The 57,671-nt window shown below is 45.0% G+C and carries 45 protein-coding genes (1 of these 45 running past the window's edge); 15 read left to right on the top strand and 30 right to left on the bottom strand.

Going from position 1 to position 57,671, the window contains the following annotated elements:
* Positions 1-991, top strand: the 3' portion of a protein-coding gene (locus tag JGK16_RS01100; RefSeq protein WP_293174268.1) for an alanine--glyoxylate aminotransferase family protein. It extends 167 nt beyond the left edge of the window; the window shows 991 of its 1,158 coding nt (coding positions 168-1,158); its start codon lies beyond the left edge, outside the window; its stop codon occupies positions 989-991.
* A 55-nt stretch (positions 992-1,046) separates the two neighbouring features.
* On the opposite strand, the gene JGK16_RS01095 is transcribed toward JGK16_RS01100, so the two are convergent.
* From JGK16_RS01095 to JGK16_RS01080, 4 genes are all read right to left on the bottom strand, one after another.
* The gene (locus tag JGK16_RS01095; RefSeq protein WP_293144219.1) at positions 1,047-1,262 is read right to left on the bottom strand and encodes a DUF2949 domain-containing protein; all 216 of its coding nucleotides are present in this window, start codon (positions 1,260-1,262) and stop codon (positions 1,047-1,049) included.
* Between the two features lie 904 nt (positions 1,263-2,166).
* Positions 2,167-2,682, bottom strand: a complete 516-nt coding sequence (locus JGK16_RS01090; protein WP_293174386.1) for a DUF192 domain-containing protein — start codon at positions 2,680-2,682, stop codon at positions 2,167-2,169.
* A 215-nt stretch (positions 2,683-2,897) separates the two neighbouring features.
* Positions 2,898-3,593: a response regulator transcription factor NblR gene (nblR, locus tag JGK16_RS01085; protein WP_293174270.1), complete on the bottom strand. Its 696-nt coding sequence runs from the start codon at positions 3,591-3,593 to the stop codon at positions 2,898-2,900.
* Positions 3,594-3,699: 106 nt separating this feature from the next.
* The gene (locus JGK16_RS01080) at positions 3,700-3,840 is read right to left on the bottom strand and encodes a hypothetical protein (RefSeq protein WP_293189310.1); all 141 of its coding nucleotides are present in this window, start codon (positions 3,838-3,840) and stop codon (positions 3,700-3,702) included.
* Positions 3,841-3,926: 86 nt separating this feature from the next.
* On the opposite strand from JGK16_RS01080, the gene rbsK reads away from it, so the two are divergent.
* A complete protein-coding gene (rbsK, locus tag JGK16_RS01075) occupies positions 3,927-4,862 on the top strand; it encodes a ribokinase (protein ID WP_293189308.1) in 936 nt (311 codons plus the stop codon).
* A gap of 171 nt (positions 4,863-5,033) precedes the next feature.
* Here the strand turns inward: rbsK and JGK16_RS01070 are convergent, their stop codons facing one another.
* Positions 5,034-6,308 carry a ribulose bisphosphate carboxylase small subunit gene (locus tag JGK16_RS01070; RefSeq protein ID WP_293189306.1) on the bottom strand — a complete coding sequence of 425 codons (1,275 nt, stop codon included), beginning with the start codon at positions 6,306-6,308 and terminating at the stop codon, positions 5,034-5,036.
* A 128-nt stretch (positions 6,309-6,436) separates the two neighbouring features.
* Between JGK16_RS01070 and JGK16_RS01065 the strand changes: the two genes are divergently transcribed.
* A complete protein-coding gene (locus JGK16_RS01065; protein ID WP_293174276.1) occupies positions 6,437-7,708 on the top strand; it encodes an aspartate aminotransferase family protein in 1,272 nt (423 codons plus the stop codon).
* 280 nt (positions 7,709-7,988) lie between these two features.
* On the opposite strand, the gene JGK16_RS01060 is transcribed toward JGK16_RS01065, so the two are convergent.
* Positions 7,989-8,231: a hypothetical protein gene (locus JGK16_RS01060; RefSeq protein WP_293174278.1), complete on the bottom strand. Its 243-nt coding sequence runs from the start codon at positions 8,229-8,231 to the stop codon at positions 7,989-7,991.
* A 243-nt stretch (positions 8,232-8,474) separates the two neighbouring features.
* On the opposite strand from JGK16_RS01060, the gene JGK16_RS01055 reads away from it, so the two are divergent.
* Positions 8,475-12,104 carry a CHAT domain-containing protein gene (locus tag JGK16_RS01055; protein ID WP_293189304.1) on the top strand — a complete coding sequence of 1,210 codons (3,630 nt, stop codon included), beginning with the start codon at positions 8,475-8,477 and terminating at the stop codon, positions 12,102-12,104.
* Positions 12,105-13,389: 1,285 nt separating this feature from the next.
* Here the strand turns inward: JGK16_RS01055 and petH are convergent.
* Positions 13,390-14,598: a ferredoxin--NADP reductase gene (gene petH, locus JGK16_RS01050; protein ID WP_293174283.1), complete on the bottom strand. Its 1,209-nt coding sequence runs from the start codon at positions 14,596-14,598 to the stop codon at positions 13,390-13,392.
* A gap of 634 nt (positions 14,599-15,232) precedes the next feature.
* On the opposite strand from petH, the gene JGK16_RS01045 reads away from it, so the two are divergent.
* Positions 15,233-16,237: a phosphoribulokinase gene (locus JGK16_RS01045; protein WP_293174286.1), complete on the top strand. Its 1,005-nt coding sequence runs from the start codon at positions 15,233-15,235 to the stop codon at positions 16,235-16,237.
* Between the two features lie 54 nt (positions 16,238-16,291).
* Here the strand turns inward: JGK16_RS01045 and JGK16_RS01040 are convergent, their stop codons facing one another.
* The 7 genes from JGK16_RS01040 to JGK16_RS01010 form a co-directional block, all read right to left on the bottom strand.
* The gene (locus tag JGK16_RS01040) at positions 16,292-17,461 is read right to left on the bottom strand and encodes an RNA-guided endonuclease TnpB family protein (protein ID WP_293174389.1); all 1,170 of its coding nucleotides are present in this window, start codon (positions 17,459-17,461) and stop codon (positions 16,292-16,294) included.
* Between the two features lie 432 nt (positions 17,462-17,893).
* A complete protein-coding gene (locus JGK16_RS01035) occupies positions 17,894-20,665 on the bottom strand; it encodes an amino acid adenylation domain-containing protein (protein ID WP_293189302.1) in 2,772 nt (923 codons plus the stop codon).
* Positions 20,666-21,094: 429 nt separating this feature from the next.
* Positions 21,095-22,297 (bottom strand): restriction endonuclease, encoded by a 1,203-nt coding sequence (locus tag JGK16_RS01030; protein ID WP_293189300.1) that lies wholly within the window; start codon positions 22,295-22,297, stop codon positions 21,095-21,097.
* Between the two features lie 177 nt (positions 22,298-22,474).
* Complete coding sequence (locus JGK16_RS01025; protein ID WP_293189298.1) at positions 22,475-24,088, bottom strand: AAA family ATPase; 1,614 nt, start codon at positions 24,086-24,088, stop codon at positions 22,475-22,477.
* Positions 24,089-24,133: 45 nt separating this feature from the next.
* Positions 24,134-24,571 (bottom strand): ASCH domain-containing protein, encoded by a 438-nt coding sequence (locus JGK16_RS01020; protein ID WP_293189296.1) that lies wholly within the window; start codon positions 24,569-24,571, stop codon positions 24,134-24,136.
* Between the two features lie 17 nt (positions 24,572-24,588).
* On the bottom strand, positions 24,589-26,694 hold the full coding sequence (locus JGK16_RS01015; RefSeq protein ID WP_293189294.1) for a GNAT family N-acetyltransferase: 2,106 nt from the start codon (positions 26,692-26,694) through the stop codon (positions 24,589-24,591).
* A gap of 90 nt (positions 26,695-26,784) precedes the next feature.
* A complete protein-coding gene (locus JGK16_RS01010; RefSeq protein WP_293202694.1) occupies positions 26,785-26,925 on the bottom strand; it encodes a hypothetical protein in 141 nt (46 codons plus the stop codon).
* Positions 26,926-26,983: 58 nt separating this feature from the next.
* Between JGK16_RS01010 and JGK16_RS01005 the strand changes: the two genes are divergently transcribed.
* On the top strand, positions 26,984-28,636 hold the full coding sequence (locus JGK16_RS01005) for an FAD-dependent oxidoreductase (protein ID WP_293174301.1): 1,653 nt from the start codon (positions 26,984-26,986) through the stop codon (positions 28,634-28,636).
* A 123-nt stretch (positions 28,637-28,759) separates the two neighbouring features.
* Here the strand turns inward: JGK16_RS01005 and JGK16_RS01000 are convergent, their stop codons facing one another.
* The 8 genes from JGK16_RS01000 to JGK16_RS00965 form a co-directional block, all read right to left on the bottom strand.
* The gene (locus JGK16_RS01000; RefSeq protein WP_293174304.1) at positions 28,760-28,936 is read right to left on the bottom strand and encodes a hypothetical protein; all 177 of its coding nucleotides are present in this window, start codon (positions 28,934-28,936) and stop codon (positions 28,760-28,762) included.
* Between the two features lie 100 nt (positions 28,937-29,036).
* The gene (locus tag JGK16_RS00995) at positions 29,037-29,411 is read right to left on the bottom strand and encodes a type II toxin-antitoxin system RelE/ParE family toxin (protein ID WP_293174306.1); all 375 of its coding nucleotides are present in this window, start codon (positions 29,409-29,411) and stop codon (positions 29,037-29,039) included.
* The gene (locus JGK16_RS00990) at positions 29,404-29,739 is read right to left on the bottom strand and encodes a hypothetical protein (RefSeq protein WP_293174309.1); all 336 of its coding nucleotides are present in this window, start codon (positions 29,737-29,739) and stop codon (positions 29,404-29,406) included. Before JGK16_RS00990 ends, JGK16_RS00995 begins: the two co-directional genes overlap by 8 nt.
* A 256-nt stretch (positions 29,740-29,995) precedes the next feature.
* A complete protein-coding gene (locus JGK16_RS00985) occupies positions 29,996-30,733 on the bottom strand; it encodes an alanyl-tRNA editing protein (RefSeq protein WP_293174312.1) in 738 nt (245 codons plus the stop codon).
* Between the two features lie 72 nt (positions 30,734-30,805).
* Positions 30,806-31,747, bottom strand: coding sequence for a PLP-dependent cysteine synthase family protein (locus JGK16_RS00980; RefSeq protein ID WP_293174315.1), 942 nt, complete (start codon positions 31,745-31,747; stop codon positions 30,806-30,808).
* A 48-nt stretch (positions 31,748-31,795) separates the two neighbouring features.
* Positions 31,796-32,284, bottom strand: coding sequence for a Mov34/MPN/PAD-1 family protein (locus JGK16_RS00975; protein ID WP_293174318.1), 489 nt, complete (start codon positions 32,282-32,284; stop codon positions 31,796-31,798).
* Position 32,285: 1 nt separating this feature from the next.
* The gene (locus JGK16_RS00970) at positions 32,286-32,960 is read right to left on the bottom strand and encodes a serine O-acetyltransferase (protein ID WP_293174321.1); all 675 of its coding nucleotides are present in this window, start codon (positions 32,958-32,960) and stop codon (positions 32,286-32,288) included.
* 56 nt (positions 32,961-33,016) lie between these two features.
* Positions 33,017-33,280 carry a hypothetical protein gene (locus JGK16_RS00965; RefSeq protein WP_293174323.1) on the bottom strand — a complete coding sequence of 88 codons (264 nt, stop codon included), beginning with the start codon at positions 33,278-33,280 and terminating at the stop codon, positions 33,017-33,019.
* Positions 33,281-34,073: 793 nt separating this feature from the next.
* On the opposite strand from JGK16_RS00965, the gene JGK16_RS00960 reads away from it, so the two are divergent.
* Genes JGK16_RS00960 through JGK16_RS00940 form a run of 5 tightly spaced genes read left to right on the top strand, consistent with a single transcriptional unit; the run spans position 34,074 to position 38,107 of the window.
* Positions 34,074-35,114 (top strand): transporter substrate-binding domain-containing protein, encoded by a 1,041-nt coding sequence (locus JGK16_RS00960; protein ID WP_293174326.1) that lies wholly within the window; start codon positions 34,074-34,076, stop codon positions 35,112-35,114.
* A 28-nt stretch (positions 35,115-35,142) separates the two neighbouring features.
* A complete protein-coding gene (locus JGK16_RS00955; protein WP_293174329.1) occupies positions 35,143-35,832 on the top strand; it encodes an iron-containing redox enzyme family protein in 690 nt (229 codons plus the stop codon).
* A gap of 27 nt (positions 35,833-35,859) precedes the next feature.
* Positions 35,860-36,735 (top strand): transporter substrate-binding domain-containing protein, encoded by an 876-nt coding sequence (locus JGK16_RS00950; RefSeq protein ID WP_293174332.1) that lies wholly within the window; start codon positions 35,860-35,862, stop codon positions 36,733-36,735.
* Between the two features lie 7 nt (positions 36,736-36,742).
* Positions 36,743-37,417: an amino acid ABC transporter permease gene (locus JGK16_RS00945; RefSeq protein WP_293174335.1), complete on the top strand. Its 675-nt coding sequence runs from the start codon at positions 36,743-36,745 to the stop codon at positions 37,415-37,417.
* Positions 37,418-37,432: 15 nt separating this feature from the next.
* Positions 37,433-38,107: an ATP-binding cassette domain-containing protein gene (locus JGK16_RS00940; protein WP_293189290.1), complete on the top strand. Its 675-nt coding sequence runs from the start codon at positions 37,433-37,435 to the stop codon at positions 38,105-38,107.
* An 83-nt stretch (positions 38,108-38,190) separates the two neighbouring features.
* Here the strand turns inward: JGK16_RS00940 and JGK16_RS00935 are convergent, their stop codons facing one another.
* On the bottom strand, positions 38,191-38,421 hold the full coding sequence (locus JGK16_RS00935; protein WP_293174342.1) for a hypothetical protein: 231 nt from the start codon (positions 38,419-38,421) through the stop codon (positions 38,191-38,193).
* The gene (locus JGK16_RS00930; RefSeq protein ID WP_293189288.1) at positions 38,414-38,749 is read right to left on the bottom strand and encodes a hypothetical protein; all 336 of its coding nucleotides are present in this window, start codon (positions 38,747-38,749) and stop codon (positions 38,414-38,416) included. The genes JGK16_RS00935 and JGK16_RS00930 overlap by 8 nt, the downstream gene beginning before the upstream one ends.
* 161 nt (positions 38,750-38,910) lie before the next feature.
* On the opposite strand from JGK16_RS00930, the gene JGK16_RS00925 reads away from it, so the two are divergent.
* Positions 38,911-41,664 carry a valine--tRNA ligase gene (locus JGK16_RS00925; protein WP_293189286.1) on the top strand — a complete coding sequence of 918 codons (2,754 nt, stop codon included), beginning with the start codon at positions 38,911-38,913 and terminating at the stop codon, positions 41,662-41,664.
* 273 nt (positions 41,665-41,937) lie between these two features.
* Here JGK16_RS00925 and JGK16_RS00920 read toward each other — a convergent pair whose 3' ends face one another.
* The 4 genes from JGK16_RS00920 to JGK16_RS00905 all read right to left on the bottom strand — a co-directional run bounded on the left by JGK16_RS00920 (position 41,938) and on the right by JGK16_RS00905 (position 49,058).
* Positions 41,938-42,507, bottom strand: coding sequence for a HEAT repeat domain-containing protein (locus JGK16_RS00920; RefSeq protein WP_293189284.1), 570 nt, complete (start codon positions 42,505-42,507; stop codon positions 41,938-41,940).
* A gap of 189 nt (positions 42,508-42,696) precedes the next feature.
* Positions 42,697-46,050 carry a HEAT repeat domain-containing protein gene (locus tag JGK16_RS00915; RefSeq protein WP_293189282.1) on the bottom strand — a complete coding sequence of 1,118 codons (3,354 nt, stop codon included), beginning with the start codon at positions 46,048-46,050 and terminating at the stop codon, positions 42,697-42,699.
* A 187-nt stretch (positions 46,051-46,237) separates the two neighbouring features.
* Positions 46,238-47,233, bottom strand: a complete 996-nt coding sequence (locus JGK16_RS00910; protein ID WP_293174353.1) for a pentapeptide repeat-containing protein — start codon at positions 47,231-47,233, stop codon at positions 46,238-46,240.
* 115 nt (positions 47,234-47,348) lie between these two features.
* Positions 47,349-49,058, bottom strand: coding sequence for a hypothetical protein (locus JGK16_RS00905; RefSeq protein ID WP_293174356.1), 1,710 nt, complete (start codon positions 49,056-49,058; stop codon positions 47,349-47,351).
* 211 nt (positions 49,059-49,269) lie between these two features.
* Here JGK16_RS00905 and JGK16_RS00900 point away from each other — a divergent pair, with 211 nt between their 5' ends.
* Positions 49,270-50,769: an NAD(P)/FAD-dependent oxidoreductase gene (locus tag JGK16_RS00900; protein WP_293189280.1), complete on the top strand. Its 1,500-nt coding sequence runs from the start codon at positions 49,270-49,272 to the stop codon at positions 50,767-50,769.
* A gap of 245 nt (positions 50,770-51,014) precedes the next feature.
* Here the strand turns inward: JGK16_RS00900 and JGK16_RS00895 are convergent, their stop codons facing one another.
* On the bottom strand, positions 51,015-52,028 hold the full coding sequence (locus tag JGK16_RS00895) for a leucine-rich repeat domain-containing protein (protein ID WP_293174363.1): 1,014 nt from the start codon (positions 52,026-52,028) through the stop codon (positions 51,015-51,017).
* Positions 52,029-52,278: 250 nt separating this feature from the next.
* Here JGK16_RS00895 and JGK16_RS00890 point away from each other — a divergent pair, with 250 nt between their 5' ends.
* Positions 52,279-52,737 (top strand): ABA4-like family protein, encoded by a 459-nt coding sequence (locus JGK16_RS00890; RefSeq protein WP_293174365.1) that lies wholly within the window; start codon positions 52,279-52,281, stop codon positions 52,735-52,737.
* A 136-nt stretch (positions 52,738-52,873) separates the two neighbouring features.
* On the opposite strand, the gene JGK16_RS00885 is transcribed toward JGK16_RS00890, so the two are convergent.
* Entirely contained in the window at positions 52,874-55,792 is a 2,919-nt protein-coding gene (locus JGK16_RS00885) for a GAF domain-containing protein (protein ID WP_293189278.1), read from the bottom strand.
* Between the two features lie 360 nt (positions 55,793-56,152).
* Between JGK16_RS00885 and JGK16_RS00880 the strand changes: the two genes are divergently transcribed.
* Positions 56,153-57,316: a quinone-dependent dihydroorotate dehydrogenase gene (locus JGK16_RS00880; RefSeq protein WP_293174371.1), complete on the top strand. Its 1,164-nt coding sequence runs from the start codon at positions 56,153-56,155 to the stop codon at positions 57,314-57,316.
* The last annotated feature ends 355 nt before the right edge of the window (positions 57,317-57,671 follow it).

The following is a 57,671-nucleotide window of genomic DNA, read 5'->3' as shown; positions in this document are numbered from 1 at the left end:
ACTGAGTTTGACGGTTTCCGGTACCGGCGCGATGGAAGCTGGGATAATTAATTTCTTGAGTGCGGGCGATCGAGTTTTAGTCGGATGCAATGGTAAATTTGGCGAACGCTGGGCTGAAGTCGCACAAGCTTACGGTTTAAATGCCGAAATCGTCAAAGCTGAGTGGGGTCAACCTTTGAACCCCGAAGACTTCCGCGAAAAACTCGAAGCAGATACTGAGAAGCAAATCAAAGCTGTCATCGTCACTCACTCAGAAACCTCTACCGGTGTCCTGAATGACCTCGAAACCATCAACCGCCACGTCAAAGCCCACGGCGAAGCTTTAATTATGGTTGATGCTGTCACCAGTTTAGGTGCTGTCAGCGTGCCAATGGAAGCTTGGGGGCTAGATGTGATTGCTTCTGGTTCTCAGAAAGCTTACATGATTCCCCCGGGTTTGGGTTTTGTAGCCGTTAGTCCTAAGGCTTGGAAAGCTTACAAAACTGCCACACTGCCCCGCTATTATTTAGATTTGGGTAAATATAGCAAAGACGCTGCCAAAAATACGACTCCTTTTACTCCGCCAGTCAATATGTTTTTTGCGCTGCAAGCATCGCTGCAAATAATGAAAGGCGAAGGATTGGAAAACGTTTTCGCCAGACACAAGCGCTTGATGACAACTACTCGCGCCGCTGTAAAAGCTTTGGGTTTGCCATTATTTGCTGCTGATGATGCCGCCAGTCCTGCCATTACCGCAGTTATGCCGCCTGCGTCTGTAGATGCTCAAAAAGTGCGAACTTTGATGAGAAAGAAGTTTGATATTGCTCTCGCCGACGGACAAGACCATTTGAAAGGTAAAATCTTCCGCATCGGTCATTTGGGCTTTGTGTGCGATCGCGATATTCTAGCAGCAATTTCCGCTTTGGAAGTCGTGTTGCAAGAATTGGGTCATGAAGGCTGCCTTCCTGGTGCCGGTATCGCCGCTGCTGCGAAAGAGTTAGCTGGATCTTAATCTTAGTTATTAAAGGATTTTGGATTTTGGGTTTTATCTCAAATCTAAAATCCTTTTAATAGGCTTGGGATAACCAATCAAAGATTTTATCCAATTGTTCCAGAGTGACTAAACCGTACTGCCACAGAACCATCGGCAAGGAATTAGGGTCTCGATCTCGCTGCCGTTTTTCGTCACCGCCAACACGTTCGGCGACAGCGATGGACGCGGGAGAGATTGCCAAATCTTCTTGTAAAAATCGAATTAATCTAGTGTATGTAGCGGGTGCCATGTGATTTTGTCTCCATGTATAGGACACCATTTTCTGATGCGAACCTGATGTTTTTGATTAGTAATAAGCCAGTTTTAAATCTGTCTCTTGGCCGTCGATAGCTGTTAAAACAGTATTAGCGGTTGTGGAAAATCCCAAATTTACTGCTGAGTGTGACTCTAAAGCCAACCTTTCCCCAGAAGTGAAAGGTTTTGCACTTTTGCTGCTGTCTGCCCGATCGCCTGTTGAGCGCGATCGAACTTAAACTGAATACCTCGGTATTGTGCAACGCGAATCTGAAGAAATTCTGCTACCTAAACTAATTGCACTGTTGTTCAGAGTTTAACTTCATCTGCGAAAGTGCAGAATCCGCAAATCTACTTCGGCAATATTTGTCAGATATGTCGATCGCAGCCGACCTTGCTACCTTAAGTTAACTTTGCCACTTAATTTGGCTTGTAGCATCTTACTTCCGACAGGTTTAGTAGATTCAGGTTTGGCGCCAGAAGTTCCAGAGAATTTCTTTTCGTGCCAGGAGCCCGATCGGCTGAGCATCGTCTCTCAGGATTGGTAACGAGTCGCTGACTCCTCTCATACCTGGAACTAACAATCTACAGCTTCTGCAAACAAGCTCAAGCCCAGACGAACTCAGATTGACATCGTAGCAAATCTTTTGGTCTTTGTGCTGTATCTTACATTAATACTTTAACAGATATTATCAAGTTTTGTAAAGTTTATTAATTTTTTGAGGTTTTCTGGAAGCCGAACTCAGCGGGAAAGGGAGAGGGGAGAGAGGGGGAGAGGGGAGAGAGGGGGAGTGACTTCAGAAACCGGGTTTCTACTAAATTTTGCGACTGGGAACCAGAAATACACCTAGAAACCGGGTTTCTAGCCCCATGTGTAAGCCCTGAAAATGTCCGAAGTGTTACTGGAAAAACTCGATTTCAATCCGATCGCCCACTTTGACACCAAGTTCAGCAGCCCGGCCGCCCCGGATCTCGATCACTCGATCGACAGCAGTATCGGGCCCGTAGGTGGGACAAGGATCGGCTGTACAAGGAGGTGCCTCTGCTGCGATGGCTGTCACGACTCCATCCCGCAGAAAAATCATATCCAGAGAAATCTTGCAATTTTTCATCCAAAAATTGACCCAGCGCGCGGGTTTAAACTCAAACAGCATTCCTCTGTCATCGGCCAAAGAAGTTCTGTACATTAAACCCATAGCCTGTTGTTCGGATGTTTTGGCGACTTCAAGTTCGATCTGGCGATCGGCTATCCGAGCTCTAGCAGAAACAGGCAAAACTTGACCGGATGTTGTCGCCGTCGGAGACTGCGACGCCAAAGTACCAGTAACACCAGAATTTGCGACAGGTAAAGCCGGCGAACATCCAAGCAAAAATATAATTACCCCAATATTTAGGAAATTAGTTAAATAACTCATAAAGATTTTAGATTGGGAATGGGGAATTGGTAATGGGTAATTGGTAATGGGTAATTGGTAATTGGGAATTGGGAATTGGTAATTGGAATGGGACTTTTTAACAACTGTCAACTGACAACTGTCAACTGACAACTGTCAACTGTCAACTGACAACTGTCAACTGACAACTGTCAACTGACAACTGTCAACTGACAACTGTCAACTGTCAACTGACTTCAAGCTTCGCGCATCACGTAACCAACACCGCGCACAGTCTGAATCAAGCGCTTTTCGCCCTCATCTTCAATTTTGAGACGCAGATAGCGGATGTAAACCTCAATCACATTCGACTCACCCAAAAAGTCGTAACCCCAAACATTCTCTAGAATTTGTTCGCGAGTCAAAACGTCGCGGGGATGTTCCATCAAATACTTTAGCAGTTCAAATTCCTTCATCGTCAGGTCGATCGCCCGTCCGTTGCGTAGAGCTCGCCTAGACGCCAAATCCAAAACTAAATCACCAAACCTCAGTTGTTCGCTGCTGGTGTTATCCGGCTGCAAATACAAGCGCACCAACTGCATAAACTCCTCAGTGCGGTAAGGTTTGAGAAAATAATCATCTGCGCCAGCTTCCAGACAAGCCACGCGATCGTCCACTGTATCGCGACCGATCAATAATAGCACTGGCGCCCGATTGCCACCACTTCGGAGGTGAGAACACAGCGACAGCCCCGATTCAGGGCCAAGTATGCGATCGATTACAATCAAAGCTGGCTGCAATTTATGGGCTAAATGTTGGCCTGTGGCGATACTAGAAGCTATTACTGGTTCGTAGCCGGAGGATTTTAAGTCTAGACTTAAGTGTCCGGCGAGAACTTCGTCTGTTTCTACTAGCAGGACACAGGGATTGCGATCGAGAGTGAGTGCAGCCATTGCATTGACCGATTTAGACCATACCAGTTCTAGCACGTCTCAGGGGACAGTTGACAGTTGACAGTTGACAGTTGACAGTTGTCAGTTGACAGTTGTCAGTTGACAGTTAGATGGAAAAATCATGAAATAAGCAAGATAAGCCAATGACAATTCCCAATGACAATTCCCAATTCCCAATTCCCAATTCCCAATTCCCAATTACCAATTCCCAATTACCAATTCCCAATTCCCAATTCCCAATTCCCAATTCCCAATGCCCAAATTCAATATTAAACTCAGAGGACTGAAGTCCTCACTACAAACCTAATTACCAATTACCCAATTCAACAATCCATGAGCCTCATTGTATTTGGCAGTATCAACATTGACCTCGCAGCAAAAACTCCCAGATTGCCGCAACCTGGGGAAACTATCATCGGTAGCAATTTTTTCACTGCCGGCGGCGGTAAAGGAGCAAATCAAGCCGTAGCAGCGTCGCGTCTTGGAACTTCGACTCACCTGATCGGGCGTGTGGGCAACGATAAATTTGCTGAAGAATTATTGACAAGTTTACAATCCTATGGTTTGAATACAGAAAATGTATTAATAGATAAAAGCACTCATTCAGGTGTGGCAATTATTGCCGTAGACGATAGCGGTCAAAATAATATTATTGTGATTCCGGGTGCAAATAATAATGTTGGTGATGCAGATATAGAACGTCTTAAAAAAGTGTTGTCTGAAGCTACATCTTTGCTGTTACAGTTAGAAATTCCCCTGGAAATTGTCCTAAAAGCTGCGAAAGCTGCTCGTCAAGCTGGGGTGCGAGTGATTCTCGATCCGGCACCGGCTGCGGGGGATTTGCCGATCGACCTTTACCCGCTAATCGACATCATCACGCCGAATGAAGTGGAAGCTGGACAGTTATTCGGTTTTCCGGTGAATGACACAGAAACGGCGATTCGGGCAGCCAAACAGTTGCAGCAGCGCGGTGTCGAGAATGTTATTGTCAAATTGGGCGATCGCGGGGCGGTTGCTGTGACTGCGGATGAGAGCTTTTTTGTGCCTGCTTTTGCTGTGAGGGCGATCGACACAGTGGCTGCTGGCGACGCTTTTAACGGTGGGTTGGCTGCGGCGTTAGATGGCGGGCGATCGCTGTCGGAGGCGGTGGTGTGGGGCTGTGCAGCGGGTGCTCTGTGTGCAACTAAGGTGGGTGCTCAGGTTGCTATGCCCGATCGGGCAACTTTTGATAAATTTTTGCAGCATAATTTAGCAGCAGAATTTAGATAAGACGGCGGTTGAAACCGCATCTACACAAACGATGTCCGCCTTCGCGGACTGAAGAGGATAACATAATTTTAACTGCCCACTCTTCAACCGGCGTCCGGCGGGCTTTGCTTGTATAGACGCGGTTTCAACCGCCAAGTCTTCTTGAATTTGTAAGGTGCCCCGAAGCACAGCCTACTGTGGCCGCTGAATAATTGTTTCAACTACCCGGCGCTTGACTTTTGGATCGATACCAATCAGCCGCACGTATTCCCCGCCGTGTTCCGCCAAGCAAGTTTCTAACGATGCAACCACATCTTTTTCCTGTGCCGTTTTAATTGTCGCACAACTTTGCCAGGAACCTGTTTTAAATCGGCGATTGTCTGCATATTCCATCCCTATTTTGCAGCCCCTTGCTAATAACTGTTGCACTTGTTCCAATACCTCGCCGCTCAGCCGCGCAGATTTACTGTTACTAATAGTTGAAGTTGGCTCGACATAAGCCTTATAATATTTCGATGAGGGGTCGTTTTGTTGATTTTGTGTTGGCGCCACAGCCGGGACATTGACAGTTCCAGGAACGTTAAACAGCCGTGATTGGTTGTATTCATCTACCAAGCGCATTTCCTGTACCCGCTTTTGTTGACCAACCATTGAACTACCCATTTCTAATAAATGAGCGAGGCTGAAATTAGGGTTCGGGAAATCTGGCTGTGCTTCCAGAGTGTTGACTAAACGCTTGGAAACTTGCTCGATTCCTATCTTGTGGATGAATTCGCGGATTTGTTCGTCGTAAATGCGCGATCGCAAAGCGCTAAAAAAGTCGATCGCCTGATCTGCAAAATTATCTACCAAACCCACTATCTCGGTTTGTGACAAATTGTCAGACTCAAAAATTCCGCTGACAATCCCAATTTTATCATCCCGGCTGGGTTCCCAATAAAACTTTTCCATCCGCCCGTCGCGAATCAGCGGCGCGTAAAGCGTAGCAAAGTCATTTCCGGTGACAATAATCGGCACTCGGTGCAGTGGCGTGCTGTCATAACTTCCCGGTAACTGCACGTTAGTGGGATTGTCCGCAATATTCATCAGAGTGGCATTGACCATCTGAGTATTTACAGTATATTGAGTCGTAGTATCGAACCTGCCAGCACCGGCATCCAAATCGTTAATAAAAATTGCACACATCTCGCCCCGCACTCGAATTTGCTCCGCAGCTTCGCGGTAGCGCAAACGAATTAAACGCGCCGGATCTCCGGCATCGGGACTTTCTAATTCTCCACCAGATATCATCACCGGTTCAAAGCCCATTCGCCGAAAAACCAGTTCGGCTTGAAATGTTTTACCTTCTCCTTTGCGGCCGTGAATTCCCAAAATTAGGGGAACTCTTACCCCAGGCAAATTTAAAAAGTTCTTAGTGACGTGCACCGCAACTTTATCGAGAAAGTTAGGAGAAATGTAATAACTCATCAGTAGATTTGTGAGGGATTTATTGCTGTTACTGTTACAATTTTATGACAAAATTAACAGCCTGCAACGCGAAGCTGGATTTTTACCGTACAATCTAGTTCTACATATTATGTGTTAAGGAGCGATTCGTGAGTCCAGAAACCTTACTAAAAGAACCAAGCGTGCAAGCCGAAGCCAGTTTGTTCAGTTCTGAGGGCTTCGACAGTTATGTAATGACTACTTACGGGCGTTTTGCGATCGCCCTGGAACGGGGCCTCGGCTGCCGCGTTTGGGATACCGAGGGCCGCGAATATCTCGATTTTGTGGCGGGTATTGCTACCTGCACTCTGGGACACGCCCATCCGGCGATGGTGGCAGCGGTAACTCAGCAAATTCAGACGCTGCACCACGTTTCTAATCTTTACTACATCCCCGTACAGGGCGAGCTGGCAAAGTGGCTTGTAGATCATTCTTGCGCGGACAGAGCTTTCTTTTGCAACTCGGGTGCGGAAGCTAATGAAGCGGCGATTAAGCTGGCGCGCAAGTACGCCCACGAACAATTAAATATCTCGAATCCGACCATAATTACTGCTGTTGCTAGTTTCCACGGGCGGACTTTGGCGACGATTACGGCGACGGGACAACCTAAATATCAGAAGGGTTTTAGTCCGTTGGTTCCTGGATTTCACTATGTTCCTTACAATGATATTAGTGCGATCGAACTGGCGATCGAGCAACTCGACAAAGACGAACGCCAAGTAGCTGCAATTATGCTGGAAGCGCTGCAAGGTGAAGGGGGAGTTCGTCCCGGAGATATCGCCTATTTCCAACGGATTCGGGAAATTTGCGACGAAAAAGGCATTTTGCTAATTCTCGACGAAGTGCAAGTCGGGATGGGACGCAGCGGTAAATATTGGGGTTACGAAAATCTCGGTATTGAACCGGATATCTTTACCTCTGCGAAGGGATTGGGCGGCGGTATTCCGATCGGCGCTATGCTGTGCAAGTCTCACTGCGATGTGTTTGAACCGGGAAGTCACGCGAGCACTTTTGGCGGCAATCCTTTTGCTTGTGCTGTCGCTTTGTGCGTGTGCCAAACTTTAGAACGGGAAAACCTGCTGGAAAACGTCCAACAGCGCGGAGCACAGTTGAAAGCTGGCCTCAACCAACTGGCGGCTGCATATCCGAATTTGATTGCTGAGGTGCGGGGCTGGGGCTTGATTGTCGGGCTGGAATTGCAGGCTGATATTGCACTGACATCGGCTGATATTGTTAAATCTGCGATCGCCGCTGGTGTGCTGTTGGTTCCCGCCGGGCCGAAGGTGTTGAGGTTTGTTCCACCTCTAATTGTTTCTGCTGCTGAAGTCGATCGGGCTTTGCTTGCCGTTGAGGAAGCGTTGCGCTCTCAAGCGGTACACTAAAATCTACTGGGTTGATTTTTGTGAGCTGTAGCGCTGCAACTGGCGCAATATGCAGAGGCGCTATTCCTGAGAAACCCGGTTTCTTAGCCTCCTGTCGTGTTCGATCATCGCAATCAGATGCGTTCGTAGTGCGGACTGAAGTCCGCAGCATCAGAGCGGACTTTCGGGCGCACTACAAACCGTTTTTGTTATGGTAATCGACCGGACATGATATCAGTCCCTATCAGGGTAAAAGTAAACCCGCCCCGCTGCAAGTCTGTCGGGGCGGGTTTTATCCAGTTTAGGACTTGCCCGGAAACCAGTTTTTTAGGCAAATACACTGCGCTGTGACGATGTGTATGCTGCAAAAACCGGGTTTTTTTAATACTTCTAGATAAGTCTTAAAGTTAATAGACTCCCGGTTGGGAATTTTTAACCGCTTTTGAATGCCGATCGACACAAAAAATATCTCAAGATAAAATTGAGTTTTATCCTCTACTCGAATATTGTCTGTGAAACCCGCCCCGAAACACTGACGACGCATTAGACCGGAATTTGGCTAAAGACAACGGGCACAATAATACTATTAGTGATTGTAGGTGCTAATCTCGCTATCAGCCTGTCTGTTGCCACTTGTGAATCCTGGTTTAACTGATTTCATCCTTTAAGGTCTATAATCCGTCGGAGACTCCTACCTCCGGTTCGAGAGCCAAATTGAAACAGTTCCTAATTTCATTGGCTGCACAGAAGCAGCAATCCTATCGTTAATAGTTCGGCGGAATGCACGATGGACGAACAGCGTCGCGAAACTGATGTTAATATGCTCCGAGCGCTGCTGGAAAATCCTGTGGACTCAGGAATAGATTTGATTTTGAGGACTGACTCAAAGTCGATCGACTTTGGGTTTGTGCAAATGCTGTACTTGGAAGAGCCGGCACTGACACGAGACAGCTTGCTCAAAGCTGCAAAATTCTTTCAAAGGACGATCGCACCCTTAGAATCTGCTAAGAGCAATGCTAAATTGCCCGGAACCGGGGCAGCATATCTGGCTTTTTTAGCAGAAGTATTGCAAGCAGTGGCGCGCAACCCTGATTCGCAGCACGTGTACGCGCTGCTGAGAAACAATTTAGACAAACTCGACCAGAATTTCGCAGATTTGCTGCGCCGCTGGGCAACTTTGGTACTCCCTACTGCCCCAGAATCAGAGGCGAGGCGCATTGCGGCCCTAATTGGCAATCTGAGCAACAAAATTGGGCGGTTTCCCCTCGGTAGCAAGGCGAATAACTTGGAAATCGAAATCGCCGGTTACGAAACCGTGGCTAAGGTGTTTACCCGCAAAGACTTTCCCCAAGAGTGGGCAGTCATGCAAAATAATCTGGGCAATGCTTATACCGATCGCCCCAAAGGCGATAAGGCTCAAAATATCGAACAAGCCATTGCTTGCTTTGCTAATGCCCTGCAAGTGCGAACTCGCGAACAGTACCCGGAACAGTGGGCGACGCTGCAAAACAATCTGGGAAACGCTTATAGCGAGCGCCTCAGGGGAGATGCGGCCGAAAATCTCGAAATTGCGATCGCCTGCTATCAAAACGCCCTACAAGTTCGCAACCGCGAGGGTTTCGGAGGAGATTGGGCAAGCACTCAAAACAATCTCGGCCGCGCTTACAGCCGCCGACTGCGCGGTGACAAAGCCCAAAATCTCGAACAGGCAGTCGTTTGCTACCACAATGCCTTGCAAGTCTACAACCGCAAGATGTTTCCCCGGCGCTGGGCGACGACTCAAAATAATTTAGCAAATGCTTACTATGATTTCCTGCGGGGGAATCGGGCAGAAAATCTCGAATACGCTGTCAACTGCTACCAGAGAGCTTTGCAAGTGCGGACTAAGGAAGCTTTTCCGCTGCAATGGGCGACGACTCAAAGGAATTTGGGCCGGGTGTTTATCGATCGAATTAAGGGCGAAGGAGTCGAAAATCTGGAAATGGCACTCACCTGCTTTCAAAATTCTTTGCAAGTCTACACTCGCATCAAATTTCCCGAAGCCTGGGGTTCGATCCAAACTTACCTCGGCAGGATCTACAGTCTGCGGGTGAAAGGGGAAAAAGCGGAAAATCTGGAAATGGCGATCGCCTGCTATCAAAATGCTTTGCTCTTTTGCAACCGCCAAAAAACTCCCGAACGCTGGGCAATGCTCTGTGCCTACCTCGGACGCGCTTTCAGCCAACACGTGAAAGGCGAAAAAAACCGCAATCTCAAAAGCGCGATCGCCTGTTATCAAAATGCAGCCCAAGTCTACACCAAACACGGATCTCCCCACCGCTGGGCCATGCTGCAAATTTATCTGGGCCGAGCTTTTTCGGAACTGACGGAGACGGAAAACTCGTCTCGCATCGAAAGCGCGATCGCCTGCTATCACAGTGCCGGCCAAATCTACACTCGCGAAACCTATCCCCACCGTTGGGCACAAATTTTATTTTATTTGGGTGAAGCTTACCGAAGGCGAGGCGAGTTGCTGCGCGCCTACGGCGTTTTTACTACTGCTGTCGATACTGTGGAGTTCTTGCGGAGCGAAGTTGGGGTTGATGCGGCCGATTTGGGCGATCGGGGAAGTAACTCAAAAGCCAAATTAGTCAGCACCTGGAGAGGACTCTATAAATCCCTCGTACAAGTTTGCCTAGAACTCGGCCCGGGCCAGCCGGAATATTACGCTAAAGCCCTGGAATACGCTGAACGCCACAAAAATCGGAATTTGGTAGAACTCCTGGTTAAATCCCCCCTGACCCCAAAAGGCGACATTCCGGCAGCGGTACGCAGCGAGTTGGAGTCATTGCAACTGGAAATAGCAAGGGAACAGCGGCAGCAACAACAGCGACAACCCGAACCCAGCACTAGCTTGATTTCTGAGGGCGACAGCCCTGGTTTGAACAGCGGTTCTCTGATGCCGAACTCCGATTTTATGCACTTAAATCAATTGTGGCGGCAGTTTGATGGGTTGATTGCGCGCGAGGTGCAGGCAAACGACCCTTTCTTCAGCTTAGCTCGCAAAGTTGAACCCATTACTTTCGAGCAAATTCGCCAATTGTTGCCTGATGCCAATTGTGCTGCTGTGGTGTGGGCGAGTTTGGAGGATTTGGTAGTGGCTTTTGTGGTGGTGAAGAGTGCAGAATATCCCGCCGTTCACCTCTGTGCCGCGGGAAATGCTTTAGCTGCCGAAACTTGGGCCGGAGAGTACCTCAGCGCTTATTCCGAGCAAAAAGGTCGCTGGATCAATCATCTCCCGGCTCGCCTCAAACGCTTGGCCGCGCTGTTGGAAATCGATCGAGTGGTGGCGCTGATTCCGGAAAATTGCGATCGGCTAATTGTGGTGCCGCACCGATTTTTGCACGCTTTGCCGCTCCATGCTTTGCCTTTGGGGGTGAGAGACGGGTTGGAGGACACCGGGGCAATTTTCAGGTCTCATGGCGGCGATCGCAGCGGTTTCGATCTGTTGGATACGCACAACAGTTCGGATTTTTCTCACAGTTCGTCCTTTGGGGAAATTTCACCTCCTCCTGCTTATTTGATCGATCGATTTGCCGGAGGAATTCGCTATGCTCCTAGCTGCCAGCTATTGCGGTTGAGACAAATCGCGCGCAGCGCAGCTATCGGCCGCTACAGACCGAATTTGCAGCACCTGTTGGCAGTTCCCACTTTCAGCAGAGATGCGCTTTACAGCAACCTGGAAATCGGCAATATTTCCCAGTGTTTTTCCAGTACAGAAATTTTGCGGCAGAAGCCAGCAATTAAAGAGGCTTTTTCTCGATCGATATCTGTAAATGATGGGAATTCATCCGCGAAAATAGGACAAGTGCAGCAGAAAAAATGCGCTCACTTTGCTTGTTTGAGCGTGCTTGATTTCGCTTTCCCGCTCAAATCAGGCGTATTTGTGAGAAATGATACTATGACTTTGGAGGAAATTTTTAATTTCGATTGTCGGCAATACTTTTTAGTTACTTTATCGGCTTGCGAAATTGCAGCAGGCTCAGTCAGCGGTACTGAAGATTTTGTCGGTTTGTCCGCGGGTTTGTTGTATGCTGGCACATCTAGTGTTGTCAGCAGCCTGTGGAAAGTGAATGATGTTTCAACGCTGCTGCTGACGAGCAAGTTTTATGAAAATCTCGGGCGTTTTCCTCGATTGCAAGTGGGAGATGTGGCGCGATCGCTTGCGGAGGCTCAAAGGTGGCTGCGGGATTTGACAGGCGAGGAATTGGAGGTGTTGCTGGCGGATTTTCAGCCTCAAATTTCGCAAATGTTCGATCGGCTTTCACAAAGTTCTCGCCTGATTGCTGAAGCATCTTTACAGCAAATTCGCAACCGCAAACCCTGTCCTTTTGCCAATCCTTATCACTGGGCAGCTTTTACTGCTGCTGGAGTTTAGTCAGTTGACAGTTGATAGTTGACAGTTGACAGTTGTCATTAATTATAGCCCAGATTCCGCAGATATTTAAACAGAATTGATGGTTGTCAAGTTGAAATATTCAAGCCTGAAATATTTATCCAGCAAGCATTTCAGGCTTTTTTGGTTAAAAAATATTGAGTCAGGATAAAAGAGGTAAAAACCATGAATGATCCTCAAGGAGCCATAACGCTCTTTCGTCACTTTCATGAGAGTAAATTCTCGAAGACACGACAGCAAAGGATCTCTTCCCAAACGATCCCAACAAAGGAAGGTGTTAGAAAATCGCTCCACAAAGCCATACTAGATAAGCATTATCAAATTATGGTCATATTTTTACTGTCTGAGAGTGATGAAGGAGCGATAACAGTCCTAAATTTAGGCTATTTAGGAATACTAGGGCGTCGGTTCAGTAAAAGAAATTGACACTCCTCGGCATAGTATGTATGTTGATGTAGACCTTGGCCCGGCGTTGCATGAGGACAAAAAAAATGGTTGGCGATCGCGATCTACTGTCGCCCTCATGCGAGAACCCCTACATAATACATATTTCGTTCTTTTTGTCAAAATATTCTACTGTACCGACGCTCTAGTATGAGAAATTAGGTTAAGAAATCAACAAATAAACCGACAATACGGTCGGTATTTCAGATGTTTTAAGCCGTACACTTAGTCAATCTAAATGGAGCCGAACAGGTGAGCAACTTAACAAAAAACAGGATATATTGCAATACCGTTTACTTAAGACCGCCCTGAGGGTAAAACCCTATGAGAAATAGATACGGAGATTGCTTTCCTTCGGATCGCGAAAGCTAACGTTCCTCTCTTCGGACTATTCTAAGTAAACCGTATTGGGATATATTGAATTATTTAGGAAACGTTTGCAGTGAATATTTTTTAATAGTTGAAGATGGATAAGGATGAAAATAAACCTGAGAATATAGTTGAATAAATCCCAATAATTAGCAAGGCAAAAATCATGTTGCCGGAATTGTGATATCTAATTTATGGCAAATTAGCTCAAAGATTCCACAAATGAATATATTAGGAAATATCTGTAAATTCAAAATTCTTGTATATCTCAAAAATCTGACAATAATGATACCAAAAGTAGACAAGGTAGGCGCAGATGTTTTTCATACAGTGAATATATGAAAAACCTTAATCATCAAAGCCAGAACTGCGGAATATGGGCTAAAAACTCTTTCTTAAAAAAATAGGGCAAGCCTAAGCCCGCCCTACAAATCAGATTAAATCACTTTACACATTAATAAGTTTCAACGTGCCAGCGATGCTCTTTCTTCAACTGTTTTTGATAGCCAGCCCAGTCAATGCCGTGCTTGCTAGATGCAGCAGACATTCCCTCATCAATGCCGCCTTCCATGCCCTTCAAACCACAGATGTAAGTGTGAGTTTTCGGCTTTTGAACCAATTCCCACAGTTGGTCTGCGTTCTCTTGAATCCGGTTTTGAATATACATCTTACCGCCGTCAGCAGTCTTTTGCTCGCGGCTGATCGCATAAGTTAAGCGGAAATTATCGGGGAATTCGCGCTGCAATTGCTCCAATTCTTCTTTATAAAGAATGTTGGGAGTGTAAGCAACTCCAAAGAACAGCCAAGCTAAACCTTTGAACTTGTAACCAGGATTATTTTCTTTAAACATCCGCCACAAATAAGCGCGGAAAGGAGCAATACCCGTACCAGTAGCCATCATAATCACGGTGGCATCTTCGTCATCGGGTAACAACATTTCTTTCCCTACCGGGCCAGTGATTTTGACATCAGCCCCAGGTTCCAAACCTGTGAGAAAAGTCGAACAAACGCCGAATACTCTTTCGCCACTTTTCGGGTCATTGTACTCCAGCCGGCGAACGCACAAAGAGACAGTTTTGTCGTCGAGGTTGTCGCCGTGACGGGTAGAGGCGATCGAGTAAAGTCGAATTTTGTGAGGTTTACCGTTTTTATCGGTTCCATCGGGAATAATCCCGATACTTTGACCTTCTAGATAGTGCAAATTGCCACCAGAAATGTCGAAAGTGACGTGACGAACTGTGCCGTCGCCGCCTTCTCTGACCATTTCTTCTGTAGAGATGCACTTACCAATATAGGGATTGGCCGGTTTGTAGAGGTTAACAGGAACCTGAACTTTTTCCTTTGCTTGAGTCATGGGCTTAGTTTTTTCTCCAGATTTCTGACTCTGTAGCCCTGCTTCTGGTGCGACTTTGCCATTAGTAGTTTCGGGAGCGCCGTTTGAGGGGCGGATGCTGACGATTTTGCCACCCATGCGAGCAATTCTGCGCATTTCCTGATTCATGCGATCGTACGGCACGGAGATAAACACGCTGCCGCTACGGCGAATCGGGTGATTTGTTTCGTCAGTTGCTTTGCTCTGACGCATACCCTCCACTTCGTAAACAAAGATGCGGCTGCCTGATTCTGAGTTGGCCGCTACACCAGATATGCTTGGGCTGTACATTTGTTGCTTGTCCTTCACGATACAGAGTTATAAAGAAAGAGAATGTGACGTTAGACTCAATTTACTTTTTTCTTAAGGCCACCTGGACTAATTTGCCCGCGCGAATCTTTGGGCATTGCCGCGCAGGCGGGAGTGTCAAGTTGAGATCGCTCTGCCTCTAATTCCCGATTAGCCGATCGCCGCCCTTGGTCTCGCCCGGCTGCATTCAGGTGTTGACCTATAGCTATTGTTGTCTGCGTACTGCCAATATTTTACCCGATCGGGGGATCTGCCCCGATAACTCGTTCTGATTTGGGGAGAGGGGGAGAGGGGGAGAGGGGAATACGGCTCAAGAAATATACAATTTAAATGCTGTCTTGCTGAAAGTAGGATTTAGCTAAATGACGTTGAGCTTGTAGGGGGCGGACGCATTCTGGTAAGATTAACCACTAAAGTTAGTATTAATTTCTTGCCTTGAAGATTGCTTGGGTCTTCCCGGACAGGCAGTCAACTGACTGCTGTATGCTGGTTAGTCCTCGATCCTCTCGGGGTAGCAAACCCGCAGAAAGCCTGCTTGTAGCTACCTGCGGGCTGAAATTTTTTGGAATCTAGACTTCAGTTACTTAGTAAACAGTGATTTTGTTAGAGGGAAACTATGACCAGTAAGCCGGATCGCGTGGTTTTAATTGGCGTTGCCGGAGACTCCGGCTGCGGAAAATCTACTTTTTTGCGCCGATTGACAGATTTGTTCGGGGAAGATTTCGTGACTGTAATCTGCCTTGACGACTATCATTGTCTCGATCGCAAGCAACGCAAGGAAACAGGGATTACCGCCCTTGACCCCAGAGCGAACAATTTTGACCTGATGGCCGAGCAAATGAAAGCGCTCAAAGAAGGTCGGGGAATAGACAAGCCGATTTACAACCACGAAACCGGTCTGCTCGATCCTCCTGAGCGGGTAGAGCCGAATCACGTGATTGTGATTGAGGGGTTGCACCCCCTTTACGACGAGCGAGTGAGAAATCTCATCGACTTCAGCGTCTACCTCGACATCAGCGACGAAGTAAAAATTGCTTGGAAAATCCAGCGCGACATGGCGGAACGGGGCCACCGTTACGAAGACGTGCTGTTTGCGATCAATGCTCGCAAACCAGATTTCACAGCGTACATCGACCCACAAAAGCAATATGCTGACGTGGTAATTCAAGTATTGCCGACCAACTTGATCAAAGATGACAAAGAACGGAAGGTTCTGCGCGTCCAAATGATTCAGCGCGAAGGTATCGCCAACTTTGAACCTGCGTATTTGTTTGACGAAGGTTCGACAATTAACTGGATTCCTTGCGGCCGCAAACTGACTTGTTCCTATCCCGGAATTAAGATGTACTACGGCCCAGATGCTTTCTACGGCCACGAAGTCTCGATTTTGGAAGTAGACGGTCAGTTCGAGAATCTCGAAGAAGTGATTTACATCGAAAGCCACTTGAGCAAGACTTCTGCGAAATACGAAGGCGAGTTGACTCACCTGTTACTCCAACACCGCGAATATCCTGGTTCCAACAATGGAACTGGTTTATTCCAAGTATTGGTGGGATTGAAGATGCGGGCGACTTACGAAAAGTTGACTGCAAAAGAATCAAAAGTTGCTGTTAGTGTTTAGAACTCTGACTTGACATCCACCCCGACCTGAAGGTGCGGGGATTCCCAATCATCGCTAATTGGGTTTCTGCTTCATAGCACCAGCCTTCCGAGACTTACTCTCTTCGGGTCTTACAGTTGCTCCGCAGACTGAAACGGCTAGCCCAGCCGCCAAAATGTTCTTTGCAGCATTGATGTCACGATCGTGGTTTGTCCCGCACTTGGGACACTCCCACTCGCGAATATTCAACGGCAATTTCTCAACAATGTGACCGCAGTTTCCACAGCGCTTAGAGCTGGGAAACCAGCGGTCTATTTTTATTAATTCACGCCCGTACCAATCGCATTTGTAACTTAGCTGGCGAATCAATTCACCCCAACTAGCATCGCTGATGGCAAGAGCTAACTTATGGTTTTTCACCATATTCTTGACAGCCAAATCCTCAACTACAATCGTTTGGTTTTCACGAACGAGTTGAGTCGTTAGCTTGTGCAAGAAATCTTTACGCACATCGACTATCTGTGCGTGGACTTTTGCCACCTGTCTCCGGGCTTTTTCCCGATTGTTGCTTCCCTTTTGCTTGCGTGCTAACGTTTTTTGCTTTCTTTTTAACTTTTTGCGAAGTCTCTTAAAGTGTTTGGGATTGGCGATTTTATCGCCGTCGCTAGTAGCAATCAAACTCGTAATCCCCACATCCAATCCGATAGTTTTATCTGTTTTTGGAAATGGTTGGATTTTATAGTCGTCTACTAATATGGATACAAACCAAAGCCCAGCAGGCGTTAATTTCACTGTAATCGTAGACGGAATGCACCCTTGGGGAATTTGTTTGCTCCAGCGGATAGGTAGTGGCTCGTTACATTTAGCCAAAAATACCTGTCCGTTTTTCCAGCGGAAGGCAGATTTGGTAAATTCAGCACTGCCACCGTTATGCTTTTTCTTGAAATTAGGATATTTGGCTCGTCCTGCAAAGAAGTTGGTGAACGCTGTCTGAAGGTGGCGCAAGCCTTGTTGAAGAGGTACGCAGCTAACTTCATTCAAGAAATCAAGTTCTTCCTCTTTCTTCCAGTTCGTCAGCATAGAGGAAGTTTCGCTGTAGCCAACTCTTTCTTGGCGTTCGTACCAAGATTCCGTGCGGTAAGTCAAAGCCTTGTTGTACACTAGCCGGGTACAGCCCATTGTCCGTCGCAAGAGGTTTTCTTGCTCGCTGGTGGGATAGAATCGGTAGCGATAGGCTTTTTCCATATCTTCACAGCCTAACACGTCTTTTGTGATATTAGCTCTGTGTTGTATGTTTTTGTAAAGCCGTCGAGCGAAGGACGGGGTTTCCACCCACTTTTTTTGATGAAAGATTTGAGAGGCGCGAGTGCGCCTCTTTTTTTTGTGGGTGAAATGAACGGCAGATGGTGATATTGGCACAGCGAATAATTAAGGCGTAATACGGTTCATTTAAGAACTATCTGACTTTTTAAAAATGCCTGTATTGCCTATGAAATCGTGAGACGAAATTCGTAAAAAATCTTTAAGCCAAGCCTATTGAGTTAGGGTAGAGTATTTGGCAATAGAGAGTTTAAAAATGTTTTTCCGGCTTGATTGAGGGAAGTTCTACTTTTTTGAATTATCTAATTTGATGCAACCCTGTGTGAATATCGATTAAGAATGCCAAAAACTTTACTGCTACACCATTACCTCCTCCAGTAATAGCTTCATTCGATTGCCGATCGCCCCGACATTGGGTTCCAGTAAAATACTGAGATGGTCTCCAGGTACATCGTAAATGGTCAGACCGTCTTTGAGATAAGGTTTCCAGCCTAGATCCGGATCGAGACTGACACTTACGCCATCTTGAGAATCCTGTGCTCGAAACATCACTACTTTGCCAGCATAGGGTTTTGGCGCGTAAGCTCGTTCTGCCAGATCAATTATCTTCTCTCTGATCAAATAGTCGGTGGTGTAAGACATTGACTCTGTAGGTTCTTTCACCTTGTTGTCTCGCCCGATCGTCTTGCGGGCCAGCATTGTCATTCCGTCTGTAACTGTCGTTATTTTATCGACGACACTACTGACGATGTAACCTACGCCCTGCTTAGCAATTTTTTGGACATGGAAGCGCAGCCGCTGCTGAATGGGTAGGGGCTTGTAGGCAGAGGGCAACATGGAATCAAACATCACCAATAACGCTGTTTTCTGTCCTTTAGCTGCCAATTTTTGAGCAACCTCAAAAGCAACAATACCTCCAAATGACAAACCACCCAAATAATAGGGGCCTTCTGGTTGCACCTTCACGAGTTCATTGATGTAATAGTCTGCGATCGCCTCAACCTGATTGACTGGCCCGTGCACGCCATCTTTAACAACAGCAATTAAGCCATATATCGGCTGATCTAGCCCTAAATATGGAATTAACGGATGATAAATAGACACTCCTTCAAACAGAAAGAGTGGTGGCTGAGAACCTTTCGGTTGAATCTCGACAAGGGAAAGGCTTTGGTTGGGGATATCGCCTTGACGTAGAATCTGGGATAGTTGCTTGATGGTTGGGGCTTGGAAGATAATCGATAGTGGGACTTTCTGCTGGAACTTTTGGTCAATTTTGTCAGCTAAGCGAGCGGCTAACAGGGATGTACCGCCTAAATCCATGAAATTATCCGTAGTGCCGATCGGCTTAATATTGAGTATCTGCTCCCAAATTTGAACAAGTTGAGCTTCTAGTCCATCAATAGGCAACACAACTTCACTATTTGTAACCAGATCGGCAACCTGAGGTTCTGGAAACCCACGGCGATCGACCTTACCATTGGGCGTCATCGGGAAAGAGTCCATCACTACAACCGCTGCCGGAATCATGTATGCCGGTAGTTTGGTTTGTAGAAAACTACGCAATTCAGACACCTGAATTGGTTGTCCGGGCTTCGGAATGATATATGCCACTAAGCGCTTTTCACCGGGTACATCTTCCCGTGCCAAAACTATACCTTGCTGCACAGATGGGTACTGTTCCAAATAGGTTTCAATCTCTAGTAACTCAATCCGAAAACCTCGAATTTTTACTTGAAAATCGATGCGACCAATAAACTCCAACGTTCCATTGGGTAAATAGCGGCAAGTATCCCCTGTTATGTAAAGTTTGTCTCCAGGTCGATCGCTAAATGGATTAGCAATAAACTTACTTGCAGTGCGTTCTGCCAAGTTGAGATATCCCCTCGCAACCCCTGGGCCGCCAATATACAGTTCTCCAATGTCGCCATCGGGCACAGGATTTAGGTTTTCATCCAGAATGTAAATTTGGCTGTTGGGAAGGGGACGACCGATCGGAATGTCTGCTTCACTACTGAGATCGTAGCTTTCAGCGATCGGGTCAAAAATGGTGGCCGTCACTGTAGTTTCAGTCGGCCCGTAGGTATTGAGCCAACGAGGATATTCCCCTACCAATTGTCGCCATTCAGCATACAGAGCGCGAGAGGCTTTTTCTCCGCCCACAATCACCAATCTCACATCTGGGGACATGGGAACACCTAGCAATGAGAGTCCGCTGACGAGACCATGCCAAAAAGCAGTTGGCAAGTCCAGAATAGTAATACGTTCTTGCTCAATAAATTCGAGGAATTGGCGAGTAGAGCTAATACAGTCTTCAGTTCGCAGCACGATTGTTGCACCACTTACCAAGGATGGAAAAACTTCCTCAATGATGATGTCAAAGCTCATGCTAGAGAATTGCAGTACCCGATCGCCAGCCTGAAGATTAAATGCCTGTGCGATCGCCTTGCTGTGGTGAACCATACCCCGGTGAGTAATCATTACACCCTTGGGATTTCCCGTCGAACCAGAGGTGTAAATAACATAAGCCAAATGCTCGGGCGTTGTCAGCAGAGACAAATTTTCAGTGCTGTATGGCGCCATATCGTGCCAGTCTGTATCTGGACAAATCACGCGAGCATTGTGTTCTGGCAAAAATTCAACCAGATGCTGTTGAATCAAAATGAATCGCACACCGGCGTCTTGTAACTTGTACGCTCGACGTTCGTGGGGATAGGCTGGGTCGATCGGCACATAGGCCGCCCCAGCCTTCATCACCCCCAAAAAGCAAATCACCATTTCCATGCAGCGATTCATAGAGATAGCAATCAGTTCATCCGGTTGCACTCCTAGTGCTTGGAGGTAATGGGCGAGCTGGTTTGCGCGTTGATTTAAGGCATCATAGGTTAATTCTTGCCCTTGAAATGAAAGGGCGATCGCATCAGGAGTCTCCTTAACCTGTGCTTCAAACCATTGATGGATACTCACATAGTCAGATGGAGTTCGATCGACTTGAGAGTCCTCGACAGAGGAAATATCCTGACTATGTAATGGAAGATCGACACAGACATCGTGGGTAGTTTTTAGTGCATCAGTTTCCTGGTTGGGTAAGTACCCATCACGACTCGTCAAAACATCTTGAGAATTCATCATATTTTTGATTTAAGTAGAGTGAGGGAGATTAAGAGAGGCACCCTAGGGAAAATTCCTTATCGCGCATTGATCCAGATCACAGCTTTTTGTGGATTGCTTATTTAGCAGTCTCGAAACTGTCACATTGCAGTAATAATACGTATATGACGGCGCGAATCAATGTGCTTTTGGGGAACGGAAGTTGTTTCTGGATAATTACTTTTTGTCCTGTTTTAATTATACGGCTTATTAATTGATCTGGTCTAGATCAAGACTGTTTTGGCAATCATCTCATTGGCGATCGGGGGCGATCGGGAGCGATCGCAGTAAACAAGCAAAGCACTTTAGCTACCTTACTCCTTCAGTAGAGCTAAACTGCTTTGCCTGTAAGTATTTCAGCTATTTACATTTTTTTGTATGCCTTAAAAATTTGTACCTTTACTTAAGTTGTCACCAATAGGAGACGGTGCTTGGAAGTAGAGAGGTTAAGAATATTTGTCCGGCTTCATTGAGATCGTCATTTAGGGAAAAGTTTAGACTGCGAACTCGCAGATCGCCATTTTTTATGTCTAGTGGCTGTTTGAGGTGTTCCGGGTAGATAAGAATTGCATTTTTACACTTTAGTGCATTTGCGTAGGCAACTATTTGATGGCGGTCTCCACTGTCTGCTCGATCGGGAGCTTTGTATTTGGTATCGAGGACGTATTGGACTTTACCTGTTTCTATATCGCACAGCAGTAAGTCAATGCGATCGGAGTAATTTTGGTCATGTGTGACCGTGTGTTTTTTCTTGACAAAGAAGCCTTTTGGTGTATTAGCCTTGAGCCATTCAGCGACAAACTGTTCATATAAACTAGCCATGTTGATCAGAAAAGGGAGCATTTCGCGATCGCCCATTTCGTGACTGGGCCCTGTGTTATCTAAAAAAAACCGACAGAGGGCGTGTAAAAGTTGATAATCTTGATTAAGACGGTGATAAGTGCGATCGATACAAGCTTCTGGTTTAAAAGATGTTAGAGTAACAAATCCTTGGAGTGCGTGAAAAGCTTTTCGCACCCTCGATGAGACAGATTCGCGGCACAAACCGCTACGGCCAATAATGAAAAGTGTCCAAGCCAGAATTTGATTATCTTCGATATCGCCTGTTTGTTCGTTATAGTGACATTTTAGTTTAACCTCCCAAGGTTTTTGCACAGCTTCCCGGACATCGATGCGACCGCGAATATAGGAAAGTTTTTCTATTTTTGGTAAGTAATCGCGATATAATCCTTTGCGACAGCGTTCGAGAATTTTCAGCGCCAGGATGTTAGCTAATCGTTCATATACTTGTTTCAAAGATTCGCACTCAATCTGTCCTTTCGGAAAACTTATCTTAAGTTCGTAGGCATACTCAAGCATTCCGAATAAATTTGCGATCGGAACTTTGGGTTTGATCACAATGTGAAATTGTGGAGTAATTGGAATATTGCCAACTCGGCCTTGAGACTTTAATTGCCATTTATATTTTGTTTTAGGGTTGGGAAATTCAATATCTATTTCCTTAGCATAATTATGGTAGATTTTCTCTCCTACTGATTGGGGGATTGCATCTCGCTCAAAGGTCGCTAATTGATATTCTGTGAGTTCGATAATTTGGGGTGATTCTCGTTTCATAGAAATACGGTTCAGTCAGTAGTTGTCATTGCGAGGAACGTTAGCGAAGCGATCCGTAGGAAAGCAATCGCAGTATCTATTGTTCACACAGTTTTCCCTCTAGGACTCTCTTAAGTCAATCACATTGTTTCATAGATGCTGTAACGGCATATTTTTGGTAATGGTAGCGTTAGATGCTCAATTGCTCAATTTGTCTTTGATTTTATCCCAGAGAAATTCATCCATTTTTGCCTGGTCATCAAAAAAGTATTCTTCGAGATATGGCTCAATTTCCATTTGCCAAATATCTTGGATATCTTCAGCTAAGGTTTTTGTCAAAAAGAAGGAGATGCCTAATTCATAATGTTTGTTGTTAATTGCCCGATTGACATTTTCTAGAATCCTAGTTAATTGATCGACTGGGAAAACCGTTTTCTCTCTCTGGTGATACTGTCGCAGGACTTCATAGTTGGGATAGATGGGAATGAATGCAAAACGGCGGCGGAGTGCGTTATCGACTAAGGCAATAGAGCGGTCTGCGGTGTTCATTGTGCCGATGATGCGGACATTTGTCGGGATTCTGAATTTTTGACCGCTGGCTAGTGTAATAAAGCGTTTTGTATCTTGTCGGTCATCTAGGAGATACATTAACTCGCCAAAGACTTGAGATAAATTTGCGCGATTAATTTCATCAATAATCAGAACACAAGTGTCTTCACAGACTTCGGCTTTTTCGCAAAATTCAAGGAATCTACCGGGAACTATTGGATAAGTTAATTGCCCATCTTGACTTTGTGGGCGAAGGCCTTGAATAAAGTCTTCATAAGTATAAGCTGGATGAAATTGGATCGTGTCTGAGAAACCGTCACCGCCGCCGATTAAGTGTTGGGCAAGTTTTTGCGCGAGGAAGGTTTTTCCAGTGCCGGGCGGGCCTTGGATGATGGTTTGACCTTTGCGGTTAATGGTGTGTATCCATTGGGCTAGTTGGGTTTCGGTGAAGCCAGTTTCTTCGGCACATTGGTTCAAAAGATATTCTGGTTGCAACTTTACTTCTTCTACAGCGTATTTAAACATAATTTCCTCATCTACCAGTGGCACTTCGTTACTAGGAAAGTCATATTTTTTTATCTCGACAAGCCAGTGGCAGAACATATCAAATAGATCGTCATCTCGAATAGAGGGAGCGCCATTTTGGTGCATTTCTTTAGTTAATTCTTCAATGAGCTCGCGTCCGGTGAAGTTAGCAGATGAGTAGTCTATTAGCTTTTTGCTATACGAAGTATTGGCGAAATAGTTAATCACCTGTATTGACTTGTCATTAATCGCAAGAAAGTCATCGGGATGGAGAGCATTCAGGATAGGTGTTAACATTCCTATCTCGCCGAATAAGGAGGCTGGCATTTCTTCGGAAAAGTTTCTACAGGCAGAAGATAGTTGACTCGGATCGTCGTTACAACAGCAGACTAAATAGATAATTAATTGGGCAATTCTTACTGGTGTTATTAATGACAAATTTTTATACAATTTTGAATTCCATAATAACCCTTGTGTTATGCACGGATTAATATGAACCCAGGCTCCTCTTTGTCGATTAGCAGGAGAGTCTTGGTAAGGTAGAAGTTGCAAGATTACGGATTCAGTCACATCCTCTCCAGACTCAGCAGCAGAAGCGATCGCTTCAAAATTTCTACGTCCCTGCTGACGCTGCTCCTCGTAAGCCACCCTATGACGTAACCCATCTGGAGTGTAGGGATATGAACTGACAAATTCCTGAAATAGCCTGACAAACTCAGCTTTTTTTTTCGCTAGCATACTGCTCTTGCCAACTATTGATTAATAAATTATTGTAGTAAATATTTATCTCGAACATTCTCCTAGAGAATAGACTATTCTCAACTGTTTATCGGTGATGTAACGATAACTTTGTGGTGGTTTAAGCTCAGGCAACTTTTTTCTTAAACGGTGTAAGTCTACTGGTTGGCTAAACCTGTGAATATCTTTAAGAAAAATTCCAATACCTGTTTTTGTACCTTGATAATAATCATAAAATTTTTCAGATGAAATGCCCGCTTTATCTTCAACTTCCTCCCAAAGTTCCGCAATTGGTTTTTCTATGATAGTATCCACTTTGAATGAACCGAATACAGCTTTAGTCGGGGAAGAAATGTAAATTAATACCAAATCGCCTTCGTTCAATAATCGAGGGCGGACGCGCCGCAATTCAACAGTCTTATTGCTATCAAATATTTTGTTGGCATATTCCGGTCGAATAGATAATAGCAAGATACTTGACATGGGTTACACTCCTTTATTTATGTCGCGGTTCCTTCATTATATATGATACCGAATTGTTCCTTTGAAATCTTAAATAAACTTTGAACGGTTGTTTTATTTTCAAGTATTTCCCGAAGCCTATTTAATGTCAGTCGTTTAGTAAAAATCTTGGTATAGCTAAATCTGATAGCCATAATATCTTCATCTGGTTTGTCTCTTGCTAGATTCATTAAATCTTTTAACCCATATACACCTAAGTGGCGGAACTGTCTATATAGTTTTTCAGGTTTGTCTATGATAACTTCATCTAACCTAGAACAAGCTTTAACCTCTTGTGTCCCAGTAAATGCTCTGTCGGAGCTAACATACCATAAAATTCTACCAATAACACCAGGTTTTAGACCGCCATTATTTCCCTTATAGTACACCAGTTCGCGTCTGAGTGCTAGATCAGTTTGAGATTCAAAGAGGCAGAGGCACTGGTTAGCCAAGTGTTCATCAAACAAATCTTTTGCCCATCTGGGTTGAATAGGAATAATGAATGTAGGCAAGTCAGCATTAATAACTTTAGCAGGCCAAAGGTGACGTTCTATCTCCGATATAGTCTTTATATCTTGAGTTGATTCGCTGATAGTAAGAGTTTCTGCGAGCTGAATGCAAAAATGATATTCTGGTTCCATATTACCTAATTCGGCAAGGTACTTAGATAGTTCTGTTGATGTTTTTGCAACAGCAAGATTCGCCTTTAAATACCCATTATTAACTCGAACAAAAGCATCTTCTTGAATAGCTTGTAAAACAGTTTCTTCCAGATATGGGTCAATAATTCTGGTAAATTGTCGCTTTTCATCGGCTGAGAGTGATATAGAATAGAAAATCAAATACCGTGCCAGCGTAGCCGCTATAGCGCCTGGACGAACTCGCATGATTTTCACTTTTAGTTCGTAAGTTTGGTGTCGATCAAAAACAATTAAAGCAAGGGGTGTATTTTCATTTTCTAAAAAAACATAACATTGAAATTTATCTGGATTAGCAATAAGGTGGCGCAGCCGTTGTTTAAATTCTCCCTCTGTTTCGCCCTTTTCACTAGCATGAAAACTATCAATTAATCGAAATTGTTCAAATTTTTGGATGAGTTTCATCTTTATAGATGTACCTGCCAAGCGAACAGGTTGATATTCAACATTTCTGCGAATATCATCGAATTTTAAAATTAAATTAGTTGGGCTAATTACTTCCAGTGTAAATTTCTTATAAATCTCATCAGCTAAATTCAAAATTTTTATGTTGCGAGTTACAAATACCGGAGAATCAGAAGCAATAGTTATAGCTAATTGATTTATTGTACCTTGGTCGAAAGTTATAGATTGGCCGACCAACAGTTGAGCGATAGAATATAAAATACCTTCAAGTCTAGTTTTGTCATACAACAACTGAGTAAAACTATTAGCGAGGTAACGTTTGCTATCTCTTAATTTAGCATCATCTATTCTGTTGATTGATTTGAAAATTTCATCAGTGATGCACAACTCCAAGTCATCCTGCAACCAATCAGCGAGTAGAGAGTCGGATTCTGTAGTTTTAAGCTCTTCATTTCCGTGCAATTCCAAGAAAACGCTTGTGTCGATGACTGCACAAAGTTTAGATTCAAGCTTCTGATTAGCAGCATAAGAAAATATTGTAGGATGATTGTGTTCTAGCCACCAAATTGTAAGAAGTTTACCATCCTTACTTTTGCCTGTCTTTTCATCTAAGGGAACAAAGCCTAATTTATACCACATCCCGTCTATTCCATAGTCTCGGCGGCATTTAAGCTCAATCCTATAAAAATCCTGAGTTTTTTGACTTAAGTAATTGACTAGCTTTTTAGCAACATCTTTGCCACGCCATGAGGGAGCGATGCAGAGATGAACAATAACAATTGCGTGTTTTCGGATCACCTTCCGGTATAGCAGATAACCAATACAATTTTTATCGGGATCAATAGCCACAAGAATCGTGCGCTTGATTGCATATTCTGTAAAAGCATCTCTTGGTAACAAGCCAAGAGTTTTTTTATTGGCATCGCTTAATGCTATAACGGTTTGTAAATGAGGGGATCTATGATCGATTGCTTCGATCGTTATCTGTATATTTTTTGTCATTTTGTTACGGTTCCCTCTATTTCATAACGTAGTTGCATGATTAGACACTATTGAGCAAACTCACGATCGCCCTTTTATGCCTACCACGTATCAGATTACCAGTAAATTGGGGAGTGAGAGAGTCAAAAGTGCGATCGCCTCCACCGCCGCCACTTGCCTTCTCAAACCACAAGCGCGCAGCCAAACAAATGCGAAACTTGTGCCAAACTTACTGAAAAGTGTTATATTCAACTCCGTAAACCCTGAACAGCGCTTTCAGGTATGCCAAAATTATCAACGAGTCAACTAAATGCCCTTTACTTTCAAGAAATTAGCCGCCATTGCAATCTTCTTCGTAGCCGTAAAAATTTTAGTTGACTCTGGGCACTTCCAACAAGCCGCCAATGACATCACACACAGAAACCCAGCCAGCGCCACATCAGATACCGAAACTATCCGGCAAAAATCCAGCAGCCCGCCCCCAGCAGAACCCCACAAATCACCGGATCAAAAGTTTGATGTAGTAGTATATGGCGATGAAGTGCCGGGGATATGTGCGGCTATATGGGCAAAAAAGACTTTAGGTGAAAAGGGTAAAGTTGCTGTTGTGCGATCGAACTACGCAACTGCTCTTTTGGGCGGCGTACTCACCCGCGGCGGTTTAGGTTACGTCGATTTAGATAAAATCCCCGACTGGTACCGCCAACCCTACGCCCAATGTTTCCGCGAATTCTTAGACAAAGCGAATGTTCCCGAATCTTGCTTGGAACCAAAAACCGCTGATAAAGCTCTGAGAGAGATGCTTTCGGAAGCCGGAGTTAAACTTATTTCCCACTCAACTCTGACTCCTCACGTAGTTGATAAAAAAATAGAATATGCCGAAGTCAAAGAGAGCAATATTAAAATTCAAGCTAACTCTTTTATTGACGTAACTCAAGACGCGGAACTGGCAAGAAAAGCCGGATTATCTTATTATACAGGATATGAATCGCAAAATATTAAATCCAAAAATGAAACTTTAGCAGTATCTGTAGTGCCGACAATTACGGGGCTAACGATGGCAGACTTCCGCAAAATAGAAGATGACATTCTCTACGACACGCCTTTAGTCGAAAAAATCAAAGCAAGCATTACCAAATATAAAGATCCGGCGAGTACAGAATTCTGGATGAGGAATTTCTTGAGTCCGATTTATCAGGCATATCGAGACGGCTACAACATCAGAAGCGTAGCCCTAGGTGCGGCATATCACGTAGACAGGAACTTGCCCTTTACTCAAGATAAAGGATTCTTCTTTGACAAAGCCAATGTTTGCGTTTATAAAGATAATTCGCTGTCGTGGAACGGGTTTTTATTTAAATATCAAGTTGATGAATTGATGAAGATGGAAGCTAACGGCAGAAAACCGAATGCTGAGATGGTGAAAGAAATGTCACATCTCCAAGAATGGCTGCAAAAAAAATCTGGTAAAGATGTGAGAGTATTTATCCCGGAAGAGATTTATATCAGACAAACTTTGAATGTTCGGGATGTGGTGGCGCCGCTAAGTGGGAAAGAGATTATCAAAGGAGGAACAGAGCCCTCCAAGTCGATCGGCAGTTTTTCCTATGATTTCGACTTGCGGGGGGGAGTCAAGGATTTGGAATCGAGAATTCCGCCGCTGCCGACCTATAATTTTGGGATAGAGAGCGCTTTGGCGAGTAAAGTGAGTAATTTGGCGATCGTAGGGCGATCGTCCGGTTATGTCGGGATGGCGGTATCAGTCGGGCGAATTGCGACGGTGAATATTTATCAAGGACAAGGCGTGGGCGTGGCGGCGGGTTTGGCTAGCAAGTTGGGAGTGCCGCTAAATACGATTACTTCGAGTAAAACAAGGGAAACTTTGGAGACTTTAACGGGGAAAACTACTTATTTGTCGGGGAGAGATACGAGTTATGGCGTGGATTATAAAGAGGTGAAATAGATCTAAGGAAGTAGTAGGGGACGAGCGAAATATTCGGTGGAAATAGGAAATTTTGTAAACTAATTAAGAGCGATCGCACTTTTTTTTGACAAAGTGCGATCGCTTTTTCTTTGCTGGTTCAACTCAAACACCTGAAACTTCTTTTTTCTGTAACATCGCTTCTCTAAATTTACCAATGCGTTTTGCAGATTTCTCATCCACCGCCGTTATCATCTGACCTACTTCTATCATTTGCCGTTCAACTATTTTTGTCATTTCCAGCAGTTCAAGTAATTCTTTTTCATCCGGTAGCTGTCTCATTGTAAGTTCTCCAATCTAGCAATAATTCGTTCCATGCCTATTTTAGCTTCCAGCACCCGACCTAGCAAGTCTCCTTCTACGGCGCAGGATTCCCAAACTCTTAGATATCCTCTCGATCTTCGCTCTGCTGCTGCTGGTATTCTGTAATAATGTTTTGAATATCTTCTGCTGCAATATCGACTTGTTCGGATTTTGTGTAAAGGGTCAGCAAAATGATTCCCGTTGCTGTTTGGACGTAGTAAATTAAACGATAGCCACCACTTTTACCTTTTTGAGTGTCGCTATTTCGGACTCTCAACTTGAAGACTGCATAACCCACTCCAGCAATTCGATCTCCTGGCAGTTCTCCCCGTGTGAGTTGTTCGATAACGGGTTGAATATCATTGCGAATGCTGCGGTATTTTTTTGCAAGAGTGCGTAAATTGCGGTTGAAGGTTCGCGAAACTATAACTTGAATTAAGGGCAAGTCAGTCATTTTCAATTCCTTCCCACATTTGAGAAACCGAAATGGTTTGCCCAGTCATGGCTTCGTGCCAAGCTTGCCGAAAATCTTGTAGCAGCGCTGCTTTAGATTGGCCCTCTCCGTCAATTTCTGAGGGTTCTGGAATACTAAGAGAATTAGCAGCAGGCATCTCTTGGATTTCTGCTGAGAAAACCTCTGCCAGATTATTTTGTGAAACGATTACCCCTTGACGTTGCTTTTGGCTTAGAAACTCTATAAAACTCGCAACTAATGCCAGATGTTCTGGAGAGAGTCGATCGAGCCATCGATCGATTTGATGTCGAAGTGCTGCTACATTCATAATGCCATCATACCTTTTAATTTTACCTTCATTTTAACGTAAGTATAAAGGTAGTGATGCGATTGCCGAGCGGTACATTCAGTTGACGGCTATTGGAACGGGAACCTTGGTGGAAATTGACCCGGATGGTTCAACCAATAGGGGCGATTGTTAATCCCCCTCTTTGAATCGCAAGTAATGTCAGGGTTTCGGTAGAAGTTGGATTTGAGTGACATTCAGTTTATGTGCCAAAGAGATTTTAACTCGCTCCAACTTTTTAACATAGAGAAATGTAAATTCGATCGAGATTTTTACCATGACTTTTACGCTTCAAAGAAACGGCACCCACTTCTTTGGCACTACTTACATGAGTCCCACCACAAGGAATAATGATATCACCATAACGCCAGTAAGAGATATCTTTTGTACTAGGATCTGACTCCATCAAAATTTCATCGCCTTGAGCAATCAAATTATTAGCTAAAGTAGACACTTTTGGAATCAGTTCAGGATTGAGTTTATTAGCGTAGTCTAAACGGGCACTCTGTTCATATATATAGCAACCTTTGATATATAGCTTTTCTTGATGACCATAGATTTCTTCAAGGGCGTGTAAAACAAAGTGAGTTGCACTGTGGTAACGCATTAGCTTGTATCGATAATCCCAATCAATCTTCATATGCACTTTTTGTCCTACGATAAAAGGGGAAGGACTATCTAGTTTATGAACCACCACAGTATCAATCTGTACCATCGGAACTTCGACATCTGGACGGTTTATATAGATAGGTTTTCCGGGTTGCTTTTGTACGTCAATGATAGCTACATCGTCAATAAAGCCTTTGTCAGGTACTTGCCCTCCTGATTCTGCATAAAATATAGTTCGATCTGTTACCAGCAAATCATCTTGTGTATGCAGCACGGTAGCTTCACATTCAGTCTGATAGGGTTCATCAATCCACAACTTCTGAGTTGGGGGTAGTTTTTCTGGACTGTTAAGAATAAAAATCGTCATTTCAATCTCCTTATTTTGGAAAGTTCACAGTTTACTCAAAACTGAGCAACAAAGCTTGATGTCATCAAAAAATCAATCAAAAAGATCTAAGTAATCAATAGCTGAGTCATAAGCCATCGTCAGAATATTGACTTTGTGATGTAGCTGTTTCTTTTGCTGAACTTCCTCAACAACTTTTAAAGCAGCGGCGACATTAGCTCCAGAAGAAATACCTACTGACAAGCCTTCTTTTACGCTCAGATTTTTCATCATTTGTAATGACTCTTCAAATGTTACAGAAATCATTCGATCTATGATATTAACATTCAATACTTTGGGGATAATGCCAACAGCAAGACCTTGAATATTGTGAGGAAAAAATTTATTTTCTAGAAGCTCGCAGCCGTCTGGTTGAACTCCTATAATTGTTACCTTTGGTTTTTCTTTTTTGAGAATTTCTCCTATTCCTGTAATGTGACCTCCAGTACCAATACTGGCAATAAAATAATCAATTGTTTCATTTTGAAAGTCTTCCAGAATTTCTGGAGCTGTTGTTAATCGATGAATTTCTGGATTTGCTGGATTTTGACCTTGATTTAGCATCACATACTCAGGATTTTCAATCTGAATTTCCATTGCTAGCTCACCATGTGAATTACCTCCTTTACGACTATCAGAAAGGATAATTTTTGCTCCTAACGCTTTTAATGATTTTTGTTTTTGTGAGCTATAGTTATCAGGAATAACTAAGATCACATTGTAGCCGAGGATAGCAGCAGCTATAGCAATTCCCATTCCTGTATTTCCTCCAGTTGGTTCGAGAATTGTTTGTCCTGTATTTGGTTTGAGAATCCCTTGTTTTTCGGCATCTTTAATCATATTAAAGGCAATTCTAGTTTTGTGGCTACCTCCAGGATTAAACGTTTCATTTTTTATATAAATGGCAAACTTTGAATCAAGGGATTTATCAATTATTTTTTGAAGCTTAATCACTGGAGTTTGACCAATTGTCTCTAAAATTGAGTTGTAAATCATAATTAGTATCACTGTTTTGTGTTTTGCAATCTTTTTTTGAGTATCTTCTCAGATCTTTCTACCAGGAAAAACAGCAATTAACTGATAATCTTCTGCAATAAATCTGAATAGTTTAGAACAGATAATTTCATCTCTTTGTATATCAATTATCAGGTGATCTACTGGATAAATTGGCTTGCCATCAAATAGAGCATTTTTTTTGTCTTCATTGCTGAAATAAGCTCCTACATCAGGATGAGAATGATAGATTGCCTTGACTGGATTGACTGAAGCAATATTTCTGCTTAAGAACAAGGAATCTTCTGATGAAAAAACAAACCCTTCTCTTGCGCTCCTGGGATAAGTTACTGGATCTGATTGATGTAATTGATTTTGAATGTTTTTGCAAGATCTGATGCCCTTTTCAAGAATTAACCCACAGCATTCATCTGGATAACTTTGGCGGGCAAAATAGTAAACTTTTTCAAGCAGCTCCTCAGAAATATTTTTTTCTATTTCTGAACGTAGAGATTGACCTTGTATGTAGATAGCCTTCATTTTATTTCTTGATAATTTGATTGGTTGTTCGTAGCAATACTTTAGAATTAGCAGGGATATCTTCGGTGATGACAATATAAGGAGAAATTTTTACGTCGTCACCAATTGTCACCGCACCAAAAATCCTGACACATCCACCTACTTCCACACGATTTCCTAACGTTGGATGCCTTTTACTATATTGATTTCCAGAAATCCCTCTTGCACCTAAAATTACGCCTTGAAGAATGTAACAGTCATCACCAATTTCACAAGTTTCACCAATCACAGTACCATAGCCGTGATCTATAATACATCTACGACCAATTGTGGCTGCTGGATGAATTTCAACTCCACTTTTAGCTTTGGCTTGCTCGGATATCCTTCGCGCAACGATTTTTAGATGGGTTATCTCATTTCCATTACTGTGACAACTATAATATAAGGCATTGGCTACTCGATAATACATGAGAGCTTGAAAAGAGAGATAACTCTCAAAAATATACTCAGGCGATTTTTTCGCCGCTGGATCTTTATTAGAAAAGCAGATCAAGTCATCGTAAATTCGATCGTTTACTTGATCAATAATCTCCCGAGTTTTAAGTTCGCTGATAGAGCTTTCTGATAAATGGGATTGCAAGAGACCCTCGATTACTTGACTGATTTGACGATCGAGACGACTAAAAGTGAGCAACATACAGTGAACCTCACAAGAAGAGTAATCAGAGCTACTGAATTCCAGAGACTTGCAGGCTAAAGATTCCCATGAGCATCAGGAATTGGGGAGCCAAAGGCTTCACATTGCAAGCCGCCTGAGACGATCGCGACAGCATTGGCTATTAGTCCAGACTCTAGGGTGCGATCGACCACGATCGCGAGTCTCTTTGGATTTTCTGGAGCAGGCGGTTCCAGTAGGGTATTGGGATCTAGAATGACCTGTTCTTCGGGTAGGCGATCGCGAACAGCCCAATAGCCTACATCTGAAGCGGCAGCACTTGTCAGAGCTTCAAGTTTCATAGTAATCTTAGAGGGAAAGTTTATTTCAGAAGAGTTCTGCCGAGGCAGGACTCTTTTCGTTTGTTATTTACACTTTACTACTCGCGCCTGCTCTTGTCAACATATTTTGCAAATATTTTTTGCGTTTTACGACAATCACGACTATCTTTAATATAATTTAGCAGTCGATCGCTCTTGCAGAAGCCTTCCAAAACGTTCCCTGGAATGACCAAATCTTGGCGTAAAGCCACTCTGGAGGGCTGCTGAGCCATTACTCTTGTGTTGCTCCGCACCCTTTTATAGATAGGACTTACACATAAACTCTATCTGTAGAGTATGCACTGCGTACTCTACAGATAGTGTAAAAGACTCTTTTCGTAAGTCCCGATCGAGTGGGTAGACCTAATAGGTTAGGTTTCCCGCACCTCTGGGACAAAGGAAAAGTCTTATGTGTCAATCAGTCTGGCAAGGAAGACTATCGTTTCACGATTTCCGGTTTTTGCAAAATGAGTATGTTTAATTATCTTAGGTACGGCATCCACTCATGACGATCCAGCGTATGTCTGTTAGGATTGGGGCAGATGGCAAATGAATTTGTCTTATCAAGATCGTCAAAACTTACAGTTGTGATGCTCAAAGGCTAGCTATATGGTGTAAACTTTTGTGGGCTTAGCATACAGCTAGCTGCAACGACCTCAAGCTTGCCAGCCGAGCTTGACCTCTGAAATGCAAGCAGGGCAACTAGCACCTCGCAGCAAGTCAGCTTTATTGCGAGTCTATTGGTTTCAAAAAAAAAGGAGAGTAAATAATCTCAATGGCACGCCCAAAACGCACTCGTTCTGAAGATACCGGGTCTCAGTCAAAATTTGTTCAGGTTGTGGAAGGCTATCTTGCCAAAGCAAACTGGACAAAGCAGCAATTCATGGCTGAAATCCAGGTTGGGGAAGCTCAGTTCTATCGGTGGGCAAGGGGCGAAAACGTTCCGTCAAAAGCAATTGTTAATCGTATTGCAGTATTTTTAGGTCGTCGCTTAGATGAAGTCTATCAGAATCTTCCTCATAATCCCTTTCCAGTTTCTGATACGATTGATGGCTTGTTGAATGAACTGCTTGAAGCGGCAGGGTACAGCGCCAGTATTCGGGGAAAGGTAGTTGATTCTAGCTGGCAAGAAATAGCTCATAATCGCTCATGGAAACTTGGGTATACTCTTGTTTATCCAAATTGGGCAGAGCCTCCGGAAAGGTATGGAGAAAAGCCTATTGGTATTGCCATTGACTGCGCTGAAAGAGTAGGTGATTTGCTTGGGATAGACACAGAATGGCAATACTTAACTTGGCAAGAAATGCCTCTTGCAATTGCTGAACGTAAAGTTCATGGAATTGCCCCTTTCATGCTGGCTGCACCAGGCAGATTTTTTGATTACCGCTTATCTGATCCGTGGTATTCAGGGGGAAAACTTAAACTGACCGCAGTTACTCTACCAATAGAAATTGATGCAGACTTTCTAGAAGATTTACCACATAAACGTGTTCGGTTGGTTTACATAGAAAATGAGATCGGAGATTGGGTAGTCAGTATGCTCGGTAATTATTACGAGCGAGAGGCATTTGCAGACAAAGCAAAAGCTTTTAGTTATATGAAAGCCTTTGAGTCCAAGGAAAGTGATGTGATTCCTATTCTATGCTCTGACCACGTTCTTTGTAAAAGTGTAGCTGATGAGAATAACTGGCAAGTTCTCAATATAAGATGTGTGAAGGATTTGGAATTGTATCCAGCATTTGCTTTTCACCCAAATGAAGAACAATTAACCGCCTCTGTTAATGCTGTTTTGAAGTTGGTCAATCAAGTTTCATAAATCATCAGTGCAAGGAGCTAGTCAAATTGTGAAAATTTCATTTAGTCTGTTAGCAGAACAAATAATTAATGACGAAGAACGAATTCTCAAAGAATTGGCGGTGGAAAAATCTCTGTGTGATATTACAAGTAATATTGAGGGCTTAAAGCAATTTGCTGAAGCTTTTCACTTTATCCGCTATGACTTCTGCCACCTCAACTTTATTGTGGGTGAGCGGTGCTGCACCAATGAATTTTTGTGGGAGGGAATAGCGAAAAATCTGTACGAAGAATTGGGCGGAAAAAGTGGGCAGAGCCACAACCAGTTGTACCGAGATTTTTTAGCTTCCGTTGGCGCTCGGGAAGAAGATTCTCTAAAGGAACCTGCATTTGCCTCCCTGTTTAATCGGGCGCTGCAAACCTACTGTCGGCAAGCGCCCCTTGCAGAAGCCCTGTTTACTATCGCAATCTATGAAGCTTTTGACATCCCCGACTACCAACTACTACTACGGGTTGTGAAACAAGCAGATGTCTCACAGCAAGGGCTACGTTTCTTTCAGCTTCATGCTGTCGCCAACCACTTTGAAATGTTTGAAGATGTTGTAGCTTGGCTTAGAAAACAAGAAGGCGGAGAAAGTGCCTTCAATCGGGCAAAAGAATTTGTTTTTCAGACACAAACTGAAATGTGGCGTGGATTAATAGCGCACTTACAAGACAAAACAACAGATTGCTGTATTTAAAAATTTTGATTCCTTTGGAGGAACACAATGGGCATTAAAACTTTTAGAAAGAGATGGTTTACGATCGCCATTTCACTAGCAATAGTCTTCTTGGTCAGCTTGGCTTCATGCACAAAAAATTCTGCACAACAAACCAGTCCAAATACCACCAGCACGTCAACCTTGGGGCAAATCGCAGCCAGTAGCAAAATCAAAGTCGCCTATCTCGTCTTTCCGCCAACCATCACCAAAAACCAAACCACTGGAGAATTGGGCGGGCATTTAGTAGATACAATCAAAGAAATTGCGCGGCTCAACAACTGGACTCCCGAATTCATCGAAACCGATTGGTCAGGCTTTGCTACCGGGCTGGACTCCCGTCGGTTTGATGTTTCGATCGTCCCCACCTTCGTCACCGTCCCCAGAGCCTTATCCGTCTACTTCACCAATCCCCTCTTCTACGCAGGCAACAGCGCCATCACTAAAGCCGACGAAACCCGCTTCACAACCCTGGAAAGCATCGACCAACCCGGAGTCACCGTTGCTGTCACCCAAGGCGAAGCTGGCGACGAATATGCCAAAGCCAACTTCAAGAAAGCCAAAATCACCCGCTTCTCTGGTGGCGACCAATCCCTTGCCTTCCAAGCTGTTGTGGCAGGTCGCGCCAATATTGCCCTCGGTGATGCCTATGTTACCTCCCAGTTTGCCAAAGCCAACCCCCAAGTCAAAGACCTTTTTGCCAAAGCCCCCTATAACCTCACTCCTGTCTCCTGGGCAGTGCGTAAGGGCGACACCGAAATGTTGAACTTCCTCAACAGCAGCCTAGAATCTTTAGATTACCAAGGTCGCCTGCGGGAGTGGGAACAAAAAGCAGGTGCAAACTGGTTGCACATCAAGAAAGTTTGGGAATTTACCAAGTCGTAATTCATCAATGAACTGGAACTTTTCCATCATCTGGAATAACCTGTTACCCTTGTGCTTTGCCTTACTAACCACGATCGGGATTAGTCTTGGTAGTATTGCTCTTGGAACGATCGTCGGCGTGTTAGTCGGGGTGCTTTCCCTCACATCCTCCCGACTCATTTCTGGGTTCGCCAAATTCTTCATCGAACTTTTCCTCGCACTCCCCGCCTTAGTCCTACTCGTTTGGCTTTACTACAGTCTGCCTCTACTCATCCCCGGCTTTATCCTGGACGGGCAAAGCTGTGCCGTGTTGGGGCTAGGTTTGAGCCTCGCTGCCTTTGTTGCAGATATCATCCGGGGTGGGATTAACTCCATCCCCCCTGGAGAAATCGAGGTTGCCTACTGCACGGGTATGACTCGCTTAGAAACGATTCGCTACATCCTGATTCCTCAAGTTTTTCGCAAATCCTGGCTGCCCCTCATGGGACAGTACATCACCACCTACAAATTCTCTACCCTGGCATCAGTAATTGCTGTGCCAGAAATCCTTCATACAGCCAATTCAATCATTGCTCAAACCTACCGCCCGATCGAAATTTATTCAACAGTTGCCGCGATGTTCATTGCTACCGTTGTTCCTCTCAACCTCTTACTAAGACGGGTACAGCAAGTCAAAGAACTGGGTGGCACGGAGACAATATAAGCTCTCAATCCTACAATGCAAAGTTCATTCCTAAGCATCGAAAATCTGGGCAAACGGTTTAATAATGCCAATATTCTAGAGAATGTCAGCTTCTCGCTAGAAAAAGGTGAGAGTATGCTGATTCAAGGCAAAAGTGGCTGCGGGAAAACTACCCTGTTGCGCTGCATTGCGTTGCTAGAATCGATCGATCGAGGTCAAATTATCTTCAATGAAAGAGTCGTTTCCCAAGCAGGTCATCTCGATCGTGTGAACAGTCGGCTAGAAATTGGCATGGTTTTTCAACAACTATACCTCTGGTCGCACATGACTGTTCTGGAAAACGTAGCACTACCCCTTTGGTTGCGTAACGGTAAACGTAAAAAGCTAGCAGATGAAGCTGCCAAGCATCAGTTAGCTCAGCTTGGGATTGAAGATAAAGCGAATGAGTACCCCAATCAACTATCAGGAGGACAACGGCAACGGGCAGCATTTGCCCGTGCGCTGGTACACTCTCCTCAACTCCTGCTACTCGATGAAATTACAGCAAATTTAGATCCTGAAACAGCTTATAAAGTTGTAGGCATTGTTGAAAAAATTATTGAAGCAGGTACATCTGTCATTTGGGTGACGCATTCCGAGCTACCTTCTGCGATCTGGTCTTATGTTCTGCGTTTTGGCGATCGCATCTGGATCAAAGAGAAATATAATTAGGGATTAGTTGGAGAAAGCGAATTGAGTCAAAGCATAATGACAGAAATTTTTGAGATGGAGGCAGAAATTAAAGACTACATTATTCAAGCATCTTTGAACTCGGAAAATATTTGAGTGTCGCTATTTCGGACTCTCAACTTGAAGACTGCATAACCCACTCCAGCAATTCGATCTCCTGGCAGTTCTCCCTGTGTGAGTTGTTCGATAACGGGTTGAATATCATTGCGAATGCTGCGGTATTTTTTTGAAAGAGTGCGTAAATTGCGGTTGAAGGTTCGCGAAACTATAACTTGAATTAACGGCAAGTCAGTCATTCTCAATTCCTTCCCACATTTGAGCAACCGAAATGGTTTGCCCACTCATGGCTTCGTGCCAAGCTTGCCGAAAATCTTGTAGAAGCGCTGCTTTAGATTGACCCTCTCCGTCAATTTCTGAGGGTTCTGGAATACTAAAAGAATTAGCAGTCGGCATCTCTTGGATTTCTGCTGAGAAAACCTCTGGCAGATTATTTTGCGAAATGATTATCCCCTGACGTTGCTTTTGGCTGAGAAACTCTATAAAACTCGCAACTAATGCCAGATTTTCTGGAGAGAGTCGATCGAGCCATCGATCGATTTGATGTCGAAGTGCTGCTACATTCATAATGTCATCAAACCTGTTGATTTTACCTTAATTTTAACGTAAACCCGCCCCGCCTTGAATATCGCTCTTCCCTCTCTCTGCCTCTGACGCGGATGCGGTTCAAAACTCTTCTCCTCCCTTCTATGGCACAATCATAAATAAGATCAAACCTTCAAGCCACCATGACCGGAAACCTACCACCCCAATACGACCCCAAAGCCACCGAAACCAAATGGCAAAAATACTGGGAAGACAACCAAACCTTCAAAGCTGACCCAGAAGGCGGCGGCGAACCCTACTGCGTCGTCATTCCGCCGCCCAACGTGACCGGCAGCCTCCACATGGGACACGCCTTTGAAGAAACCCTAATTGATGTCCTCGTCCGCTATCACCGCATGACTGGACGCAATACCCTGTGGTTGCCGGGAACGGATCATGCTAGTATCGCAGTTCAAACTATTCTCGAAAAACAACTCAAAGCACAAGGCAAAACTCGCCACGATTTAGGTCGAGAAAAATTCCTAGAACGGGCTTGGGAATGGAAAGCTGAGTCTGGCAATACTATTACTAATCAATTACGCAGTTTGGGCGTGTCTGTCGATTGGTCGCGGGAACGCTTTACGATGGATGAAGGCTTATCCGCTGCGGTTTTAGAAGCTTTTGTCCGCCTCTACGATGAGGGGCTGATTTATCGCGGCAATTACTTGGTGAATTGGTGTCCGGCGAGTCAGTCTGCTGTGTCTGATTTGGAGGTTGACCAGCAGGAAGTTGAGGGGCATTTGTGGCACTTCCGCTATCCTTTGACGGATGGTTCGGGTTATTTGGAGGTGGCGACGACTCGGCCGGAGACGATGTTGGGCGATACTGGCGTTGCTGTGAATCCTGAGGACGATCGCTATAAGCATCTTATCGGTAAAACTGTCACTTTGCCTATTATCAATCGCGAAATTCCAATTTTTGCCGATGAATTAGTTGACGCGACTTTCGGAACCGGTTGCGTGAAAGTGACTCCCGCCCACGATCCGAATGACTTTGAGATGGGTAAGCGCCACAATTTGCCGTTTATCAACATCATGAATAAAGACGGCACTTTAAATGAAAATGCCGGAGAGTTCCAGGGACAAGACCGATTTGTTGCCCGCAAGAATGTGATAAAGCGGTTAGAAACAGACGGAGTTTTGGTAAAAATTGAAGATTACAAACATACAGTTCCCTACAGCGAACGCGGCAAAGTTCCTGTCGAACCGTTGCTATCTACTCAATGGTTTGTGAAAATAGATCCTCTGTCTGGGCGTGCTTTGGAAGCCTTAGATCAAAACAATTCACCTGTCTTTGTTCCTGAGAGATGGACAAAAGTTTATCGCGATTGGTTGGTGAAGCTGAAAGATTGGTGTATCTCCCGACAATTGTGGTGGGGACACCAAATTCCGGCTTGGTATGCTATTAGCGAAACTCACGGCGAGATTACTGATACAACGCCGTTTGTGGTGGCGAAAACTGAAGCTGAGGCTAGGGAAAAAGCTACGGCTAAGTTTGGTCAGGATGTCCAGCTAGCAAGAGATCCTGATGTATTGGATACTTGGTTTTCGTCGGGATTGTGGCCTTTCTCAACTTTGGGATGGCCGGACGAAACTAAGGATTTGGATTTTTACTATCCGACAACTACTTTGGTTACGGGTTTTGATATCATCTTTTTCTGGGTTGCTAGAATGACGATGATGGCAGGACATTTTACGGGAAAGATGCCTTTTGAGACTGTTTACATTCACGGTTTGGTGTTGGATGAAAACGGCCACAAAATGTCTAAGAGTAAAAACAACGGTATTGACCCGCTGCTGTTGATTGCGAAGTACGGGACTGATGCTTTGCGCTACACTTTGGTTAAGGAAGTGATTGGGGCTGGGCAGAATATTCGCATGGAGTACGATCGCAAAACTGATGAATCTAAATCAGTCGAGACTTCCCGGAATTTCACGAATAAGTTGTGGAATGCCGCCCGGTTTGTGATGATGAATCTGGAAGGACAAACTCCACAGCAGTTGGGAAGTCCTTACCCCCCCCAGCCCCCCCTTGCTAAGGGGGGGAGTGAAGAAGGGTTGGAATTGTGCGATCGCTGGATTCTTTCTCGCTATTATCAAGTTGTACAACAAAGTCGCACTTGTTTAGAAAATTACGGTTTGGGAGAAGCAGCGAAGGGGCTTTACGAATTTATTTGGGGCGATTTTTGCGACTGGTATATTGAGTTAGTCAAGTCTCGCTTGCAGCAGGATGCTGAACCAAATTCTAAGAAAGTTGCACAGCAAACTTTTGCTTTTGTTTTGGAAGGCATTCTGAAATTGCTGCATCCTTTTATGCCGCACATTACTGAGGAAATTTGGCACACTCTGACTCAAACGGGTGATGGTGATTGTTTGGCTTTGCAAGCTTATCCTGAACCTGACACATCGCTAATCGATCCAGAATTAGAACACCAGTTTGATTTGTTGTTTGGGACAATTCGCACTATTCGCAATTTGCGGGCAGATTCTGATATCAAACCGAGTGTGAAGGTGACGGCGATTTTGCAAAGCGAAAATGAAAAGGAACGCCAAATTCTCTTGGATGGAGGCGTTTACATTCAGGATTTGGCGAAAGTCGAAAATCTGACGGTGACAGCTAATTTAGACGCAGATTTGGGACAGACAATTGCTGGGGTTGTTGGTACTGTCCAAGTCTTGATTCCTCTGGCTGGTGTGGTCGATTTAGCGGCTTTGCGTGGTAAGTTGGAGAAGAAGCTGGCCAAGGTGGAAGCTGAAATTAAGCATACGGCGGCGCGTTTGACTAATCAGAAGTTTGTGGATAAGGCTACTCCTGATGTGGTTCAGGGCGCGAGGGATGCTTTGGCGGAATCGGAAAAACAAGCTGAGATTTTGCGCGATCGGCTAAAGTTGTTTTAAGGAGTCATTAGTCAGTTGGCAGTTGGCAGTTGACAGTAGTGGCGGGTGGGGTGAGAAACCGGGTTTTTACCGAATCTCTGCATAACAACGAAGTATCTTCGTAAAAAACCCGGTTTCTGAGCTCCCATGGCATCGACTGGACATCATCTAATAACTGCTTTTAGTTACCGGGGGGTTGGTTGCGGTTGCGATCGTATATTTCATAGAGTCGCTGAGTTATTGCGATCGGAATTCCCAAGGCAGGGGCCGCGATTTTGATGCCTTCTACTTTCTTTAAGCAACTTGGTATTGGGCAACGTTACCCAAGGCATCTACGGCGCTTTCCCTGACGTGGGCGTTGGAGTCTTCTAGCAAGCGGATTAAGACTGGAATCAAGGCTTCGTTACCGAGTTTTCCAAGGGCGATCGCACTTGCTTGACGAATTTCGGCATTAGGATTTTCAACTAATTTGAGTAAGGCAGGAATTGCTGTATCGGAACCAATTTTTCCTAACGCATCTGCCGCACTTTTACGCACATCGTAGTTGGCATCTTCAACAAGTTTGAGTAAAGCCGGAATTGCCACCTCGGAACCGATTTCGCCTAATGCTTCAGCGACACTTTGACGCACAAAGTTATCTGAATCTTTGCCTGTTGCTAGCAGGTGAGGAATTGAGGCTTCATTTTTCAGTTGTCCGAGGGCTTGGATGGCGCTGTGGCGGACTTCTGGGGCGGTGTCTTTGAGGGCTTTTACTAATAGCGGTTCCATCGCCATATCTCCCATTTTTCCCAATGCTTCTGCTGCTTTTGCCCTGATAGCGGGGCTGGCATCCTGTAGCGCAGTGCAAAAGGTGTCTAATATCATCTGATAGTTTGCCGGATCTTGAATCATCCTGTTAGCCTTTGGTTGGGATAGCGCTTACTTTTCTATCAAATTTTCGTCACGACTTACGCACTCCGCCAAAGAAACCGGGTTTTTTACCGAATCTTCGAGTACGAACGAAGTATCTTCGCAAAAACCCGGTTTCTAACCTCCCGTGCGTAATTCCTATGGCTAATTCACGTCTTCGGATATGCCTTCGATAAAGGCAACAAGTCCTTTGCCCCAGGGGTTTGATTCGGTGAAGTGTTCGCCAACTTTTACTGCTGCTTTTTTGCCACCGTTGTAAAGCCGTTTGAGGCTGATTAGGTTTTGCCACTCGATCGGTTTTTGCTCTTTGATTTCCTTAAATTCTGCATCAATAATATTGAGTGCTTGTTGTTCGTCTTGCACGTAGGTATACTTTTTTTCTAATGCCTGAATGATTTGCACTACTGCATTTAGTGCGGCTTCAGGGGAGGATTGTTGGGCGGCGATGGTGATATTTTGGGCTTGATTGCCGTGGTTATCTCTGAAGTTCAAAGGGGCGTAGAAGGTTGAATTGGAGAAGTCCTGGGTGGGTTTATCAGACATTTCTTTTGTTGTTTTGTGGATTAGCTGGGTGGTTTCGTCAATTTTAGCAAGGATCTCGTTTGGCTGCGGTGGTTTGGCTGGCTGCGGTGTTAGGGACAACTGACGAATCGGGTAGTTGTAGTATTTGCAGGCGGCTTGGATGGCGAGGATGAGGTGGTGAACTTCTTTGCCTGATTTGGAGGGAATTAAGGTGAGGAGGTGGGGGAGATAAGTGGCAATTTTCTCTGTGTGCTGCTTAGCGATTTTGCCTAAGGCATCTGCCGCGCTCCAACGATAAAAGTCTGAATCTTCAACGAGTTTAAGTAATCCCTCAATTGCTGCCTTGTTACCAATTTTTCCTAAGGCTTTTGCCACACTAAAACGCACAGCAGATTTTGAATCTTTAACGAGCTTAAGCAATCCTTCAATTCCTGCCTTGTCACCGATTTTTCCTAAGGCATTGGCTGCTTTCTCACGCACAGCATAGTTTGAGTCTTCAAGGAGTTTAAGCAATCCCTCAATTGCTGCCTTGTCACCGATTTTTCCTAAGGCACTGGCTGCCATCAATCGCACATATGGGTCTGAATCTTTAAGGAGTTTAAGCAATCCCTCAATTGCTGCCTTGTCACCGATTTTTTCTAAGGCATCTGCTACGCTCGATCGCACATCAGAGTCTGAATCTTCAACGAGTTTAAGCAATCCCTCAATTGCTGCCTTGTCACCAATTTTTCCTAAGGCATCTGCCACACTCCAACGCACATCAGAGTCTGAATCTTCAAGGAGTTTAAGCAATCCCTCAATTGCTGCCTTGTCACCGATGTTACCTAAGGCATCTGCCGCACTCGATCGCACATCAGATTCTGAATGTTCAAGGAGTTTAAGCAATCCCTCAATTGCTGCCTTGTTATTGATGTTGCCTAAGGCATTTGTCGCTATCCTACGCATAGAATACTCTGAATGTTGAACGAGTTTAAGCAATCCTTCGATTGCTGCCTTGTTACCGATTTTTCCTAAGGGTTCTGCCACACTACAACGCACATCAGAGTCTGAATGTTTAAGGAGTTTAAGCAATCCCTCAATTGCTGCCTTGTCACCGATTTTGCCTAAGGCATCTGCCGCCATCCTACGCATAGCATAGTTTGATTGTTCAACGAGTTTAAGCAATCCTGGAATAGCTGCCTTGTCACCGATTTTGCATAAAGCTTCGGCCCCACTCCAACGCACATCCGAGTCTGAATCTTCAATGAGTTTAAGCAATCCCTCAATTCCTGCCTTGTCACCGATTTTGCCTAAGGCATCTGCCACACTCCAACGCACATCAGAGTCTGAATCTTCAACGAGTTTAAACAATTCAGAAATCGCTGCCTCGGAACCTATTTCGCCAAAGGCATATGCTACGCTACTACGCACCTCAGAGTCTGAATCTTGAACGAGTTTAAACAATTCAGAAATCGCCACCTCGGAACCGATCGCACCTAACGCATCTACCGCCCTCCTACGCACATCCGAGTCTGAATCTTCAACAAATTTAAGCAATCCCGGAATCGCCGCATCCGATCGCACTTCCCCCAAAAGCTCAACCTTCAACCACCCCGGCACATCCAAGCCATCCACCAACCCAACCGTGCGCTTCTGAAACTGCCGCTGCACCTCCCCCGCCAGCCGCGCCCCCAACATCAAATCCACATCCAAAGCCAGCCGCACCACCCGCACCGCCTGCACCGCGTGCACCTCATCCTCCAACAGCGACAGCATGAACGCCAGAGGCTCCGTCCATTTAAAATAATTCAAATAGAAATGCTGTAACCTTTGATCATCCGTCACATCAGAATGCTTATCATCAAAAAGTTTCTGCAACGCCAGCCCCGCATAATACTCCTGAAATAATTGGTGATGAAACTCAATTTCCTCCGGCTTTGCCGCCACCTGCAACAGATGATGTTTTAGCAGATCTTTTAGCCATTTTCTTGCCTTTATTGGCGCATCCATTACCCCCCGATCGCGCAACCAGCGCTCCAAAATTCCCTCAGCCCGATCGCGCGAAATCGCCACCAAACCCTCCGTAGGCTGCTGCAAATCCCCCTGCAACATCACAAAAGCTAACTGCTGCAAAAGCTCCGACTTGAACCGCCGAAAATCATCCGAAACCGACGCACCGCCCTTAAATTCGTCATACTGGCGATCGAACTTCTGAAACAACTCGCCCTTACTTTGGGGAATTTCCCCGGTTTTTTCAAATACCTCGCACATCATCTTCAACAGTAACGGCGTTTCTGCAATTTCTCGCAGCCGATCGCGCAATTGTCGCAGCAGCGAATCCCCATGTTGTGGCAAATGTTTGTGCACAAACTCCTCCATCTGCGGTTTCGTCAGCGCACACATCTCCAGTTGTTTCTCAATTCCGAAAGATCCGCCCAGCGCCAAATCCCGCGTCGTGAAAATCATCGGCGTATCGGAATTTTCGTCGCGAAATAGCTGGAATTCCTGTCGCCGTTGTGGCGATGGCATCTCATTCACGCCATCCAGCAACAGCAGCAACTTGCCATCCAGCAGCAAATCATCCACGTCTTCCGGGCTAACTCTGAGTTTTGCTTGGCGAAATTCGGCACGGATTGCGTCTTCGATCGAGCGATCGCTCCTCAACTGCACTAATATCGGAATCGGGCCACCATCCTTGAGTGCTTCCCGTGCCAATTCCCACCGAAAACGCTGCAATACCGTCGATTTTCCCGAACCGGGCTTCCCCACTAACAGCACATTTCCATCGCGCAGGTATTTGCGGATTCCTGAGAGCACTTCCAGGCGCTCTATTTTCGTTTCTGGTTTATTTTTTGGGGTTTGGGGCGATCGATCTTCCGGTGAAATTTCCACCCGCACCTCCACCTGTAAATCTGTCAGCGTGTAGAGATCCGGTTGGCTTTCATAGGACTTAATTAGGGATTGCAGATATTTAGGAAAATCAACTGGTGTTGCCATTTGATTGTAGATTTTAGAATATAGATTGATTATAGAATTTCCAGGTATGTAGTTGCGCTTCAGCGCTCTTTGCTTATATAAAGAAAGAGCGCTGAAGCGCAACTACGTACCTAATTCCTGTGCTCTTTCATATATAAAGAAATAAAGAGCGCCCAAGCGCAACTACGTACCTAACAACTACCAATTCCTAACCGTGCAATTCTCCATTAGGCATAATCGTGCCGCGGAATTGAGCGCCCGCTAAATTAGCCGTGCTCAAATCAGCCCTAATCAAACTTGTACGGTGCAAAATAGCATCCCGCACATCAGTTCGAGCTAGATAAGCATCAGTCAAATCAGCTTCACTCAAATTCGCTTGATTAAAATTAGCACGACTCAAATCAGCCCGTACCAAATTAGCACGACTCAAATCAGCCATCACCAAATTAGCATTACTCAACTTAGCATCAGGAAGAAACGCACCGCGCAAATTAGCACCAGCCAATTCAGCATCAATTAACACAGCTCTTTCCAACTTAGCATTTGTCATCACAGCCCAGGAAAAATTTGCTTCTACCAAAGTTGCTTCAGTTAAAAATGTGCCATCTAAAATAGCTTGGTTCAAATTTGCCTGAGTCAAATTTGCTTCCCGCAGAGATGCTTCAGTCAAATTCGCTTGACTGAGATTAGCTTTAGTCAAATCTGCACCCAGCAAATTGACACCCCGCAAATCTGCACCTTGCAAATTTGCACCCCGTAAATTTACACCCTCAAAAATCCGCTGTTCCTTCCGGAAATTCGCACCACGCAAGCAAGCACCGCGTAAATCTGCACCTTGCAAATTGACGCCTCGCATATCTGCATCAGTCAAATTTGCATCGATAAAAACTGCCAAAGAAATGTTGGCTTTGCGAAAATCTACACCTTGCAAACTAGCTCCGTGGAAGTCGGAATCAGACAAATTTGCTCCGCTTAAGTTTGCCTGATTTAAGTTAGCACCCGAAAACTTGGCATTAGTTAAATTTGCACGCTGAAGGTTAATTCTGTTCAGGTATGACATCGTTAAGTTGGCACCCCAGAGATCAGCACTGCTTAAATTGACGCCAATTAAATCTGCACCGCTCAGATGAACGCCTCTCAGATTCATACCTTGAAAATCAAGTTCTCCTGATGTATATCGCCTTAAAATTTCGCTAGCATTCATGTTGTTTTGTTGTTAATTATTGAGAAACTCTACTTGCTATTTAGAGATTGATGGTAGTTATAGTCTCTTAAAGAAGGACGAAAGTTTGTGCAACCCCAAATTTGTATCTGGGAATTTAATTAGTTTTATTCACAAATTCTTGAGTCCAATCGACTGTTTTGTTGCCTAACTGACGCCCGTGAATTTTTACATGAGTCAGAGATGGTGATTTTAAAGTACCCAGTTTTTTGTAAATGTATGTAGCTGTATCCTGTTGGCTTGGGACTTCGGCAGACTCCAGAATGACGTGGAGCCAACCCTCTTTAAATCCCGCTGTGGCAGTAATTCCCCTGGGTTGTAGCAATTGATTGATCAAAATGGCGATCGCCTTTGGTTTGCCTTGTTTTGCCATTTCCACAAGCTGATACTGATTTGGTTTGTGGCTAGAGTTTTGTGGCTCTGTTGCTGAACTATTTTCGGCAATATTCTCCTGGATTTCAGCAGGAGAACCCCCGCTTTCTTTTGACTCAACTTCGCTCAGCATTTCCATTAATTTGTCAGTAAATCCCTGAACTTTTGCTACATAATTTCTGAGATTTTTATATTTCCAATACAAACGCTCCTCGGCACTTTCTGTAGAAAATTTTCCGTTCATAGCAGCTTCTAAGTCGCTGAATATTTGTTCTATTTGCGCCGTTGTGAAGTTAGCACTTTGGCTGACTAAGCCTTTCATTTCCTCTTCCAATCCCAACTTGCGTTTGATGGAATCGGTAATATTGATAGTAACAGGAGCGGCTGGTTCTACACTTTCGACAATGGTCGGCATTTCTGCAACTTCGTCTGTTTCTACCAATTCCTGTCTGACATCAGCAGTGGCATTATTGCTGCTGGTTTTTGAGTCTTTAAACTGTATATTTTCTACCGGAGCAGGCACTAAGTAACTCTTCTGGGGGTCATAATGATAGTGAGCCGGAGCAGCTTGAATGATCTGAGTAATATCCCCAGGTTCAAAATATTCGTTGCGCCTGTCAACCGGGACAATATCTTCATAAAAACTGTTGTTTAAATGCGTCTGATCGTAGTCTTCGGTAGACGAATCTTCGCTAACCGAATCTTCGGCTATATCGCGTTCTTCCTGTTGCAATTTTGCGTAACAAGGATTCATTGCTTTGATGATTACGCTAGCTGCTTGGTCGCATTCGTCGGTGTTGTCGAGTTTGCCCGCAGTTCCGTACAAATTAGATTCGAGTTCTGCCAGGCTGCCACAGACATTAAATAGTTGTCGCAGCAGCTTGTCAAGTTCTTGGGTTTTAAGCAGCAGCCAATCGCGCTCGCTAAAAGTGAAGTCGTGATAAAGAGTAGAAAAAATGAGGATTTTTGCTCTCAGCGGATTGGTTTGCTGTACAATTTTTTGTCGGACATCAAACAAATTTCCGGCGTCTCTTTCTAGCGACTCTCCTGCGGGCAGTTGCGAATTGAAGTGGTCATCAAATGCAGGTGCTTCGTGACCACCAAAATTAGATATATTTGTTTCTAATTTGGTAAAATCTTGGTACTCGTAAAGCCTGCTCAGTTGGCAGACGATTTTATCTGCGACTAAGGCGTACTCGGTTTTTTTGTTAACCTTGGCAACGATATTGTTTAAAACTGTTTCAATATCTTCTAACCTGCTGTATTTAGCACAGATTTCTTCGATCAACTTTCCTACATCTGCGCTGGCGAGTTTTGCCGGATCGTTTTCCCAACTTTCTTTACAAGCAAAAAATATGATTTTTTTAATGCGCGAAAGATTGAGATCTTGTTCAAATTCGCGAACAACTTCATCTAAAATAGATAAAGATTGCATAGTTTTCCTCTCCCAAAAAATACCCTATTAGTCGATTTTAGATTTTAGATTTTAGATTTTAGATTTTAGATTTACTCTCACATTGAATCAAAGGAACCCGAACAGGAGTGTAAAATCTTAGTATCTCCACGACTTAAGTCGGGGACTTGTACCCGTTTTTGGGCGAGTCAAGAGTCAGCGATAAATAATAAAATCATACCACATTTGATAAATGCAAGACTTTGATGCGATCGTAATTGGCAGCGGTATTGGCGGCTTAGTGGCGGGTGCGATGCTGGCTCGCTACGGCAAAGGGGTACTCGTCTGCGAGAGCCACACCATAGCGGGGGGGGCTGCTCACAGCTTTTCGCGCCGGGGATTTCATTTTGATTCGGGGCCTTCTTTTTATTGCGGTTTGAGTGACCCCCAGTCGCTGAATCCTTTGCGGCAAGTCTTGAATATTTTGGAGGAATCGATCGCAGCTATTGCCTACGATCCCCTGGGGCATTACCATTTTCCTGAGGGAAGTTTGCCAGTTTATGCTGATGCGAGAAATTACTTAGATGCTGTAGCTAAATTCGCACCGCAAGGCGCTATAGAATTGCAGCAATTTCAACAAAATTTATTAGTTTTGTATGAAGGTTTGCGGGGAATTCCGGCTTTAGCACTGAGATCCGACTGGCAGTTGATACCCGTGTTGCTGTCTCGCTACTCGCCTGCTTTGCTGAAGCTTTTGCCGTCATTAGGTGCGATCGCCAGTTCGGCTGGTACATTAATGGATAGGGACGTGCAAGATCCTTGGGTGAGGCGTTTGATCGATTTGGAGTGCTTCTTGCTATCGGGCTTGAAAGCGCATGGAACCGTCGCGCCAGAGATCGCTTTTATGATTGGCGAACGATCGCGATCGGCGATCGAGTATCCTGTAGGTGGCAGCGGTGCGATCGTCGATGCTTTAGTTCGAGGCTTGCAGCGCTGGGGTGGAAAATTGCGATTGGGAACACCAGTCGAGCAAATATTAGTTGAATCTGGTAAAACTACGGGAGTTCGCTTGCAAAATGGCGAAATTATCCGCGCCCCAATTGTGATTTCAAATGCTACAGTTTGGGATACTTATACAAAATTACTGCGCCCTGAAGATTTGCCGGAAAGTTACCGAAAAACTGCCTTATCGATGCCCGCCGTAGACAGTTTCATGCACCTGCATTTAGGCATTAAAGCCGAAGGAATCGAAGGCTTGACCGGCCACCACGTCGTCGTTCATGACAGCAAGGTTGACATTACAGTACCCGGAAATACCTGCATGATTTCGATTCCGACTGTGTGGGATGCAACTCTTGCACCGCCGGGACATCACGCGATTCACGCCTATACATTGGAACCTTACGCAGGCTGGGAGTATGGCGGCGGTTATCAGGAAAGGAAACAAGAGCGATCGCAATCTCTGTTCAAAGCTTTAGAAAAAATTATACCGGATTTGCGATCGCGAATAGTCCTGGAGTCGATCGGCACACCGCTAACCCACGCCCGATTTTTGCACCGCTATCAAGGAACCTACGGGCCTGCAATCGCCGCTGGAAAAGGCACATTTCCGGGGCCGCAAACACCAGTCAAAGGCTTATATCGGGTGGGAGACAGCACCATGCCCGGAATCGGGGTTCCCGCCGTCGCAGCATCGGGTATTTTGTGCGCGAATACCCTAGTCAATTCCGACATCACAGCACAATTTTTGTAAACCCAGCCGCCACAGGTTCGTAGTAAGGACTTTAGTCCTCTTATAATTTTAAATAGGACTAAAGTTCTCACTACGAACACTTTATCCACCAGCGGCAAAAGCGCCCATAACTGCGATCGACAAAGCCAAACCGGGCAACAGCAGCATTCCTAACATCAAAGCATCATGTCCGCTCATAACTTTCTCCTGATACCGACGTTCGATAGCTTATCATACCCACCCAGATTTCGCCACCGCCTTAACAATTAAAACCGACAGATTGATTCAGGAGTCACCGGGCAAATCTTATTTACAATCGAATTTCCGCGCAAGTCAAGCGTCGTTAGCTTTTGCAAAGATTGCAGTGGACTGATATCGGAAATTTGATTGTTGTACAAGTCGAGTACAAACAAATTATTCAAAGCTTGCACCGCGCTGATATCAGCAATCGGATTATTGAACAAATAAAGTTGAGTCAAATTAGTTAATGATTTCAGCGGAGTAATGTCTGAAATTTGATTGTTGCCAAGGTTCAGCTCAACTAAATTAGTCAAACCTGCCAAAGGACTAACATCAGATATTTTATTTTCAAACAAAACCAGTTTATTTAATTTAGTCAAAGCTTTCAGCGGAGTTAAGTCCGATATTTGATTCTCGAATAGAAACAGCGTAGTGAGATTTTTCAAAGCAGCCAGCGGACTGATATCCGATATTTGATTTTTGTAAAGGTAGAGTGTCTGAAGTTCAGTTAAATTTGACAGAGGAGCGATATCTGATATTTGATTTCTGTACAGAATCAGCGCATTTAAGTTGGTTAAAGTTTTCACGGGACTGATGTCAGAAATTTTGTTATCAAACAAGACAAGTTCGACAAGATTAGTTAGACGCGCCAGGGGACTGATGTCTGATATTTGATTGGTATCGAGAACGAGTTTAGTCAGATTTGTTAGAGATAAAAGCGGACTGATGTCTGATATTTGATTGACATCTATTATCAGAGTTTTCAGGTTGGTTAAAGATTTCAGGGGAGCGAGGTCAGATATTTGATTGCTACTAAGATTTAGATTAGTAAGTTGAGTGAAAGATGACAGGGGACTGATATCGGTAAGTTGAGCAAGTTTAAGATTTATTTCTGTTGTATTAGCAAGCACTTCGTTAGCTCGATCGCACTCGGTAGTATCTGATATTTGCAACAGTATTTCTACGGTATGTTTCGCGCCGGGAGAGAGATTATCTTTGTGCTTACACCAATCGGGAAAGTTATTATAATTTGTTGTCATAGGTTTTACCTGTTAGTTCTTAAGGTACGTAGTTGCGCTTGAGCGCTCTTTCTTTATTATATGAAAGAGCGCTCAAGCGCAACTACATACCTGTACCTGCACGTGTAAATCTTACATTTCCCGTAAATCTAGCAATTATGTCTAATTTGTGAATCGGATTTTTGCGGATTTTGAGAAATGTTAGCAAAAATTGTGTAAAGTAATCTTAACATCGTTTATTGCATTCATTTACAGGAGCCAACAGCCGACTATGACGCCAGAACTAATTTTCGATGTAGGTAATGTCTTCGTTTTGCCTTTCTGGGCAATTATGATTTTATTGCCCAACTGGGGAATCACCCGCAAAGTGATGAATTCCTTTATTCCGTTTGCCGTGCTCGCCGTCTTGTACATATATTTGTTTGGTAGCAGTCTGACTCCAGAAAATGCGGCTGCTTTGTCCAATCCTAAGTTAGCAGATATTGCTAAGTTTCTGGGGGAGGAAACGGCTGCTGCTACGGGATGGATTCATTTTTTAGTGATGGATTTGTTTGTGGGACGCTGGATTTATTTGGAAGGACAACGGACGGGTGTTTGGACTGTTCATTCTTTGGCTTTGTGTTTGTTTGCTGGGCCGATGGGATTGCTTTCTCATATTTTAACTGCTTGGATTACTGACAAGTTTTTCCCGAGTTCTGATGTGGTGGAAACTGCTAGTCCTTCGGTTTAAGCAGAGGGTTTTCAATAGTTTGGATGTTAATCATCCATTTCTTGATGCAGGTTTTAGTGGTGAGGATTTAAGTTGAGATTTATGGATGCGGACTGAAGTCCTCACTACGAACCTGGAAGAAGGACTGAAGTCCTGACTACGAACCTGCTAGAGGTAGGACTAAGCGGGCGACAATTAAGTTATTTTCTAAGATTTCTAAGGAAAAGTCTCCCCCCATTAAACGTACCGCTCGCTGACAAATTAAGAGATTTTGCCCGATCAACCTATTTGACGTAACGGCCAATATATCGCCGTGAAAACCGCCGTTGAAGCCGGCAAGTAACTGTCGATCGCACTCGCCACTATCAATCACAGATAATTCTAGCCATTCTTCCCCCAAAAGTTGAGAGCGAATCTCAATCTTATCGCCAGCTCCAGAACGCCTGCAAGCCATCGCCAGCAACTCGCACAGGATCAAATCCAGCTTGATGCTATCTCCGCGAACTCCCAAAGTCTTACCCGCAGGCAGCGACACAGCGGTCTCTCTGTTCACTTCCAGCAAGATTCCCGACTGTTTGACCAGGGGGGCCGTGCGATCGAGCGATCGCCTCAGCCAAGCGCTCACAGGAACCGCATCTTGTCCGAATTGCGGCCGCCACTGTTCCTGTTTCAGCACCAAATGAATTGACCCCAAAGCATTGCCAATTTGCCGCAAAACCTGTTGGTAGCGCAAGGTTTTCAGAGCATCTTTTTGTTCCTTCGCCGACTGCAAAATCGACTGGCTCAACTCTCCCAACTCCTTGAGGCCCGCTGCCACAGTCCGGTAAAAATCCTCGAAACGGCGCTGCTTGTACCAGTTGAGCATCTCCAGATCCAATCGCTGCGACTCCTGCGCCGATTGCACTGCCACATACCTGCGCCGCCAAGCCAACTGAGATGCCATCGAACTCAGCAAATTCACCGACAACTCCGACCACTGGCGGCCCGGAGCGTCCGCCACCACCACAATGCCCAAGGGAGCGTGTTCTGGGGCACTCCGCAGCGCCACTGTCATAATTTCGCCAATTCCTGGACTCCGCAGCCACCGCTTTGTCGCCAGCAGCACTTGGCTCATACTCTGTTGCAGCACGCCTCCTGCCGCCAGGGTTTGTTGGATCAAAGCGTCTGTTTGGACAGGAATCAGCGCCTCGGGATTCAGGGCAAATACGGGATTGGCAGCTACTGCGGCGGAGATTGAAGCTGCCTCGTGGCCGGGATTCCAAGTAATTACTGCCACTAAAGGACAGGCAATTGTCTGGGAAACGTGTTCGGCAAAATGACGATCGAGCTTTTGCAGCGGCAACTCTGGGAACATATTCGGCGAAGCAACAGATTTCTGTTGTGGAGATTGCGGCTCGCCCGAATGCTGCAACAGCGCTAAACCCGATTTGATCGATCGCTCAAATTCCTGATATTTGTCAATTTCCGAACTCTGCTGCCAGGAGTGCAGAATCAATCCTAACTGTTGGCTGACTACTCGAACTAATTCTCGCTCCGATCGCCTCCAAGTGCGAGTTGCGCTGTGCCCGACAACCAGCAAACCCTCGATCGATTTTCGATTTTCGATTTTCGATTTTCGACTGGGGTTTTCTCCCTCGGACTGTTTTGTGCGAGTGCTCGATGCCAAAAGCGATCGCACCCCCGCTTCCGCCAGCACTTCCCGCCAAGCGCCCAACCGCCCGTCTTCCTCCCAATTTTCGATCGCCAGAGGTTCCGCGCTTTCTTGCAGCAGCCCCACATCAGCCACATCAAGGGCGTTGAGTGGCGACGGTACTTGTCTGCGGTTGCGGGGCAGATTTTGGGAGACAATTTCAAAGCGATTTTGTTCTTCCCTGTACAACAACAGCAAAAAGTATTCGCACTTGAGCCGAGAGCACAACTGCTCCGCCGTATTTTTCAAAGTCGCCTCCCAGTCAGCATCGCTGTAGATGGCGCGAGCTATTCCGGCAGTTAAATCTCGATCGAGCTGTGTTTGCTCAATCCTCTCCTCCATTTCCGACAGAGGAGCCGTCAGAGCCACTAATTGCGCCGCTCCCCGCAGGTACTGTTTTTCATTGTCTTGCCAAATCCGCGGCTCGCCAGCTTCCACTGCCAAAAATCCCAACAATTCCCCTTCCAAAACAATCGGCGCCGCCAACAGAGAGCGAGCGCGAATTTGCTGCATCAACCGCCCCGTCAGCTCAGTTTTCAGAGAACTGTGAGATTCACCGATCCAAACTATTTGTTGGGCCGCTAAAGCCTGATAAAATTCGCCCAAGTCTTGCACAGTAATGCCCGAAGCCGGTCGGATCTGGCCCAAACCAGGAGCAATTTGGCGGTTGCTAACTCGGCGCCAAAAATAGCGCCGCTCTCGCTCGAACCAATAAACATTAGTGCGCGTCGGCTCAATAAATTCATGGGCTTGTTCGACTACCGCTTGCAAATATTGGTCGAGCGATCGCAATTCCCGCAACTGCGAAATCAGTGCTAACAGAGACTCATCCGGGCGTTTGACCTGTTGTCGCTGCCAATCTTTTTCTATTTGATAAAGAGCAGTTGCCAGTGATCCAAATACGATCGCCAACTGCGTTTTTTCTGCCGAATTTGGCGCAGAACCCCACACGTCTGTCCCCAGCAGAATCACACCGTAGCAGCGGTCTTTGTAGCGCAACGGAAACAGAGTCGTGCCTTGAATATTGTAAGTTTGAGCCGCTTTGCGCCATTCTCCGGCCCTGTTTTCCGATCGCAAATCCGGGACTCCCACGGGCCGGAGCTGAATCACCACTTGTTCCAGCAAATCCCCCGGAGTCAGGGAAAACCGCTGTTTGAGAAAAGACAAGTCACCGTTAGGAGTCATGCCGCCTTTCCCTAACAATCGGTGCGCCTGTCGATCGTACAACCCGATCCAAATCAACCGCCAGTCAAATTCCGCTTGCAAGTAACCGAGTGCCGTCTCCAGCAGCACTTCCACATTCTCCTCTTCTCGGAGAGTTTGGAGCACGCGCTCCAGCCCCGCGATTTGTTCGTCTAAATCCTTCGCTCTTTGCTCCTGCCCCATGTCCCAGATTCCCCACACCTTTGTCCAATTTCAACTTACAAACTTAAAAATTTCAAAATTTAAAATGGAAAAGAATCAACCTATAATATAGTCGTCTAAATTATGCTTCAATCTAAAATGTCGATCCGGTCGATCGCAGTAAAAGTAAAAATCTCACCTTCCCAGGGGAGTAGCTCATTTTTATAAAAAGCATTTTATTGTATATATATAGTGCTGTCCCGGCTCGCTTGGTTATAACCGCAAGCGAGCGGGGACAGCACTATCAAGGCAAAACTGAGATACTCCCCCTTTCCAGTCTCCTGCTGACTATTTTTATTTCCCTTCTGATTTCTCATTTGTCAATAGCCCCAGGACAAGTCATTGGATATTTATCAATTAGGTGTGCGCCCGCTGTTGTTTTCAGTATTGAAAACCGATGCCGAGTGGCTGCACAACCGCACTCTTCAAGTTCTAGAAATAGCAGCCCGAACCCAGTCTAATCCTGCCACCAGTCAAATGCTCTCTCGATTGCAGAAATCTTTGGGAGTCCAAGATTCTCGCCTCGAACAATCGAAGTGGGGACTGAGCTTTAAAAATCCTGTCGGCTTAGCCGCAGGATTTGATAAAAATGGCGTAGCTGCGGACATTTGGGCAAATTTTGGCTTTGGCTTTGCCGAACTCGGTACAGTCACCTCCCAAGCGCAGCCGGGAAATCCCCAACCTCGGTTGTTTCGCTTGTCTGCTGACAGTGCAGCCCTCAACCGCATGGGATTTAACAATCAAGGAGCCGCGGCAATGGCAGCCCGGTTTCAGGAAGCACAGAAAAAGTTAAAATTAGACGGCTCGCGCCCCATGCCTGAGCCTCCTTTCCCCTTGGGCATCAATCTTGGTAAATCTAAGGTAACACCGTTAGAGCTGGCCGCAGCCGATTATTTGGAGAGTTTTAAGCTGCTCAAAGATTGGGGCGACTATTTTGTAGTCAACGTTTCCTCTCCCAATACGCCTGGATTGCGATCGCTCCAAGATGCTGCTGGGCTTAGCACAATTTTGGAAACTTTGCAACAAGAAAATCGGGGAATCAAGCCAATTTTAGTCAAGATTGCGCCGGATTTGGAACCAGAGGCGATCGCATCCATCCTCGACTTAGCAAAAACCTACCAACTAGCAGGAATTATCGCCACCAACACCACGATCCGCCGCGACGGATTGAAAACCCAAATCTTGCCAGAAACAGGCAAACCCATCGCCGAAGAAGCGGGCGGAATTAGCGGAATACCAGTGCAAGTGCGATCGACAGAAGTAATCAGATTTATCTGGCAATATACCAAAGGCGAATTACCAATAATTGGAGTAGGTGGCATTTTCACCGCCGAAGATGCTTGGGAAAAAATTGCCGCCGGTGCGAGTTTAATTCAAGTTTACACAGGTTGGGTTTACGAAGGGCCTTGGATGGTACGCCGAATTTTGGCAGGCTTGCTGCAAAAGTTAGAAGAAAAAGGATTTAATTCAATTTCAGAGGCCGTTGGTTCGGAAAATATTAAATAGTCGAACATTTTTCAAGGTACGTAGTTGCGCTTCAGCGCTCTTTCATAGATATAAAGAAAGAGCGCTGAAGCGCAACTACATACCTGGATCTGAGTACAGCACTTAAAAAAAATGCTTACATAATAATCTGACACCAAAATAGCAGCTTATCCAAGCACTTTTTCAAGAGTAATAAAATAAAAGTTATGAGCGCTGCGTTCAAGATTTTAGCCCTTAAAAATAGGACTAAATCACTCACTACAAACGGGGTTGTTTAGGCTCTTCTGGCTTTTTGGTGAAAAGTGTATAATGAGATACTACTAATTGATTTCTACCGTATGGATCTTCATCTTGACAGACTGCTTAATCTACCCGA

The organism is Microcoleus sp. PH2017_09_SFU_O_A (assembly GCF_020738625.1).
Classification (GTDB): Bacteria; Cyanobacteriota; Cyanobacteriia; order Cyanobacteriales; family Microcoleaceae; genus Microcoleus.
Note: the sequence above shows the minus strand (reverse complement) of the source record. Positions and strands in the feature narration are given on the sequence as shown.

Coding starts and splice junctions, on each gene's coding strand:
- JGK16_RS01020 (WP_293189296.1), bottom strand. CDS start 24,571: ATGTCAAGTATCTTGCTATTATCTATTCGACCGGAATATGCCAACAAA.
- petH (WP_293174283.1), bottom strand. CDS start 14,598: ATGTACAGCCCAAGCATATCTGGTGTAGCGGCCAACTCAGAATCAGGC.
- JGK16_RS00960 (WP_293174326.1), top strand. CDS start 34,074: ATGGCACGCCCAAAACGCACTCGTTCTGAAGATACCGGGTCTCAGTCA.
- nblR (WP_293174270.1), bottom strand. CDS start 3,593: ATGGCTGCACTCACTCTCGATCGCAATCCCTGTGTCCTGCTAGTAGAA.
- JGK16_RS00915 (WP_293189282.1), bottom strand. CDS start 46,050: ATGGCAACACCAGTTGATTTTCCTAAATATCTGCAATCCCTAATTAAG.
- JGK16_RS00895 (WP_293174363.1), bottom strand. CDS start 52,028: ATGACAACAAATTATAATAACTTTCCCGATTGGTGTAAGCACAAAGAT.
- JGK16_RS00925 (WP_293189286.1), top strand. CDS start 38,911: ATGACCGGAAACCTACCACCCCAATACGACCCCAAAGCCACCGAAACC.
- JGK16_RS00985 (WP_293174312.1), bottom strand. CDS start 30,733: ATGACGATTTTTATTCTTAACAGTCCAGAAAAACTACCCCCAACTCAG.
- JGK16_RS01070 (WP_293189306.1), bottom strand. CDS start 6,308: ATGAGTTATTACATTTCTCCTAACTTTCTCGATAAAGTTGCGGTGCAC.
- JGK16_RS00905 (WP_293174356.1), bottom strand. CDS start 49,058: ATGCAATCTTTATCTATTTTAGATGAAGTTGTTCGCGAATTTGAACAA.
- JGK16_RS00950 (WP_293174332.1), top strand. CDS start 35,860: ATGGGCATTAAAACTTTTAGAAAGAGATGGTTTACGATCGCCATTTCA.
- JGK16_RS00920 (WP_293189284.1), bottom strand. CDS start 42,507: ATGATATTAGACACCTTTTGCACTGCGCTACAGGATGCCAGCCCCGCT.
- JGK16_RS01040 (WP_293174389.1), bottom strand. CDS start 17,461: ATGGAAAAAGCCTATCGCTACCGATTCTATCCCACCAGCGAGCAAGAA.
- JGK16_RS00940 (WP_293189290.1), top strand. CDS start 37,433: ATGCAAAGTTCATTCCTAAGCATCGAAAATCTGGGCAAACGGTTTAAT.
- JGK16_RS00945 (WP_293174335.1), top strand. CDS start 36,743: ATGAACTGGAACTTTTCCATCATCTGGAATAACCTGTTACCCTTGTGC.
- JGK16_RS01025 (WP_293189298.1), bottom strand. CDS start 24,088: ATGCTAGCGAAAAAAAAAGCTGAGTTTGTCAGGCTATTTCAGGAATTT.
- JGK16_RS00965 (WP_293174323.1), bottom strand. CDS start 33,280: ATGAAACTTGAAGCTCTGACAAGTGCTGCCGCTTCAGATGTAGGCTAT.
- JGK16_RS01095 (WP_293144219.1), bottom strand. CDS start 1,262: ATGGCACCCGCTACATACACTAGATTAATTCGATTTTTACAAGAAGAT.
- JGK16_RS01090 (WP_293174386.1), bottom strand. CDS start 2,682: ATGAGTTATTTAACTAATTTCCTAAATATTGGGGTAATTATATTTTTG.
- JGK16_RS00890 (WP_293174365.1), top strand. CDS start 52,279: ATGACGCCAGAACTAATTTTCGATGTAGGTAATGTCTTCGTTTTGCCT.
- JGK16_RS01060 (WP_293174278.1), bottom strand. CDS start 8,231: ATGCGTCGTCAGTGTTTCGGGGCGGGTTTCACAGACAATATTCGAGTA.
- JGK16_RS01000 (WP_293174304.1), bottom strand. CDS start 28,936: ATGAGACAGCTACCGGATGAAAAAGAATTACTTGAACTGCTGGAAATG.
- JGK16_RS00900 (WP_293189280.1), top strand. CDS start 49,270: ATGCAAGACTTTGATGCGATCGTAATTGGCAGCGGTATTGGCGGCTTA.
- JGK16_RS00980 (WP_293174315.1), bottom strand. CDS start 31,747: ATGATTTACAACTCAATTTTAGAGACAATTGGTCAAACTCCAGTGATT.
- JGK16_RS01015 (WP_293189294.1), bottom strand. CDS start 26,694: ATGACAAAAAATATACAGATAACGATCGAAGCAATCGATCATAGATCC.
- JGK16_RS00995 (WP_293174306.1), bottom strand. CDS start 29,411: ATGACTGACTTGCCCTTAATTCAAGTTATAGTTTCGCGAACCTTCAAC.
- JGK16_RS00885 (WP_293189278.1), bottom strand. CDS start 55,792: ATGGGGCAGGAGCAAAGAGCGAAGGATTTAGACGAACAAATCGCGGGG.
- JGK16_RS01045 (WP_293174286.1), top strand. CDS start 15,233: ATGACCAGTAAGCCGGATCGCGTGGTTTTAATTGGCGTTGCCGGAGAC.
- JGK16_RS00935 (WP_293174342.1), bottom strand. CDS start 38,421: ATGACTGACTTGCCGTTAATTCAAGTTATAGTTTCGCGAACCTTCAAC.
- JGK16_RS01005 (WP_293174301.1), top strand. CDS start 26,984: ATGCCCTTTACTTTCAAGAAATTAGCCGCCATTGCAATCTTCTTCGTA.
- JGK16_RS01055 (WP_293189304.1), top strand. CDS start 8,475: ATGGACGAACAGCGTCGCGAAACTGATGTTAATATGCTCCGAGCGCTG.
- JGK16_RS01030 (WP_293189300.1), bottom strand. CDS start 22,297: ATGAAACGAGAATCACCCCAAATTATCGAACTCACAGAATATCAATTA.
- JGK16_RS00975 (WP_293174318.1), bottom strand. CDS start 32,284: ATGAAGGCTATCTACATACAAGGTCAATCTCTACGTTCAGAAATAGAA.
- JGK16_RS01035 (WP_293189302.1), bottom strand. CDS start 20,665: ATGATGAATTCTCAAGATGTTTTGACGAGTCGTGATGGGTACTTACCC.
- JGK16_RS00930 (WP_293189288.1), bottom strand. CDS start 38,749: ATGAATGTAGCAGCACTTCGACATCAAATCGATCGATGGCTCGATCGA.
- rbsK (WP_293189308.1), top strand. CDS start 3,927: ATGAGCCTCATTGTATTTGGCAGTATCAACATTGACCTCGCAGCAAAA.
- JGK16_RS00910 (WP_293174353.1), bottom strand. CDS start 47,233: ATGAATGCTAGCGAAATTTTAAGGCGATATACATCAGGAGAACTTGAT.
- JGK16_RS00970 (WP_293174321.1), bottom strand. CDS start 32,960: ATGTTGCTCACTTTTAGTCGTCTCGATCGTCAAATCAGTCAAGTAATC.
- JGK16_RS00990 (WP_293174309.1), bottom strand. CDS start 29,739: ATGAATGTAGCAGCACTTCGACATCAAATCGATCGATGGCTCGATCGA.